The sequence below is a fragment of the Planomonospora corallina genome (assembly GCF_042650625.1).
GTDB classification, from domain to species: domain Bacteria; phylum Actinomycetota; class Actinomycetes; order Streptosporangiales; family Streptosporangiaceae; genus Planomonospora_B; species Planomonospora_B corallina.
In genome coordinates this window covers 14,425-71,364 of sequence record NZ_JBHSBM010000012.1, presented here as the reverse complement: position 1 = coordinate 71,364, position 56,940 = coordinate 14,425, and the positions used below count along the sequence as shown (strand labels likewise).

At 74.1% G+C, this 56,940-nt stretch carries 50 protein-coding genes (1 of these 50 only partly in view); 31 read left to right on the top strand and 19 right to left on the bottom strand.

Annotation, left to right across the window (positions count from 1 at the left end; genetic code table 11):
- Positions 1-1,458: the 3' portion of a S1C family serine protease gene (locus ACFOWE_RS08295; RefSeq protein ID WP_377286550.1), read on the top strand. Its footprint begins 123 nt before the window's first position; 1,458 of the gene's 1,581 nt are visible here — the last part of the coding sequence; the start codon falls outside the window, past its left edge; its stop codon occupies positions 1,456-1,458.
- Between the two features lie 204 nt (positions 1,459-1,662).
- Positions 1,663-2,034: a sec-independent translocase gene (locus tag ACFOWE_RS08290; protein ID WP_377286549.1), complete on the top strand. Its 372-nt coding sequence runs from the start codon at positions 1,663-1,665 to the stop codon at positions 2,032-2,034.
- Between the two features lie 103 nt (positions 2,035-2,137).
- On the opposite strand, the gene ACFOWE_RS08285 is transcribed toward ACFOWE_RS08290, so the two are convergent.
- Entirely contained in the window at positions 2,138-3,280 is a 1,143-nt protein-coding gene (locus ACFOWE_RS08285; RefSeq protein WP_377286548.1) for an Mrp/NBP35 family ATP-binding protein, read from the bottom strand.
- Between the two features lie 253 nt (positions 3,281-3,533).
- Between ACFOWE_RS08285 and ACFOWE_RS08280 the strand changes: the two genes are divergently transcribed.
- Complete coding sequence (locus tag ACFOWE_RS08280; protein WP_377286547.1) at positions 3,534-4,013, top strand: MarR family winged helix-turn-helix transcriptional regulator; 480 nt, start codon at positions 3,534-3,536, stop codon at positions 4,011-4,013.
- Between the two features lie 95 nt (positions 4,014-4,108).
- Here the strand turns inward: ACFOWE_RS08280 and ACFOWE_RS08275 are convergent, their stop codons facing one another.
- Both ACFOWE_RS08275 and ACFOWE_RS08270 read right to left on the bottom strand, forming a co-directional pair.
- Entirely contained in the window at positions 4,109-4,615 is a 507-nt protein-coding gene (locus ACFOWE_RS08275) for a DUF1003 domain-containing protein (protein WP_377286545.1), read from the bottom strand.
- A complete protein-coding gene (locus ACFOWE_RS08270) occupies positions 4,612-5,847 on the bottom strand; it encodes a magnesium transporter MgtE N-terminal domain-containing protein (RefSeq protein ID WP_377286543.1) in 1,236 nt (411 codons plus the stop codon). Before ACFOWE_RS08270 ends, ACFOWE_RS08275 begins: the two co-directional genes overlap by 4 nt.
- A gap of 130 nt (positions 5,848-5,977) precedes the next feature.
- Here ACFOWE_RS08270 and ACFOWE_RS08265 point away from each other — a divergent pair, with 130 nt between their 5' ends.
- Complete coding sequence (locus ACFOWE_RS08265; RefSeq protein ID WP_377286542.1) at positions 5,978-6,922, top strand: EamA family transporter; 945 nt, start codon at positions 5,978-5,980, stop codon at positions 6,920-6,922.
- Here the strand turns inward: ACFOWE_RS08265 and ACFOWE_RS08260 are convergent.
- Positions 6,897-7,262: a hypothetical protein gene (locus ACFOWE_RS08260; RefSeq protein WP_377286540.1), complete on the bottom strand. Its 366-nt coding sequence runs from the start codon at positions 7,260-7,262 to the stop codon at positions 6,897-6,899. The genes ACFOWE_RS08265 and ACFOWE_RS08260 overlap by 26 nt on opposite strands.
- A gap of 78 nt (positions 7,263-7,340) precedes the next feature.
- On the opposite strand from ACFOWE_RS08260, the gene ACFOWE_RS08255 reads away from it, so the two are divergent.
- Positions 7,341-8,282, top strand: coding sequence for an HpcH/HpaI aldolase/citrate lyase family protein (locus tag ACFOWE_RS08255; RefSeq protein ID WP_377286538.1), 942 nt, complete (start codon positions 7,341-7,343; stop codon positions 8,280-8,282).
- Between the two features lie 1,479 nt (positions 8,283-9,761).
- Positions 9,762-12,371: a hypothetical protein gene (locus ACFOWE_RS08250; protein WP_377286537.1), complete on the top strand. Its 2,610-nt coding sequence runs from the start codon at positions 9,762-9,764 to the stop codon at positions 12,369-12,371.
- Here ACFOWE_RS08250 and ACFOWE_RS08245 read toward each other — a convergent pair.
- A complete protein-coding gene (locus ACFOWE_RS08245; protein ID WP_377286536.1) occupies positions 12,334-12,738 on the bottom strand; it encodes an NUDIX domain-containing protein in 405 nt (134 codons plus the stop codon). The genes ACFOWE_RS08250 and ACFOWE_RS08245 overlap by 38 nt on opposite strands.
- Before the next feature lie 89 nt (positions 12,739-12,827).
- Between ACFOWE_RS08245 and ACFOWE_RS08240 the strand changes: the two genes are divergently transcribed.
- From ACFOWE_RS08240 to ACFOWE_RS08225, 4 genes are all read left to right on the top strand, one after another.
- Entirely contained in the window at positions 12,828-13,472 is a 645-nt protein-coding gene (locus ACFOWE_RS08240; protein ID WP_377286534.1) for a DUF6758 family protein, read from the top strand.
- Between the two features lie 224 nt (positions 13,473-13,696).
- Positions 13,697-14,311 (top strand): MarC family protein, encoded by a 615-nt coding sequence (locus tag ACFOWE_RS08235; RefSeq protein WP_377286533.1) that lies wholly within the window; start codon positions 13,697-13,699, stop codon positions 14,309-14,311.
- A 99-nt stretch (positions 14,312-14,410) separates the two neighbouring features.
- The gene (locus ACFOWE_RS08230; protein WP_377286531.1) at positions 14,411-15,124 is read left to right on the top strand and encodes an MBL fold metallo-hydrolase; all 714 of its coding nucleotides are present in this window, start codon (positions 14,411-14,413) and stop codon (positions 15,122-15,124) included.
- 8 nt (positions 15,125-15,132) lie between these two features.
- Positions 15,133-16,080 (top strand): RecB family exonuclease, encoded by a 948-nt coding sequence (locus ACFOWE_RS08225; protein ID WP_377286530.1) that lies wholly within the window; start codon positions 15,133-15,135, stop codon positions 16,078-16,080.
- Between the two features lie 78 nt (positions 16,081-16,158).
- Here the strand turns inward: ACFOWE_RS08225 and ACFOWE_RS08220 are convergent, their stop codons facing one another.
- The 3 genes from ACFOWE_RS08220 to ACFOWE_RS08210 form a co-directional block, all read right to left on the bottom strand.
- Positions 16,159-17,076, bottom strand: a complete 918-nt coding sequence (locus ACFOWE_RS08220) for an oxygenase MpaB family protein (protein WP_377286529.1) — start codon at positions 17,074-17,076, stop codon at positions 16,159-16,161.
- Positions 17,077-17,223: 147 nt separating this feature from the next.
- The gene (locus ACFOWE_RS08215; protein ID WP_377286527.1) at positions 17,224-18,096 is read right to left on the bottom strand and encodes an alpha/beta fold hydrolase; all 873 of its coding nucleotides are present in this window, start codon (positions 18,094-18,096) and stop codon (positions 17,224-17,226) included.
- 98 nt (positions 18,097-18,194) lie between these two features.
- Positions 18,195-20,081, bottom strand: a complete 1,887-nt coding sequence (locus ACFOWE_RS08210; RefSeq protein ID WP_377286526.1) for a DEAD/DEAH box helicase — start codon at positions 20,079-20,081, stop codon at positions 18,195-18,197.
- A 402-nt stretch (positions 20,082-20,483) separates the two neighbouring features.
- Here ACFOWE_RS08210 and ACFOWE_RS08205 point away from each other — a divergent pair, with 402 nt between their 5' ends.
- Positions 20,484-21,134, top strand: coding sequence for a ferritin-like fold-containing protein (locus tag ACFOWE_RS08205; RefSeq protein ID WP_377286524.1), 651 nt, complete (start codon positions 20,484-20,486; stop codon positions 21,132-21,134).
- Positions 21,135-21,215: 81 nt separating this feature from the next.
- Here ACFOWE_RS08205 and ACFOWE_RS08200 read toward each other — a convergent pair whose 3' ends face one another.
- From ACFOWE_RS08200 to ACFOWE_RS08190, 3 genes are all read right to left on the bottom strand, one after another.
- Positions 21,216-21,446 (bottom strand): DUF3107 domain-containing protein, encoded by a 231-nt coding sequence (locus ACFOWE_RS08200; RefSeq protein WP_377286522.1) that lies wholly within the window; start codon positions 21,444-21,446, stop codon positions 21,216-21,218.
- A gap of 185 nt (positions 21,447-21,631) precedes the next feature.
- On the bottom strand, positions 21,632-22,252 hold the full coding sequence (locus ACFOWE_RS08195; protein ID WP_377286521.1) for a TetR/AcrR family transcriptional regulator: 621 nt from the start codon (positions 22,250-22,252) through the stop codon (positions 21,632-21,634).
- 61 nt (positions 22,253-22,313) lie between these two features.
- The gene (locus ACFOWE_RS08190) at positions 22,314-22,547 is read right to left on the bottom strand and encodes a hypothetical protein (protein ID WP_377286520.1); all 234 of its coding nucleotides are present in this window, start codon (positions 22,545-22,547) and stop codon (positions 22,314-22,316) included.
- 213 nt (positions 22,548-22,760) lie between these two features.
- On the opposite strand from ACFOWE_RS08190, the gene ku reads away from it, so the two are divergent.
- Positions 22,761-23,591: a non-homologous end joining protein Ku gene (gene ku / locus ACFOWE_RS08185; RefSeq protein WP_377286518.1), complete on the top strand. Its 831-nt coding sequence runs from the start codon at positions 22,761-22,763 to the stop codon at positions 23,589-23,591.
- Positions 23,592-23,717: 126 nt separating this feature from the next.
- Here ku and ACFOWE_RS08180 read toward each other — a convergent pair whose 3' ends face one another.
- Positions 23,718-24,110: a hypothetical protein gene (locus ACFOWE_RS08180; RefSeq protein WP_377286517.1), complete on the bottom strand. Its 393-nt coding sequence runs from the start codon at positions 24,108-24,110 to the stop codon at positions 23,718-23,720.
- A 287-nt stretch (positions 24,111-24,397) separates the two neighbouring features.
- On the opposite strand from ACFOWE_RS08180, the gene ACFOWE_RS08175 reads away from it, so the two are divergent.
- The 11 genes from ACFOWE_RS08175 (at position 24,398) to ACFOWE_RS08125 (ending at position 42,131) form a co-directional block, all read left to right on the top strand.
- The gene (locus ACFOWE_RS08175; protein WP_377286516.1) at positions 24,398-25,321 is read left to right on the top strand and encodes an alpha/beta fold hydrolase; all 924 of its coding nucleotides are present in this window, start codon (positions 24,398-24,400) and stop codon (positions 25,319-25,321) included.
- A gap of 80 nt (positions 25,322-25,401) precedes the next feature.
- Positions 25,402-26,583: an adenylyltransferase/sulfurtransferase MoeZ gene (moeZ, locus tag ACFOWE_RS08170; protein WP_377286514.1), complete on the top strand. Its 1,182-nt coding sequence runs from the start codon at positions 25,402-25,404 to the stop codon at positions 26,581-26,583.
- A gap of 278 nt (positions 26,584-26,861) precedes the next feature.
- Entirely contained in the window at positions 26,862-27,593 is a 732-nt protein-coding gene (locus ACFOWE_RS08165; RefSeq protein ID WP_377286513.1) for a hypothetical protein, read from the top strand.
- A gap of 101 nt (positions 27,594-27,694) precedes the next feature.
- Positions 27,695-28,924 carry a S8 family serine peptidase gene (locus ACFOWE_RS08160; RefSeq protein WP_377286511.1) on the top strand — a complete coding sequence of 410 codons (1,230 nt, stop codon included), beginning with the start codon at positions 27,695-27,697 and terminating at the stop codon, positions 28,922-28,924.
- Positions 28,925-29,216: 292 nt separating this feature from the next.
- Positions 29,217-30,062 (top strand): hypothetical protein, encoded by an 846-nt coding sequence (locus ACFOWE_RS08155; RefSeq protein WP_377286510.1) that lies wholly within the window; start codon positions 29,217-29,219, stop codon positions 30,060-30,062.
- Complete coding sequence (locus ACFOWE_RS08150) at positions 30,056-31,255, top strand: S8 family serine peptidase (protein ID WP_377286509.1); 1,200 nt, start codon at positions 30,056-30,058, stop codon at positions 31,253-31,255. Before ACFOWE_RS08155 ends, ACFOWE_RS08150 begins: the two co-directional genes overlap by 7 nt.
- 155 nt (positions 31,256-31,410) lie before the next feature.
- Positions 31,411-31,779, top strand: coding sequence for a hypothetical protein (locus ACFOWE_RS08145; protein WP_377286508.1), 369 nt, complete (start codon positions 31,411-31,413; stop codon positions 31,777-31,779).
- On the top strand, positions 31,767-32,120 hold the full coding sequence (locus ACFOWE_RS08140; RefSeq protein WP_377286507.1) for an MGMT family protein: 354 nt from the start codon (positions 31,767-31,769) through the stop codon (positions 32,118-32,120). Before ACFOWE_RS08145 ends, ACFOWE_RS08140 begins: the two co-directional genes overlap by 13 nt.
- Before the next feature lie 90 nt (positions 32,121-32,210).
- Complete coding sequence (locus ACFOWE_RS08135) at positions 32,211-35,129, top strand: CDP-glycerol glycerophosphotransferase family protein (RefSeq protein ID WP_377286506.1); 2,919 nt, start codon at positions 32,211-32,213, stop codon at positions 35,127-35,129.
- A 163-nt stretch (positions 35,130-35,292) separates the two neighbouring features.
- On the top strand, positions 35,293-38,709 hold the full coding sequence (locus ACFOWE_RS08130; protein ID WP_377286504.1) for an ATP-dependent helicase: 3,417 nt from the start codon (positions 35,293-35,295) through the stop codon (positions 38,707-38,709).
- Complete coding sequence (locus ACFOWE_RS08125; RefSeq protein ID WP_377286503.1) at positions 38,703-42,131, top strand: ATP-dependent helicase; 3,429 nt, start codon at positions 38,703-38,705, stop codon at positions 42,129-42,131. The genes ACFOWE_RS08130 and ACFOWE_RS08125 overlap by 7 nt, the downstream gene beginning before the upstream one ends.
- A 24-nt stretch (positions 42,132-42,155) precedes the next feature.
- Here ACFOWE_RS08125 and ACFOWE_RS08120 read toward each other — a convergent pair whose 3' ends face one another.
- Genes ACFOWE_RS08120 through ACFOWE_RS08100 form a run of 5 tightly spaced genes read right to left on the bottom strand, consistent with a single transcriptional unit; the run spans position 42,156 to position 48,723 of the window.
- The gene (locus ACFOWE_RS08120; protein WP_377286502.1) at positions 42,156-42,800 is read right to left on the bottom strand and encodes a Uma2 family endonuclease; all 645 of its coding nucleotides are present in this window, start codon (positions 42,798-42,800) and stop codon (positions 42,156-42,158) included.
- Between the two features lie 28 nt (positions 42,801-42,828).
- Positions 42,829-44,082 carry an alanine racemase gene (locus ACFOWE_RS08115; RefSeq protein WP_377286501.1) on the bottom strand — a complete coding sequence of 418 codons (1,254 nt, stop codon included), beginning with the start codon at positions 44,080-44,082 and terminating at the stop codon, positions 42,829-42,831.
- Complete coding sequence (locus ACFOWE_RS08110) at positions 44,079-45,836, bottom strand: IucA/IucC family protein (protein WP_377286499.1); 1,758 nt, start codon at positions 45,834-45,836, stop codon at positions 44,079-44,081. Before ACFOWE_RS08110 ends, ACFOWE_RS08115 begins: the two co-directional genes overlap by 4 nt.
- Entirely contained in the window at positions 45,833-47,557 is a 1,725-nt protein-coding gene (locus tag ACFOWE_RS08105; RefSeq protein ID WP_377286498.1) for an IucA/IucC family protein, read from the bottom strand. The genes ACFOWE_RS08110 and ACFOWE_RS08105 overlap by 4 nt, the downstream gene beginning before the upstream one ends.
- Positions 47,554-48,723 (bottom strand): siderophore biosynthesis protein, encoded by a 1,170-nt coding sequence (locus ACFOWE_RS08100; RefSeq protein WP_377286497.1) that lies wholly within the window; start codon positions 48,721-48,723, stop codon positions 47,554-47,556. The genes ACFOWE_RS08105 and ACFOWE_RS08100 overlap by 4 nt, the downstream gene beginning before the upstream one ends.
- A gap of 298 nt (positions 48,724-49,021) precedes the next feature.
- Here ACFOWE_RS08100 and nudC point away from each other — a divergent pair, with 298 nt between their 5' ends.
- The 3 genes from nudC (at position 49,022) to ACFOWE_RS08085 (ending at position 51,123) form a co-directional block, all read left to right on the top strand.
- Entirely contained in the window at positions 49,022-49,999 is a 978-nt protein-coding gene (gene nudC, locus ACFOWE_RS08095; RefSeq protein WP_377286496.1) for an NAD(+) diphosphatase, read from the top strand.
- Between the two features lie 300 nt (positions 50,000-50,299).
- Entirely contained in the window at positions 50,300-50,608 is a 309-nt protein-coding gene (locus tag ACFOWE_RS08090; protein ID WP_377286495.1) for a hypothetical protein, read from the top strand.
- A gap of 191 nt (positions 50,609-50,799) precedes the next feature.
- Complete coding sequence (locus ACFOWE_RS08085; protein WP_377286494.1) at positions 50,800-51,123, top strand: hypothetical protein; 324 nt, start codon at positions 50,800-50,802, stop codon at positions 51,121-51,123.
- 80 nt (positions 51,124-51,203) lie between these two features.
- Here the strand turns inward: ACFOWE_RS08085 and ACFOWE_RS08080 are convergent, their stop codons facing one another.
- Positions 51,204-51,455 (bottom strand): mycoredoxin, encoded by a 252-nt coding sequence (locus ACFOWE_RS08080; protein ID WP_377286493.1) that lies wholly within the window; start codon positions 51,453-51,455, stop codon positions 51,204-51,206.
- A 74-nt stretch (positions 51,456-51,529) separates the two neighbouring features.
- Complete coding sequence (locus ACFOWE_RS08075; RefSeq protein ID WP_377286492.1) at positions 51,530-52,513, bottom strand: alpha/beta hydrolase; 984 nt, start codon at positions 52,511-52,513, stop codon at positions 51,530-51,532.
- A 200-nt stretch (positions 52,514-52,713) separates the two neighbouring features.
- Between ACFOWE_RS08075 and ACFOWE_RS08070 the strand changes: the two genes are divergently transcribed.
- From ACFOWE_RS08070 to ACFOWE_RS08050, 5 genes are all read left to right on the top strand, one after another.
- On the top strand, positions 52,714-54,792 hold the full coding sequence (locus ACFOWE_RS08070) for an ATP-dependent DNA helicase UvrD2 (protein ID WP_377286490.1): 2,079 nt from the start codon (positions 52,714-52,716) through the stop codon (positions 54,790-54,792).
- Positions 54,789-55,661 (top strand): acyl-CoA thioesterase, encoded by an 873-nt coding sequence (locus ACFOWE_RS08065; protein WP_377286489.1) that lies wholly within the window; start codon positions 54,789-54,791, stop codon positions 55,659-55,661. The genes ACFOWE_RS08070 and ACFOWE_RS08065 overlap by 4 nt, the downstream gene beginning before the upstream one ends.
- Before the next feature lie 108 nt (positions 55,662-55,769).
- Positions 55,770-56,147 carry a hypothetical protein gene (locus ACFOWE_RS08060; protein ID WP_377286488.1) on the top strand — a complete coding sequence of 126 codons (378 nt, stop codon included), beginning with the start codon at positions 55,770-55,772 and terminating at the stop codon, positions 56,145-56,147.
- A gap of 131 nt (positions 56,148-56,278) precedes the next feature.
- On the top strand, positions 56,279-56,548 hold the full coding sequence (locus ACFOWE_RS08055; protein ID WP_377286487.1) for a WhiB family transcriptional regulator: 270 nt from the start codon (positions 56,279-56,281) through the stop codon (positions 56,546-56,548).
- Positions 56,549-56,613: 65 nt separating this feature from the next.
- Positions 56,614-56,808: a hypothetical protein gene (locus tag ACFOWE_RS08050; RefSeq protein ID WP_377286486.1), complete on the top strand. Its 195-nt coding sequence runs from the start codon at positions 56,614-56,616 to the stop codon at positions 56,806-56,808.
- Positions 56,809-56,940: the final 132 nt, after the last annotated feature.

The following is a 56,940-nucleotide window of genomic DNA, read 5'->3' as shown; positions in this document are numbered from 1 at the left end:
GACGCCGCGGCACTCCGTGGGGAGCCGGGCCCGCAGGCCGGGCAGCCGAGCGGCGAGGGCTGGAGCCAGCTGGGGCGCCCGCCCGGCGACTGGAACCGGGAGCCGGACGCGCAGCGGTCCCCGGCCGGCTGGACCGACGCACCGGAGGAGAGCGGCTGGGGGGATCCCTCCGGCCGGCCGCGCCCGGACACGACGGCCGGGGCCGCGCCGTACGGGCAGCCCTACGGCGACACGGGGGCCTTCGCCGCCCCGCCGCCCCCGCCCCAGGCGGTGGGCATGGGCCCGGCCTGGGCCCCGCCGCCCCCCGGCGGCCCCCTGGGCGGCGCACCCGCGCCCGCCCGCAGGCGCCCCCTGGGCACCGGCGGGCTCGTCGCCCTCGCCGCGGTGATCGCACTGCTCGCCTCGGCTTTCGGCAGCGTCGGCACCTACCTGCTCACCCGGCCGGGCAGCTCGGGCGTGGACCCGTCGTACACCATCCCCGCGGCCCCCAGCGGCTCGACCTCCCGGGCGCCGGAGTCGGTCGCGGGCGTGGCGGCCAGGGTGCTGCCCAGCGTGGTCTCCCTCTCCGTGGAGGGCGACGGCGGCATGGGCACCGGCTCGGGCTTCCTGATCAGGGGCGGCTACGTGGTGACCAACAACCATGTGGTCGCCTCGGCCGCCAACGGCGGTCAGATCCAGGTCCAGTTCAACAACCGCAAGTCCACCGCGGCCCGGATCATCGGCCGCGACCCCGAGTCCGACCTGGCCGTGGTCAAGCCGGACGACACCTTCGGCATGCCGGAGATCACCCTCGGCAACTCCGACAACGTGGTGGTGGGCGACCCGGTCATCGCCATCGGCTCTCCCCTGGGCCTGACCGGCACGGTCACCACCGGGATCGTCAGCGCGCTCAACCGCCCGGTCCAGGCCGGTGAGAGCGCCTCCGACAGCACCTGGTTCAGCGCGGTCCAGACCGACGCCGCCATCAACCCCGGCAACTCCGGGGGGCCGCTGGTCAACGCCGGAGGCCAGGTCATCGGCGTCAACTCGGCGATCGCCACCCTCGGCAGCAGGCAGCAGGGCGGCAGCATCGGCCTCGGCTTCGCGATCCCGGTCAACCACGCCCGCCGGGTCGCCGAGGAGCTGATCACCACCGGCTCCGCCAGCAAGCTCCGCATCGGCGTGCTGATCGACCCGGCCTACCAGGGCAGCGGGGTGCGGATCGCGAGCGAGGCGCAGGGCGGCCAGCAGCCGGTGACGCCCGGCGGTCCCGCGGACGAGGCGGGTCTCAAGCCCGGCGACATCATCCTCGAGGTCAACGGCCTCATGCTGCAGGACGGCGACGAGCTGATCGCGCTGGTCCGGGGCAGGGCGCCCGGCGACCGGCTGGAGGTCAAGTACCAGCGGGGCGGCCAGGAGAAGACCACCACCGTGGTGGTCCAGGCGGACCGGGCCACGCCCAAGCCGACCTCATCCTGACCAGGGCCTCCGGGTCCGGGTCCTGACGACCCGCGCCTCCCTCCCGGCGCCGGCGGGAGCATGCTCACGGCGCCGGGCAGTAGTCTGGAAGCTCTCCGGGTTCCGTCCCGGGGAGCAGACGTCAAGGAGTGTCCGATGGACCTGTGCTCGAGCCGGGCGGCGTCCACCGGGCATGCTTCCGCACCGGGCCGCTAGGAGATCACCGTGTTCGGACTCGGGTGGTTTGAGGTCGCGGCGCTGGTGGTCATCGCCCTGCTCGTCTTCGGCCCGGAGAAGTTGCCCCAGGCCGCCGCCCAGGCGGGCAGGACCCTGCGCAACCTGCGGCGGATGGCCAACAACGCCAAGGAGGACCTGCGGACGGGGCTGGGGCCGGAGTTCGCCGACTTCGACCCGGCGGACCTGAACCCGAAGAACTTCGTCCGCAAGCACCTCACCGCCGACCTCGAGGAGGAGTGGGACGGCGCCAGGTCGGCCGCCGCGCTCGCCGCCGCGCCCGCCCCGTCGTCCTACGCCGCGGAGGCGGCCGACGAGCTCGGCTACGGCGAGATCCCGCCGTACGACCGGGAGGCCACCTGAGCCGGTCCCGCCTTTCCGGGACGCTCCTCTGGAGACGCGACAGGCGCCGCCTCTCGTGAAAGAGGCGGCGCCTGCGGCGTTGGGCCCGGTGGGGACGGACGGCTCAGCGGCCCCGGGTGGGGGAGATGCCGAGCTGGAGGCCCTTGAGGCTGGTGGGCTTCTTGCTCAGCCCGGAGGCGATGCGGATCAGCTCGGCCGCGGCCGGGGCGTCGGGGTCGGTGAGCACGAGCGGCTTGCCCTCGTCCCCGCCCTCGCGCAGCCGCATGTCGATCGGGACCTGCCCGAGCAGCGGCACCCGGGCGCCGAGCGTGCGGGTGAGCGCGTCGGCCACGGTCTGGCCGCCGCCCTCGCCGAAGACCGAGACGCGCTCGTCGCAGTGCGGGCAGGGCAGCCAGGACATGTTCTCGATGACGCCGGCGATCTGCTGGTGGGTCTGCGCGGCGATCGACCCGGCCCGCTCGGCCACCTCGGCGGCGGCCTGCTGCGGGGTGGTCACCACGAGGATCTCGGCGGAGGGCAGGCGCTGCGCCACCGAGATGGCGATGTCGCCGGTGCCCGGGGGCAGGTCCATCAGCAGGACGTCGAGGTCGCCCCAGTAGACGTCGGCGAGGAACTGGTGCAGCGCCCGGTCCAGCATCGGCCCGCGCCACACGACCGGGGTGTTGCCCTCCGGCTTGAACATGCCGACCGAGATGACCTTGATGTCATGCGCCACCGGCGGCATGATCATGTCCTCGACCTTGGTGGGCCGCTCGGAGACGCCGAGCATGCGGGGGACGCTGTGGCCGTAGATGTCGGCGTCGACCACGCCCACCTTGAGCCCGCTCGACGCCATGGCGGCGGCGAGGTTCACGGTGACGGAGGACTTGCCGACGCCGCCCTTGCCGGAGGCGACCGCGAAGACACGGGTGAGCGAGCCGGGCTTGGCGAAGGGGATCTCCTTCTCCGGCCCCCGGTCGCCGCGGAGCTTGGTCTGCAGCTCCTTGCGCTGGTCGGGGCTCATCACGTCCATCTCGACCTGGACGCCGGTGACCCCGTCGACGCGCGAGACGGCGGCGGTGACGTCGCGGGTGATGGTGTCCTTGAGAGGACAGCCGGCCACCGTGAGGAGAATGCCGACGCGAACCACCCCGTCGGGGGAGATTTCGACGTTCTTGACCATGCCGAGATCGGTGATCGGCCGGCGGATCTCAGGGTCGTTGACGGTCGCCAGCGCGGCCGTCACGAGTTCCGGGGTAGGTGCCATCGAAGTGTCGGCTAGCCGCCACCGTGAGGGCGACGGGGGATGCCGTCCCTCCTTGTCTGTGTGTCGTCCAGGCGTTCGCGGACGGGTTCATCGTATGAACCCAGGGGTGCAGCGAAGAATTCCGGGATCCGGGGATACCGGGAGCAGCTTTGACGTCTTGTTACCTACCGGTACGGAAGCTCCGTGGACGCCCGGCCGCGCGATCCGGACAATTCGCTATGTAGATGCGCGTACAACGTTCTAAGGTTACTCCGTGACGCTGACGGCAGGCGAGTCAAGGGATTTCATCGGCTCCGAGGAGCTGGAGGTCTGGCGCATGCTCCAGCGGGCCCAGGTGCGGATCACCCGGCTGCTGGAGACGGACCTGATCGTCGAGCACGACCTGGCGCTGCCCTCCTACGACGTGCTCGCGCGGCTGGCGGAGTCGCCGGGCCGGCGTCTGCGGATGAACGACCTGGCCGAGCGGGTGCTGCTCTCGCGCAGCGGCCTGACCCGGCTCATCGACCGGCTCCAGCGCGACGGCCTGGTCGAGCGCGAGGCCTGCGCCAGCGACGCGCGCGGCCTGTTCGCGGTCCTGACCGAGGCGGGCGCCCGGCGGCTGGCCGAGGCCACCCCCACCTATCTGCGCGGCATCCGCAGCCGGTTCCTGGACGTGCTCGACCCCGAGGAGCTGCGCCAGTGCGCGGCCATGCTGCACAAACTGTTCCCTCAGGAGGCGGAGGGACAGGGTTGAGAGGCGGGGGTCAGAGGCAGAGCTGAGAGGCGGGGCCGAGAGACCGGGTCGAGGGGGCCGGGCCGAGGCGCCGGCGGGCGCGGCCCGGGGCCGGGTCAGCGGCCTGTCCTCGGCCGGGCGGAGACCGGCTCGTGGGACTCGCGGGCCTCGCGGAACTCCTCGGCGAGATGCTGGAGCTCCGAGCGGATGTAGTCGCGCGTGGCCACCTCGCCGAGCGCGATGCGCAGGGCCGCGATCTCCCGGGTCAGATACTCGATGTCGGCCTGGTTGCGCTCGGCGGCCCTGCGGTCCTGCTCGCCCTGGACCCGGTCCCGGTCGTCCTGCCGGTTCTGCGCGAGCAGGATCAGCGGAGCGGCGTAGGACGCCTGGAGCGAGAGCATGAGCGTCAGGAAGATGAACGGGTAGGGATCGAACCGCCAGCCCTCCGGAGCGAAGATGTTCCACAGGATCCAGGCGGCGACGAACACCGTCATGTAGACGATGAAGCGCGCGGTGCCGAGGAAGCGGGCGATCCGCTCCGAGAGCCGCCCGAAGGCCTCGGGGTCGTAGTGCGGGCGCAGGCGCAGGCCCAGCTCCCTGGGCTGGTCGAGCCGTTCGGTCACGCGTTTCCTCCGCTGTCCTCGTCTTCCCGCCAGTCGCCGGGGAGCAGGTGGTCGAGCACGTCGTCGACGGTGACCGCGCCCACCAGCCGGCCCGCGTCGTCGACCACGGGCACCGCCACCAGGTCGTAGGTGGCCAGGTAGGAGGTCACCTGGTTCAGGGTGAAGTCGGGTCTGATCGGGTCGAGAGAGTCGTCCATGACGGTGCCGAGCAGGGTGGAGGGGGGTTCGCGCAGCAGCCGCTGGAAGTGGACCAGGCCGAGGAAGCGGCCGGTCGGCGTCTCGACGGGCGGCCGGGTCACGTAGACCTGCGTGGCCACGGCCGGGATGTGGTCGCGCTGGCGGATGTGGGCCAGCGCCTCGGCGACGGTGGCGGTCGGCGGGAGGATCACCGGCTCGGAGGTCATGATGCCGCCCGCGGTGTTCTCCGGATAGACCAGCAGCCGGCGGACCGGGTCGGCCTCCTCGGGCTCCATCAGCGCCATCAGCTTCTCGGCCTGCTCGGGGGGCAGGTCCTGGAGCAGGTCGGCCGCGTCGTCGGGGTTCATCTCCTCGAGCACGTCGGCGGCCCGTTCCGGGTCCAGGCGGCTCAGGATGCCGATCTGGTCGCGTTCGGGGAGCTCCTCCAGCACGTCGGCGAGCCGTACGTCGTCCAGGGCCGCGGCGACCTCGACGCGCCGCTTGTCGGACAGGGTGTGCAGGGCGCTGGCCAGGTCGGCCGCGCGCATGGTCTCGAAGGCGGCCAGCAGGCTCGCCGCACCCTGGTCCTTCTGCACCGCGCTGAAGCCCCGCACGTCATGCCAGTCCACGATCCGGCTCGCGCCCCGGCGCCGCAGGCCCAGGGTGGTGGCGGGCTTGGCCAGGGCGACCTTGGTGACCAGCCACTCGGAGGTGCGGGTCTTCTCCATGGCGAGGTCCAGCACCGTCATCCGCTCGCCGCCGACCTCGACGGTCAGGTCGAGCATCTCGCCGATGACCAGGGTCTCCGAGGCGCGCTGCTCGAACCTGCGCATGTTGAGCCGGCCGCTGAAGACCAGGGAGCCCGCCTCGATGTCGAGCACCCGGGTGATCGGCAGGAAGACCCGGCGGCGGGGCTGCACCTCCACCACGAGGCCGTGCACGTGAGGAGGGCGGGAGCCGGAGACCGTCACCACCACGTCCCTGACCCTGCCGATCTGGTCCCCGGCGGGGTCGAAGACGGGAGTGCCGGCGAGCCGGGCGATGAAGATCCTCACATTCGCAGCGTAGGCCGTATCCCGGGACAGAGGGCCGAGGCACGCTCACATGCCGGACATTCCTTGCTCTTGCGCTCCCGTTCGTGACAGCATCAAAACTTCAAAACGGTAGTTACATTGGTGGTGTGGCATGAGGCGTGCCGGTCTGCTGATCGCGTTCGCGTCGTCCTGGTGTTTCGCCTTCTCCGGCCCGATGGCCAAGTACCTCGCCGCCGGAGGGCTGACGCCGCTGGAGTCCGTGTGGGTCCGGATGGCCGGGGCGGGCCTGCTGCTCGTCGGCGTCCTCGCCGCGGTGCGCCCCCGGGCGCTGCGCATCCCGCGCTCGCGGCTGCTGTTCTTCGGCGCCTACGCGGTGGTCGCGGTCGCGGGGGTGCAGGCGCTCTACTTCGCGGCGATCACCCGGCTCCCGGTGGGCGTCACCCTGCTGATCGAGTTCACCGCGCCGGTGCTCGTCGTGCTCTGGGTGCGCTTCGTCCGCCGCCTCCGGCTGCCGCGCGAGGCGTTCGTCGGCGCCGTGGTCGCCGTGGCCGGGCTCGGCATCGTGGTGGAGGTCTGGTCGGGCCTGAGCCTCGACCCGGTCGGCCTGCTGCTCGCCTTCGGCGCGGCGGCCTGCTGCGCCGGATACTTCCTGCTCAGCGACGGCTTCGGCGACGACGTCGACCCGCTCGGCCTGATCGCCTGGGGCCTGCTCGGCGCGGCTGCGGTGCTGGTGCCGCTCTCCCGGCCGTGGGACATCCCCTGGGAGGCGTTCACCCGGACCGCGGCGCCCGAGGGCGCCCCCGTGCTGCCGGTGGCGGCGGCGGCTCTCTGGATGATCGTGGTCGCCACGGTCGCCGCCTACATCCTCGGCGTCACCGCGGTGCGCCGTCTGTCGGCCGCGGTCGGCTCCACGGTCGCCTCACTGGAGGTCATCGCCGGAGCGGTGATCGCCTGGATCCTGATCGGCGAGGCCCTGGGCGTCTTCCAGGTCGTCGGCGGCCTCATCGTCCTGGTGGGCGCCTACCTCGCGCAGCGGGCCACGGCCGCACTGCCGGCGCCCCCGGGCGGGCTCAGGGAGCAGGCCGTCGCGGTGTGAGCCGTACCACCTGGGACCCGGCGGCCCAGCGGGCCGTCAGGCCCGCGGCGTCGGCGGCGTTGAGCCGCTCCTTGGCGAGCGCCGCCACCGCCTCGGCCTCCCGCGCCTGGTCCACCACCTCGACGTCGGCCTCGAAGGAGACCAGGCGTCCGCCGTTGTCCTTGCTGCGCAGGGTCACCCCGACGCGGCCGGTGCCGGCCAGCCCGGGGAGATCCTGCTCGCCGCCGCCGGCGACCACGTAGATCGCGCCGCCGTGCCAGACGTGCCAGGCCAGCCGCGGCCGGTCCAGCTCCAGCCAGAGCACGCCCGACTTCTTCGCGCCCTCCTCGATCACGCTCATGAGGCAAATGTACGGCCCGCGCCGCCCGGAGACCCCGGCGCGTGCGGGCCCGCCCGGCCGCCCGCTACGGTGGGGGCCATGCGCTCCCGACGTTCGTGCCTCGCGGTCCCCGGAAGCAGCCCCCGGTTCCTGGAGAAGGCCCAGGGACTGCCCGCCGACGAGGTCTTCCTCGACCTGGAGGACTCCGTCGCGCCGCTGGCCAAGGAGGAGGCGCGCAAGAACGTCGTGGCCGCGCTGCGCGAGGGCGACTGGTCGGGCCGGACCCGGGTGGTCCGGGTCAACGACCTGTCCACGCGGTGGACCTACCGCGACGTCATCGAGGTCGTCGAGGGCGCCGGAGCCTTCCTCGACTGCCTGATGCTGCCCAAGGTCGAGGACGCCGGGCAGGTGGCCTGGCTGGACACCCTGCTGACCCAGATCGAGAAGACCTGCGGGCTCCCGGCCGGCCGGATCGGCATCGAGGCGCAGATCGAGAGCGCCCGGGGCCTGGTCAACGTCGACGCCATCGCCGCCGCCTCGCCCCGGCTGGAGACGCTGGTCTTCGGCCCCGCCGACTTCATGGCCTCGATCAACATGCGGACCCTGGTGGTCGGCGAGCAGCCTCCGGGCTACACCGAGGGCGACGCCTACCACTACATCCTGATGCGCATCCTGATGGCCGCCCGCGCGCACGACCTGCAGGCGATCGACGGTCCCTACCTGGCCATCAAGGACCTGGACGGCTACCGCCGGGTGGCCGCCCGCTCGGCCGCCCTCGGCTTCGACGGCAAGTGGGTGCTCCACCCGACCCAGATCGAGGCGGCCAACGAGGTCTTCTCGCCGTCCCAGGAGGACTACGACCGCGCCGAGCTCATCCTCGACGCGTACGAGTACTACACGACGGTCGAGAGGCGCGGCGCGGTCATGCTGGGCGACGAGATGATCGACGAGGCGTCCCGGAAGATGGCGCTGGTGGTGGCGGCCAAGGGCCGCGCGGCCGGGCTGTCCCGCACCTCCGCCTTCACCCCGCCCACCGCCTGACGCGGCCGGGCTGTCCGGCGCCTCCGCCTTCGCTCCGCCCACCTCCTGCGCGGCGGGCCCGTCCCGTGTCCGCGGCGGATCATTCACCTGCTTCCGCAGAGCACTTGAAATCGGATTTGACACTTATGTAAACGACAAATCCGGCGCCTGGCTGACAAATCTCGCTAGAGAGGTATCGCCAGATCGGCCCGGGCGTGTTGCTGTGGAGGGGTACGCGGCCGGCGGCCGCCCGGGGTGGTGGCGAGGTGATCGTTCCGACGGGGTTGGGTAAGAGTAGGGTCACGTGCGATCTGCCGTTTCCATACGGAATTGCGGTCAGTCGCTGGAGATGGATGGAACGGTCCGGAAACACGGGATCCGGATGCGTAGGCTCCCTGCGAGGAGGTGCTGAGCGTGGCCTCGGGCCCTGACGACCCGCGCTCGGAAGAACGGCCCGCGGACGGCGACGGCGTGCCCGGCGGCACGGCCCACGAGGAGGGAGCGCGGCCGTGGCCCCACCGGCCTCGGTCCCCGCACGACCCGCACGGGCCCCGGACCTCCAGAGGACCACGACAGCCGTCCCAGCGGTCCAGGCCTTCCCACGATCCCCTGTCTCCCCCGGAGATCCAGCATTTCCCGCCCGGCCCCTCGGATGACCGGCCCCGCGGACTGCCGCTCTCCTCCCCGTGGATGGCGCCGCCCTTCGCGGCCCCGCCTCCGGAGCCGGAGGGGGCCGGACCCGCTCCCGGCCGCGTCCCCTCTCCGGGACCCGGCCGCGTCTCCGCTCAGGGATCCGGCGGCGGACGCCGTCGCCCCTACGCCCAGCCCTACGCCGCCGCGTCCACTCCCGCCTCCGGCGGGGAACCCACGGACGTCTCCGGCGGGGCCTCCTCGGAGAGCGCTCCAGCCGGGGAGTCTTCCCCCGGCGCGCGACACGAGGACGACCGATCCCCGGGAGGGCTCCCTCCCTTCGGGGCCTCCCCGGCATCCCCGGTCTCCCCGGCGTCCCCGATCTCTCCGGCGTCTCCAGTTCCTCCGGCCTCCCCGGTTCCCACCGGGGTCTCCGGAGGGCCCCCCGCCCCGGAACCCTCCGCGTCGGAGCCTCGATCCGCCTCTGCCTCCGCCTCTGCCTCCGGCTCCGAGGCCGCGTCCGAGCCCGCGTCCGGGCAGGACCGGCCCCGGCGGAGGGCGGTGCGGCCGGACCTCCTGGTGGCGTCCGGGCCGCCCCGCCGGACTCCCGGGGCCGGGCCCGCGGATCAACTCGCGGATCCGCCGGGAGACGCGTCACGGGGAGGATCCCCCGGTGGACCGGCGGACAGGCCCGGACAGGCGGACGGGCCCGGGCCGGAGGGCGTGGGAAGAGCGGAACCCCCGGCGCCGGCCGTACCGGGGGACCCTGCGGCCGCGTCCGCTCCGCCGGAACCTCCGGGGGGGTCTGCGGCCGCGTCCGCTCCGCCGGAACCTCCGGCGGATCCGCTCGCCGTACCGGGACGGGACCCCGTGCGGGCGGACTCCGCGCGGCAGGAGCCGGTACGGCCGGATCCCGGCCGGCCGGACCCCGAGGAGTGGCACGGCGGCACCCGGCACACCGCCGACACCGCTGCCGACACCGCCGACGGCGCCGACGGCGCCGACGGCTTCGAGCCGGTGCGGCGGGTCGGGCGCCCGCCCGGAGGCAGGCCCGCCGGTCCGGACCTCCTGGTGGCCTCCGGCCCGCCCCGCGGGCACGGCGCGGGCGGAGGCCGGCACCGCCCCTCGGTCGCACCCTCGGCCGCGCGCCGCTCCAGCCCGCGACGGGGCGGGGGCGTCCGCGCCCTGGCGGTCCCGCTGGTCCTGGTCCTCGTCCTGGCCGCGGCCGTCGGCGGAGGTCTGGCGCTGTGGGGCTGGGTGAGCGACTCGTTCGCCACGGGGCTGCGCCTGGCCGGCGGCGAGTTCCAGTCGGGGGACGGGACCTTCGTCGCCCCGGTCGACGGCGGCGGCGACGGGTCCAGCCAGGTGCTCAACGCGGTCGCCGCGGCGGGCTCGACGGTGGTGGCGGTCGGCAGCGACACCACCAGGCCCGTACCCCGGCCGCTGTTCCTGGTCTCCCCGGACGGCGGCACGACCTGGAGACTGGGGAAGGTCACCGGCTTCACCGGCCAGGAGGGCGGCCCGACCACGGTCGGCCTGGTCGCCGTCGGCGGTGACCGGTGGCTGGCCGCGGGGAGCGAGCCGCCCGGCACCGCCGGCCGTACCGTGGGCCTGTGGACCAGTGTCGACGGCCATCGCTGGAGCGCGGTGGACGCCGGGGCGCTGACCGCGTTCGCGGACGGGGACAGGATCACGGACCTGGCCCGGACCGCCTCGGGCTTCGTCGCGGTCGGCAGCACCCTCCTCGGCGACGGCGCCCCGGGCGCCGCCGCCTGGGTCTCGCCCGACGGGCGGAGCTGGACGCGGGTGGAGACGGACGAGATCGGCGCCCCCGACCGGATCGGCGGGCTCAAGGCGGTCGCGGCCCGGGGCGACGCCGTGGTCGCGCTGGCCGACGCGGCCCGGGGCGGCTCCGGATCGGTCGTGCTGCGCTCCGGCGACGGCGGAAGGTCCTGGTCGGGGTCCGGGGTGGCGCTGGACGGCGTGGTCCCGCAGCCGGGCACGCTCGCCGCGGTGAAGAAGGGCTTCGTGCTCGTCCCGATCCGGCAGCGCGGCGCCGAGGGCGAGGTGGCCGTCCACTGCTCGGCGGACGGCGGCCGGTGGGAGCGCTGCGGCGCCATCACCGGGCTGGATCCGCAGGGCTCGGGCGTCAAACGCCTGACCGCGACCCCTGAGGGGGTGGCCGCGGTCACCGAGTCGGGACTGGAGCGCTACGCCGTGCACAGCAGCCCGGACGGCCGCGACTGGAAGCGGACCGCCGATCTCGGCCGGGTGCAGGGCTCGCTGCGGGCGCTCGCGCTCTCCGGCACGGGCACGCTCGTCGTCGGAGGCGACGAGCGGGCCGCAGAGGTGGACAACCGGCTCGTCCTCATCACGGCGGCCAGGGGGGCCGAGGCGAAGGCGGTCCCCCTGGCCGAGATCGAGGGCCTGGTCCGGGTGGCGCGCGAGACGGCCCGCCTGGCCGCGGGGGAGGGCGGTTTCGTCGCCGTCGGCGCGGTCAGGGGCGACGCCGGGATCTGGGTCAGCCCGGACGGAGAGGATTGGCGGGCGGGTGGCCCGGCACAGATCCTCGGAGGCGCGCACCGGCAGGTGCTCAGCGACGTGGCGCATGGCAGGCGGGGCTGGCTCGCGGTGGGCGGGACGATGAGCAGTCCCTCCTCGACCGAGCCGCTGCTGGTCACCTCCGCCGACGGCGGGGCCTGGCGGAGGGTCCCGGCGGAGGGGGCGCTGAAGCCCGCGGCCGGACGTGACTTCCTGGCCCCGCACGCGGTCGCGGCAGGACCGGCCGGCTACGTCCTGGCCGGTGAGGAGCGCGGCACCGCCGCCTCCGGCCCGGTGCTGTGGTTCTCCGCCGACCTGAGGCGCTACACCCGGGCGGAGAAACTGCCCGCGGGCGGCGCCGGAGTCCGCCTGCACGACGTCTCGCCCACCTCCTCGGGGTACATGGCGGTCGGCGGTTCCGGAACGGCCGGGCACGAGACCGGGGTGGTCTGGGTCTCGGCCGACGGAGTCACCTGGACCGCGCGCAAACCCCTGCTGCCCGAAGGGGCGACCTCGGCGGGCCTGCGGCACGTGGTCACGTACGGCGGGCAGGTCGTCGCGGTCGGCGTCGCGCGGACCCCGGAGGGCGGCCGGGCGTTCAGCGCGGTCTCCCGGGACAACGGGTCCACCTGGGAGACGACCTGGCTCCCCGCCGACCGGACGGCCGCCGTCCACGACCTGGCGGCGACGGCGGACGGAGTGGTGGCGGTGGGCCGGCAGGGTGAACCGGGCGAGGAGGACAGCGCCGTGTGGACCTCCGAGGACGGGCGCTCCTGGCAGCGGCACACGCCCGCCCAGGGGCGGCTGTCCGGTGACGGCGTCCAGTGGCTGGGCGCCGTCGCGGTCGCGGGCGACCAGGTGGTGGCCCTGGGCAGGTCCACCACCTACGACACCGACCACCTCACCCTGTGGCGCTCGACCCTGACGGCGGACCGATGACGCCCCAGCCGGTGAGCGCCTCCAGCAGGCCGGGGGTCAACGGCAGCCGCGGCAGCTCCCCGAGGGCGAACCAGCGGGCGTCGGCGGCGTCGTCGCCCGCGGCGAGCTCGCCACCGGTGACCTCGGCCAGATAGTCGCGGATCTCGTAGACGGCCCCGCCCGGGGCCGGGCGGTCCACCGTGCCGGCCAGGGGGCCGGCGGAGACCGTCAGTCCGGTCTCCTCCGCCACTTCGCGGACGACGGCCTCGGCGTCGGACTCGCCGGGCTCGACCCGTCCGCCCGGCAGCGACCACAGGCCCTCGCCGGGCGGACGGCCTCGGCGGACGAGGAGCAGCCTCCGGGAGCGGTCGAAGATGATCGCTCCCACACAATTTACGCGCACCTGAACAAGATTACGGCTGTATAACGGACTGGGGTCTTGACTGACCGGTCACCGGAAGAGCACCGTGGGTAGGCGTGAGAGCATCGCCCATCTGTCCACGCTGTTTCGGCCCGCTCCATCCGCCGAGTGTCTGGTCGAGCGCCTGGCGATGCGGTCTGCACGGCGACGTGCTGCCCCTGCAGCCGGCGCTGCACCCGTCGCAGGCGGCGGTGGAGGCCGTGACCCGGGACGCCCACGTCCCCGCCTGGACGCCGTGGCCGCTCCCGGCCGGCTGGCTGCTCACCGGGTTCGCCTCGGCGGGTGACGAGCGCAGCGGCGTCCGGGCCACCGTCGTCGCACTGTCCGGGCCCTCGGTGACGCAGGGGCCCGCGGACATGCTGATCATCGCGGAGGAGCCCGGAGTGGGGCTCGGCGCGGGCTTCGGCGGACTGCCGGGGCCGGACCCGGGTGAGGACTTCGGTGACGGCCCGCCGCACGCGAAGATCGACGTCAACGGCCACCCGGCCGCGCTCTGGTGCGTCGCGGGCGGAGCCCCGGACCGCGCGGTCTACGCCGGGGAGGCGATGGGCGACTGGCTGTGGACCATCGTCTGGCCCGCCGACGCCGGCTGCCTGGTCGCCCTCTTCGAGCTCTCCCTGCGCGACCTGCGCGACGACGGTCAGGTCTTCGACCTGCCCTTCGGCGCCTTCTCGCCGCGGCTGAGCGGCACGGGCACCTGACGCGGGGCCCCGGGGGTCCAGGGTCCGCGCCCGGCACGCGTCCGGCACGGTCGAGACGGCGCCGCCACCCCGGCGTCACCGAGCCTCCGGGACAGCACCAGGACGCCACCGGGGCGCCAGGACGCGCCGCAGGGGTGCCAGGACGCGCCGCCGGGGCGGCACCGCCGAGATGACGCCGAGACGGCCACCAGACGTCCCCCCTCCGCTCAGGCTCGAGGGGGCATGTGTTCGACATCCAGTTCTTCGTCGAGGCGCTGGTGACGATGTTCGTCATCATGGACCCGCCCGGCACCATTCCGCTCTTCCTCGCCTACACCAGCGGCCGCGGCGTCACCGAGCGCAGGCGGGTCGCCTGGCAGGCGCCCATCGTCGCGTTCTGCCTGATCGTCGTCTTCGCGGTCTTCGGACAGGCGATCCTCGGCTATCTGCACGTGGAGGTCCCGGCCATGCAGATCGCCGGAGGGCTGCTGCTCCTGCTGGTGGCCCTGCAGCTGCTCACCGGGGAGACCGAGCCGCCACCCGGCACGATGAAGTCCAACGTGAACGTGGCCCTCGTCCCGCTCGGTACGCCCCTGCTCGCCGGCCCCGGCGCGATCGTCGCGACCATCGTCTTCTCCCAGCAGGCGGTGGACAAGAGGGGCGGCATCCTGGCGCTGGCCCTGGCCATCGCGGCCGTGCACCTCCTGCTCTGGGTGTTCATGCGGTTCGCGGTGGCCATCGTCCGGGTCGTCAAGGAGAACGGCATCGAGCTCGTCAACCGCATCGCGGGCATGCTGCTCGCGGCGCTCGCCGTACAGCTCATCGTCACCGCCGTGCGCACGCTCGTGGCGGCGGGATAGCGGCGGGCGGCGGGACTGCGGCGGGCCGGGGCGACAGGCGCGGCACGGTGGCGCCGCGGATTCGGACGGGGCGGCGGGAGGGCAGTAAAGTTCGTAAGCGTGACAGCGCGTATCGAGCGAGTGGTGACCGAGGGCGTCGTCGACGTCGACGGCACCGAGCACAAGGTCGAGAACAACACCTGGATCGTGGGTGATGACGAGGAGGTCATCGTCATCGACGCCGCGCGTGACGCGGACAAGATCCTGGAGCAGGTCGGGGAGCGTGAGGTGCTCGCCGTCATCTGCACTCACGGCCTGCCCGACCACGTCGGCGCGGCCATCGAGGTGGCCTCCCGCGACGAGGCGGTGATCGCCATGCATCCCAAGGACAAGCCGCTGTGGCGCCGGACCTGGCCGGACACCTGGCCGGACATCGACCTGGAGGACGAGGGCGTGTTCGCGGTGGCCGACGTGGAGCTGGAGGTCGTGACGACCCCCGGCGTCACGCTGGGCGGCATCTCGCTCTACTGCGAGGCCCTGGACGCGGTCTTCACCGGCAAGACGCTCCTGGCCGACGGCCCGGGCAGGATCGGCGGTGAGTACCCCGCGCTGGCCGACCAGCTCGCCGCGATCGGCGGGCGGCTGTTCACGCTGAAGTCCGGCACCCGCGTGCTGCCCGCGCACGGCGAGGAGTCGAGCATCGGCGACCTGGAGCCGCAGTTCGACGCCTGGTTGTCCGGCTCGCTGACCCGGGGCGGCGGCGACGCGGAGGAGGGCCCGCTGGCCGACGGGACGCGCGCGGCCGGCATCCGGTTGAACGTCGACGGCGACTAGCCTCCCGCATGGACCAGCTCCCCCTGGAGGGCATGCCGCGGCGGCTGTACTCATGCACGCCGTCGCGGCTGAACGGCTGGCTGGACTGCCCGCGGCGCTACCGGTTCGCCTACCTCGACCGGCCGAAGCCGCAGCGGGGGCCGCGCTGGGCGCACACCAGCGTGGGGGTGAGCGTGCACAACGCCCTGGCCGCCTGGTGGCGGGAGCCGCGGGAGCGGCGGACCCCCCAGGCGGCGCAGTCCCTGCTGGCCAGGGGGTGGATCACCGACGGGTTCCGGGACGCCGAGCAGTCGGCCGCCTGGCTCGACCGGACGCGGGAGATGGTCGCCGGCTACGTCGCGACCCTCGACCCGGCGGACGAGCCCGTCGGAGTCGAACGGACCGTGGCCGCCCGGACCTCCGTCCTGGCGCTGTCCGGCCGGGTCGACCGGCTCGACCGGCGGGGCGGGGAACTGGTCGTGGTCGACTACAAGACCGGCCGCCGCCCGCCGGGCGAGGAGGACGCCCGCTCCTCGCTGGCGCTGGCCGTCTACGCCGTCGCCTCCTCCCGGACGATGCACCGCCCCTGCCACCGGGTCGAGCTCCACCACCTGCCGACCGGATCGGTCGTGGGCTGGGAGCACACCGACGAGTCCCTGGACCGGCACCTGCGCCGGGCGGAGGAGATCGGGACCGAGGCCGCGCGGGCCGACGAACGCTACGAGGAGTGGGCGCGGGCGGCCGGACGGGGCTCCGGGCCGAGGGAGCGGCGGGGCGGACAGAGCAGGCGAGGACACCCGGAGCACCGGGGGCAGGGCGTGGACGACACCCCGCCGCAGGTCCCTGAGGAGATCGACGCGATCTTCCCGCCGCGCACCGGCCCGCTCTGCTCGTGGTGCGATTTCCGCGGCCACTGCCCCGACGGCCAGGCGGCCGCCCCCGGCAAGCTCCCCTGGGAGGGCCTGGCCGACGCCTGAGAGCCCCTGGAGCGGCCGGAGCGAGGCGGAGGGCCGGAGAAGCATCCTCCGGAGGTGATCCGCCGCTGTCCGTGCAGGTCAGGCGGCCTGCGTGGCCCCGTCCGGCCAGCGGCGCGGGTCGGTCAGTCCCTTGAGCCCCTTGCTCAGGTCGTAGCCCGCCGAGGCCAGCCGGTCCCGGCAGGCGGTGAGCATCTCGCGGGTCTGCGGGGTGAAGACCCGGTCGTGGACGGGTTCGGGGATCGCGTTCGCGCTGAGCCGGAACGCCTTCAGCGCCGCGGTCACCGCGCCGGGCGGCACCTCGGGCAGCACGCCGTACATCTCCCTGGCCCACCCGGGCAGCGTGTAGTAGCAGAGCGCGCCGAACGGGAAGTAGGCGGGCTTGCCGGGGTTCAGCATGCGCAACTCGGCGGGGAGACGCGGCCAGAGCAGGAAGCGGACGGTCTCGGCGGCCTCGGGGGTGACCTTCAGCGCGGGCCGCACCCGGGCGAGGTAGTCCTCCATCTCCGCCAGCGAGCCGGGCACGTCCTCGGCGTGCAGGCCCACGTAGGTCGCGCTGCGGCGCTGTTCGGCGAGGTAGCGGTCGGCCTGGCGGCCGGTGAGCCCGAGACCCGCCCGCCGCGCCACCTCCAGATAGGACGAGACCTCGGCGCAGTGCACCCAGAGCAGCAGCTCCGGATCGTCCACCCGGTGGAGCCTGCCCGTCTCCGGGTCGTCGATGCGCAAGCTCCGGTGGATGGCCCGGACCCGGCGGCCGATCGCGTCGGCCTCCGCGGGACTGCCGAACGTGACCCGGCCCACGAAGTCGGCGGTACGGCGGAGCCGCCCGAACGGATCCTCCTGGAAGGTGGAGTTCTGCCGGACGCCGCGCATCGCGAGCGGGTGCAGTGCCTGGAGCATGAGGCCGCGGACTCCGCCGATCCACATGGAGCGGTCGATGTGCACGAGCCAGGTCGACGTGTGCGGGGGCTGGACGACGAGGTCTTCGATGCTCTGCATAGTAAGCAGATAATTACATGGCATTGGATGAGTCGTCCAACAGGGGTGCCCGGAACGGGAAAGGCCAGGTCACGAGGTGCGGGACGCCGGCGCGACGCCGAGGGAGCGGCCCTGCCGTGCGCCGGTCCCCGCTGGTCAGGGCACGGCTCAGCTGAGCAGCCGGGCCTCTGCGGTGTTCCAGAAGCGGGTGAGCGCGGCGGCCGTGGTCTCCGGTGCCTCCACGGCCGGGGAGTGGGCCGCCCCGGGCACGACCACGCACTCGGCGTCCAGCCGGTGGGCCATCTCGGACTGCATCGCCGGCGGCCAGCCGTCGTCGTGCTCGCCGTACAGGACCAGCAGGTCCACCCCGACCTGGGCGAGCTCGTCGCACCGGTCGGGGGCGGAGAGCACCTGGCGGGTCATGGTGTCCATGCCCACGGGCGAGTTGGAGAACAGCCGCTTGCGCAGGAACGAGACGATCTCGTCGGGCACCCCGGCGGCCAGCGCCTCCGGCTCCATCCGGTCGTGCCAGAGGTGCTGCATGCCGCGCTCGGGCAGCTCGGTGAGCATGCGGCGGCTGAAGCGCTCGCGCGGGCCCACGATCGCGGCCGGCCCCGAGCTCATCAGCGTGTAGGAGGCGAACTTGGTGCGGCCGTCGATGACCGCCTCCCGGGTGACCAGGCCGCCGAAGGAGTGGCCGACCAGGTGGACGGGCTCGCCGTCACCGACGCTCTGCGCCAGGACGTCGATGTCGTTGCCGAGCGCCGCGCAGGTGTAGGCGGCGGGATCGTCCGGGCCGTTCGTCTCGTACTGGCCGCGCATGTCGACCGCGACGACCCGGCGGCCGGCCTGGGCGAGCGTCTGGAGGACGGCGATGAAGTCCTCCTTGCTGCCCGTGAGGCCGGGGACCAGCAGGGCGGGCCAGCGCTCGGGAACGCCGCTGACGGGCAGCGCCTCCAGAGCGGCGAACGTGCCCACCGCCGTGTCCACCGAGACCGAGCGGACACCGGGAGGCAGGGTCAGAAAGCGCGGCGTACTCACGTGAGACCACGATACCTCTCCGGGCGGGATGGCTCGCCGCTTCCGGTGGGCGGCGGAGGGGGCGCGACGCCTGGGACGCTCCCCCTCCGCGTACCGGGTCAGTTGCCCCGGCGGGGCCTCTGCTGCCCTCTGGGAGCGGGGCGGCGGCGGTTCTGGACGCGCTCGGTGGCGGCCGACGGGGCGACCTCGTCGTCGTCCGTCGCCAGATCCGGCGACTGGAAGATCACCGTGAACGGGTTCGGCGGAATGATCTTCTCGGGCTGGGGGAGCGGTGCGGGGGCCGCGGGCTCGTCATCGTCGTCCCAGCGGGAGTCCTCGGTCTCCTCGCCCGCCGCGGACCGGCCGGAGCCGGTCTCCTGGTCGCGCCCGCTCCTGCGGGTACGGCCGCGCCGGGACGCGGGCCCGTCGTCGTGGGATGCCATATCTGCCTCCACCTCGGGGAGCTCGGCGACAGGGCTCCGGATCTCCTCGGCCTCGGCCGGCGCCGCGGTCTCCTCGACCGTCCGCGCGGCGCGCGCGCGCCGCCTGCGCGGCTCCTCGGCGGCGGGAGCCGCCGGGACCTCCGCGGCGATGCCGGGCAGCTCGGGGACCGCCACGACGGCGGTCTCCACGACGGCGGTCTCCGCGACCGGGGTCCTGGAGACCTCGACGGCCTCGGTGGCCTCGGTGGCGGGGACCGCGGCCACCGCCGTCTCCGCGGCGGCCTCCTCGCCGCGCCGGCCGCCGCGCGTGCGACGGCGCTCGCGCGTGCGGACGGGACGCTCGCGGCGCTCCTGCTGCTCCTCGTCACGGCCCCTGCGCCCGCCGCGGGAGCGGACGCGGCCGGTCTCGCCGAGGTCCTCGACCTCTTCGGCGGCCAGTCCCGCCCGGGAGCGGTTGGCGCGCGGCAGCACACCCTTGGTGCCCTCGGGGATGCCCAGGGCGCTGTAGATGTGCGGGGAGGTCGAGTAGGTCTCGACCGGCTCGGCGAAGTCGAGCGAGAGGGCGTTGTTGATGACCTTCCAGCGGGTGAGGTCCTCCCACTCCACGAAGGTCACCGCGACACCGGTACGGCCGGCCCGGCCTGTGCGGCCGATCCGGTGCACGTACGACTTCTCGTCCTGCGGGCAGTCGTAGTTGACGACGTGGGTCACGTCGTCGACGTCGATGCCGCGGGCCGCGACGTCGGTGGCGACCAGCACGTCGATCTTGCCGTTGCGGAAGGCCCGCAGGGCCTGCTCGCGCTGGCCCTGACCGAGGTCGCCGTGGACGGCCGCGGCGGCGAAGCCGCGCTCCTTGAGGTCCTCCACGACCCGGTCGCAGGCCCGCTTGGTCTCGCAGAAGACCATCGTGAGCCCGCGGCCCTCGCACTGCAGGAGGCGCCCCAGGATCTCGATCTTGTCCATCCGGTGCGTGCGCCAGACGAACTGCGTGGTCTGCGGGGTGGCCTCGGCCTCGGCGTCGTTGCTCTCGGCCCGCACGTGGGTGGGGCGGTTGAGGTAGCGCCGGGACAGGGCGACGATCTCGCCCGGCAGGGTGGCGGAGAACAGCATCGTCTGGCGCTCGGCCGGGACGAGCTTGATGATCCGCTCGATGTCGGGCAGGAAGCCCAGGTCGAGCATCCGGTCGGCCTCGTCCAGGACGAGCGAGCCGATCTGGGAGAGGTCCAGGTGCTTCTGCTTGACCAGGTCGAGCAGACGGCCGGGGGTGCCGACGATGACGTCGACGCCCTGCTGGAGGGCCTCGATCTGGGGCTCGTAGGCGCGCCCGCCGTACACGGTGAGGATGCGGGAGCCCAGCTTGCCGGAGGCCGTGACCAGGTCGTCGGTGACCTGGACGGCCAGCTCGCGGGTGGGCACGACGATCAGCCCGCGGGGCTTCTTGCGGTTCTTGCGGGGCTTGCCGACACGCTGGAGCATCGCCACGCCGAAGGCGTAGGTCTTGCCGGTGCCGGTGCGCGCCTGGCCGATGATGTCCTGGCCGGCGAGGGCCAGGGGTAGTGCCATCTCCTGGATAGGGAACGGCGTGGTGATGCCCTCGGTGGCGAGGGCATCGGCGATCTCCGGTGTGACTCCGAGGTCTCGGAACGTCGTCAGCTTGGCCTGCCTAAATCTCCGTTGAAGGCAGTCCTGCCGGGACCACGGGCCGAAAGTCTCCCCGTGCCGGGTCCTCGCGGAAGGGCCAGCCCTCTCATGTCATCAGCGACCGCTGCGGCGTCACGCCGACTTTCAGGGGGGCGTTCAGGATGGGCCTCCTGAATAACACAGTGCGGTCGCACTTTCACAGGCGAGTGTACCCGATACCACAACCGGGAACCGATTTCCTGGCATTCGGCGTGAATGACGGGACGGCTCCGTGTGCGGCGGCGCCGGTTCAGCGATCTCGCGAGGTGCTCGTAGGCTGCCGCCATGAGTGATTCCCGCCCCGGCGTCGCCGACCTGCTCGGCGTCCTCGCCTATGCCGAGCTGACCGCCTTCCTCCGCCTCGCCGAGGACGCCGCGCGCCACGCGCCGACGCTCACCGACCGGGCCGAGCTCGGCGACCTCGCCGCGGCCGAGTACGCGCACTTCCGCCTGCTCCGCGACCGGCTCGTGTCGGTCGGGGCGGACCCGGAGGAGGCGATGGCCCCGTTCGTCGAGGCGCTGGACGGCTGGCACGAGCTGACCGCGCCGAAGGACTGGATGGAGGCCCTGGTGAAGGCGTACGTCGGCACGGGGATCGCGCTCGACTTCTACCGGGAGGCGGCCTCCCGCGTGGACGAGGAGACGGGGGCGCTGGTCGAGGAGGTGCTCCAGGACGAGGAGCGCTGCCGGTTCGCGGCGGACCGGGTCGGCGCGGCGCTCGAGAAGGACCCGACCCTGAACGGGCGCCTGGCGCTGTGGTCCAGGCGGATGGTCGGTGAGGCGCTGAGCCAGGGCCGGCGGGTGGCCGAGGCCCGGCCGGAGCTGGCCGCCCTGCTGGTGAGCGGGGACGGGGAGGACGTCACCGGGATGTTCAGCCGGCTGAGCGAGGCGCACGGCAGGCGGATGGCGGCCCTGGGGCTGACGCCGGGACCGTGACGCCGGGACCGTGACGCCGGGACCGTGACGCCGGGACCGTGGCTCCGGGGCCGGCCCCGGAGCCACGGCCGGACGCCTGGTCTAGAGGGTGCCGCCGAAGCCGACGGGCCGGGCCTCCTCCTCGCCGATCTCGACGAAGCCGAGCGAGGCCATGGGCACCAGCACCCGGCGCCCCTTGACGTCGGTGATGGAGAAGACGCCCCGGTCGGCGACGAGGGCCTTGCCGAGCTCCTCCTCGACCTGCTCGGCGGAGAGGTCGGTCTCCACCACGAGCTCGCGGTGCACGGACCGCACGCCGATCTTGATTTCCATTGGGCTCCCTTTCGGTGAGGGCTCTTGTCCCATCGTTGCCCTCCCGGGAGCCCCGCGCCCCGGCTGATCGCGTCAAGCGAACACCACGGGGGATCCGCGCCGCGCCGGCGTCACGGTGAGCCCTCGGCGAGCCCCCGGTGAGCCCCCAGTGAGCCCTCAGCGAGTGTCCGCGGTGAGTGCGGAGGTCAGCTGGTGCGGGGGAAGCCGGAGATGCCGCGCCAGGCCAGGCGGGCCATGAGCTGGGTGGCGGCGTCCTTCGGGATGGAGCCCCCGCTGCTGAGCCAGTAGCGGGCGCTGACCTCGGCCATGCCGACCAGGCCGACGCCCAGCAGGTGCGCCTCGTCGCTGGGGCAGCCGGTGTCCTCCTGGATGACGTGGCTGATCATCTCGGCGCTCTCGCGGAGGTTGCGCTCGATGCGCTGGCGGACCGGGGCCACGTTGCGCAGGTCGGACTCGAAGACGAGGCGGAAGGCCTCGCCCTGCTCGGAGACGAACTCGAAGAAGGCGCCGATCGCGGCCTGGACGCGCTGCTTGTTGTCCGTGGTGGAGGCGAGCGCGTCCCGGCAGCGGGTGATCAGGTCGTCCACGTGCAGGTCGAGCAGTGCCAGGTAGAGCTCCTGCTTACCGGGGAAGTGCTGGTAGAGCACAGGCTTGCTGACCCCGGCCCGCTCGGCGATCTCGTCCATCGCGGCCGCGTGGTAGCCGTTCTCCACGAACACTTCCTGCGCCGCGCTGAGCAGCTGGCGGCGGCGGGCCATCCGGGGCAGCCGGGTGCCCCGGGGCTTGGCGTCCGGGGTAGTGGTCACGGCGGTCTCCTTGCGGGATGCTCCTGTTGTCTCCGGGTCATCCTACGCGTGAGTAACCAGGTCAGCGATAGTCGTCCTCGTCGAGCTCCACCTCGCGGCTCTGGTCCGCGGCGTCGGCGGGGTCCGCGTCGAAGGGGATCCGGTCGGGCCAGCCCCGCCCGCCGGGGCGCACCTCCTGGAGCTGCTCGGCGACGTCGGCCTCCGGGGTCTCGATGCCCGTCCCCGCGGGCGCCTCCTCGGACACGGTGTCGTCGATCTCCTCGAGGGCGGTCTCGTTCACGTCCATCTCCGACATCGGTCCGTCCTTCCGTCCTCCCGTGAACACTGGACGCCACCCAGCGTACGTCGCCGTCCCCGCCGTGCCAGGCAAGGTTGGGCATCGGATCCGTTGTGGCGGGTATGTGCCTCATTGGTAAGTGTTTCCACGCACTTGGCGATTTTTCCGAACGTGTGCGCGAAACTCGGGTGAAGGACTCCGGGAGGGTCGCTCCGAGACGAGGGGGACGGCATGCGAAGCATCTGGAACGGCGCGGTGTCGTTCGGGCTCGTCACGATCCCGATCAGGGTCTACACCGCGACGGAGCAGCGCGGCGTCGCCTTCAACCAGGTGCACCGGGAGGACGGCGGGCGGATCAGGTTCCGCCGCTTCTGCGAGGTCTGCGGCGAGGACGTGCCCTACGCCGAGGTGGCCAAGGGCTATCCGCTGCCGGCCGGGGAGACGGTGGTCCTCGATGACGACGACTTCGAGGACCTGCCGCTGGCGACCGCGCGCCGGATCGAGGTCCTCCGGTTCAGCCCGGCGGACCAGATCGACCCCATCCTGCTGGCCAAGTCCTACTACCTGGAGCCGGACCCGGCGGGGGTGCGGCCGTACGTGCTGCTGCGCGACGCGCTGGAGCGGTCGGGGCGGGTGGCGGTGGTGAAGGTGGCGCTCCGGCAGCGGGAGTCGCTGGCGGTGGTGCGCGTCAGGCAGGGGGTCCTCGTGCTGGAGACCCTGCTCTGGCCCGACGAGGTGCGCCCTGCGCCCTTCGCTTTCCTGGAGGAGGAGGTGGCGGTCCGTGAGCAGGAGGCGGGGATGGCCGACTCCCTCGTCGAGGCCATGAGCGGCGACTTCGACCCGGCCGCCTACCGCGACGCCTACCGGGAGGCGCTGCTGGAGGTCGTCGAGGCGAAGGTGGCGGGGCGGCAGGCGGTCCGGCCGCCGGCCCCGGTGGCGGAGGGCGGGCCGCCGCCGGACCTGATGGCCGTGCTGCGGGCCAGCGTGGACGCGGCCAAGCGCGACCGGGGGGAGCAGGACGCCTCCGGGGGCAGGCCCCGCAAGCCCCGCCGGTCCGCCTGACGGGAGGCGCCGGGCCGGTCCCGGGCGCCGGACGCGGCCGTGTGCCGTGGCGCCCGGGGCGGGCGTCACGGCACACGGGGCGTATCCGGGGGCCGGCCCTGGGGCGCGGCTCCCGTCGTCACCGGGTCACGAGCCGGAGGTCCCGGTGGTGGTGGCGGTGGCGGTCTCGTCGGTGCTGATGCGCGGGCCCTTCTTCAGCTGGCTCTTGTGCACGTGGCCCTCCTGGCCCGAGGCGCCGACGACCTTGCGCCAGTTCTCCCGGGAGCGCTTGCAGTTGCCGACGGTGGTCTGCCCGGCGAAGAGGACGTCGACGGTCTTGTGCCTCTTGTTCCAGGAGTACGGCGTCTTGCCCGGCTTCTTGCGAACCTTCGCGACACCGTTGGCCGGGACGTTGCGCACCATGTACATGCACCGGTCCTGGGCCTGGGCGGGCGTCGCGGTGACCGCGGTGAGGGCGACCATGCCGGCGCCGGTCATGACCGCCGCCGTGAGAGCACTGGCGATTCGCTTCGAGAACATTCGTCACTCCTTCTCTACCGATGTTGTGACTATCGCCTTGATGTCCGGATTCATGCGCCAAAAACGGTCACGAAGAGTAATGTACTGAATGCATATAGTTACCATAGTGCGCCTTTGGCTATTTTCCGACAAAACGGACATATTGCTTGGAGGGTGTGTCGAGGGCGCGGGTCACGCGGTGCACGGAAGGTGTACGGGGGACGCACGGGGGACGCACGGGGGACTGGTTTCCGAGGAGTGCGGCGATGGATATCGTCCCGGCAGGGAGCGAACCGCAGGAGGCAGACATGACAGACGGTCCCATCCCGTGCTGGCCCGGCAGGCTGGTCGATCTGGGGGAGCGCCGCGTCCACGTGCGCTCGACCCCGGCCGGTCCGGCCGAGACCGCCGTCTACGTGCACGGCCTGGCCGGGTCGGCGACCAACTGGACGGACCTGATGGGCGAGCTGGCCGACGTGGTGACCGGCCACGCGGTCGACCTGCCCGGCGCCGGGCACTCACCGGAGCCGGCCGACGGCGACTACTCCATCGCCGCCCACGCCCGGACCGTCGAGGAGTTCGTCGAGCGGACCGCCGACCGGCCCGTCCACCTGTTCGGCAACTCCCTGGGCGGCGCGGTCTCCGTACGGCTGGCCGCCACCCGCCCCGACCTGGTGCGCTCGCTCACCCTCATCTCCCCGGCGCTGCCCGACCTGACGCCCGGGTACGGCCCGGCCCGCGTCGCCCTGTCCACGGTGCCGGTGCTGGGCGAGTGGGCCTTCGACCGGCTCCGCCTGCTCCCGGCGGAGCGCCGGCTCAACGCCACGCTCGGCCTGTGCTACGCCGACCTCGGCCGGGTCCACCCGGAGCGGCTGCGCGAGGCGGCCGAGGAACTGCGCCGCCGTGACGCGCTGCCGTACGCGGGGGCGTCGGTGATCAACTCGGCGCGCGGCCTCGTCGCGGAGTACATCAGGGAGTACTTCCGGCGCGGCGCCGACAGCCTCTGGCGGCAGGCCGCCCTGGTGAAGGCGCCCACGCTGGTCATCCACGGCCGCCACGACCGGCTCGTCAACCCGCGGGCGGCCGCGCGGGCCGGCCGTACGTTCCCGGATGTGCGCCTGGTGCTGCTGCCCGACGCCGGGCACGTGGCGCAGATGGAGGTGCCGGAGAGAGTGGCACGTGAGGCACGCCGTCTGATATGTGAGACGGCGCCCGTCTCGATTGGGGAATGAGCGAAGGCCCCGGCTAGGTTGTGAGTGGTGCGCTAGCCGCTAGCCGCATTCGTCAAGACCCCTGAAACGGGAGTGGAACCGTGTCGTTGCCACCGCTGGTAGAGCCGGCAGCCGAGCTGACCGTCGAGGAGGTGCGCCGTTACTCGCGCCACCTCATCATCCCCGACGTGGGCATGGCCGGGCAGAAGCGCCTGAAGAACGCGAAGGTGCTCTGTGTGGGCGCCGGCGGACTGGGCTCGCCCGCCCTGCTGTACCTCGCGGCCGCGGGTGTGGGCACCTTGGGAGTCATCGACTTCGACGTCGTCGACGAGTCCAACCTGCAGCGCCAGGTCATCCACGGTCAGTCCGACATCGGCCGTCCCAAGGCCGAGAGCGCCGCGGCCTCCGTCAGGGAGATCAACCCCCTGATCGACGTGGTCGTCCACAACGAGGCGCTGACCACCGAGAACATCATGGAGATCTTCTCCGGCTACGACCTGATCGTCGACGGCACCGACAACTTCGCCACCCGCTACATGGTGAACGACGCGGCCGTCCTGCTCGGCAAGCCGTACGTCTGGGGCTCGATCTACCGTTTCGACGGCCAGGTGAGCGTGTTCTGGGCCGAGCACGGCCCCTGCTACCGCTGCCTGTACCCCGAGCCCCCGCCGCCCGGCATGGTGCCCTCCTGCGCCGAGGGCGGCGTGCTCGGCGTGCTGTGCGCCTCGATCGGCTCCATCCAGGTCAACGAGGCCATCAAGCTGCTCACCGGCATCGGCGAGCCGCTGGTCGGCCGTCTGATGATCTACGACGCCCTGGAGATGACCTACCGCTCGGTCAAGGTCCGCAAGGACCCCGAGTGCGTGCTCTGCGGCAAGAACCCGACGGTCACCAGCCTCCTGGAGGACTACGAGGCGTTCTGCGGCGCCGTCTCCGAGGAGGCGCAGGAGGCCGCGGCCGGCTCCACCATCACCGCGACCGAGCTCAAGGCCTGGCAGGACCGGGGCGAGAACATCTACGTGGTCGACGTCCGGGAGCCGAACGAGTACGAGATCGTCTCCATCCCGGGCGCCGTGCTCATCCCCAAGGGCGAGTTCCTCAACGGCTCCGCGCTGGAGAAGCTCCCGCAGGACAAGAAGATCGTGCTGCACTGCAAGTCCGGCGCCCGGTCCGCCGAGTGCCTGGCGATCGTCAAGAACGCAGGCTTCTCCGACGCCGTCCACGTCGGCGGCGGCGTGCTGAGCTGGATCAAGGCGGTCGACCCGAGCCTGCCGACCTACTAGTCCTACTAGGTCTACTAGGCCTATTAGGTCTACTAGGCCGTCCACCGGACCGCACCGCCGGGCCGGCGGACCCGTACGCCCCGCGGAGCCCCGGCTCCGCGGGGCGTCGCCGTTCCGCCGGGCCGTCCCATCGGGCCGTTCCGCCGGGCCGTCCCATCGGGCCGTTCCACCGGGCCGGCGGGCCGGGCCGTCCCGCGGGCCGGAGCGGAGGCCGGAACGGGACACGTTTGCGCCGAACCGGCGGAAGGCACCCGCTCCACCGCACTAAGGTCGGGGGCGTGAACGACGTGCCAGGTCGGCGGCGGGTGTGGCCTGCGCTGGTCGCGGCGTCCGCGCTCGCCCTCACCTGCGCGGCCGTGGCCGGCGTGGCCGCCAGCGCCGCGGGGGCCGAGCTCACCCGGGGCCCGGACGCGGCGGAACTGGAACGGGCGGCCGCCGAGGAGGTGGCCCGCCGCTGGCGGGCGTGGCCCACGGGGAGGATCTTCCCCGAGACGGTTCCCTACTCCGCCGAGCAGGGCGGGACGGAGCGGGCCCGCCGGGTGGGCATCTCGCCGGAGACCTCCTGCGACCGCGCCGTGGACGCCCGGCTGCGCGAGCCCCTGGCCCGCTCGGGCTGCCGGGGGATCCTGCGCGCCACCTATCTCGACGCGCTCCAGGGCGTCGTGCTCACCGTCGGCGTCGCGGCCTTCCCGGACCCGGCCTCCGCCGCCTCCGCCGAGACCGCGCTGCCCCGCGGCGGGCGCCCCTCCCCGGGGCTGAGGGCCCTGGCCTTCCCCGACACGGTCGCCGAGCGGTTCACGCCGGCCGTACGGCAGGCGAGCGTGGCGCGCGCGGGCGGGCCGTACCTGGTGATGGTCACCGCCGGGCGGGCGGACGGGCGGCCCGCGAAGAGCGCGGGGCAGCCGCGGCCGACCCTGTACGCCTTCACCGGCGACATCGCCGACCGGATACTGACGACCGTGTCGGCCCCCGCCCGGCCCGACTGCTCCATGCCGGAGTGGCGGTGCTGAGGCGGACCCGCGGCCCGGCCGGCGCACGGACCGGCGTACGGACCGGCGTACGGACAGAGGAGCGGACCGGCGTACGGACCGGGTGGCGGACCGGGTGGCGGGTGACCGCCGCCGGGACGCTGGCCGTGCTCGCCTGCGGGCTCGCGCCCGGAGCCCCGGCCCGCGCCGACGAGGTCCGCGACGGGCAGCGGGAGGTGCTGCGGACGCTGGGCCTGCCCGGCGCCTGGCGGATCTCCAAGGGGCAGGGCGTGACCGTCGCGGTGCTGGACTCCGGGGTGGACGCCGGCCATCGCGACCTGACGGGCTCGGTGACCGAAGGCAGGGACTTCACGGCGGGCGCCAACCCGCCGGGGGTGAGACCCCCGAAGCTGCACGGCACCTACATGGCCTCGCTCATCGCCGGGCACGGGCACGGGCCGGGCGGCGGCGACGGGGTGATCGGCGTCGCCCCCCGGGCGGAGGTGCTCTCGGTGCGGGTGATCCTGGAGGACGAGGAGCCGGGTTTCCGGGAGTTCAACTCCGCCGAGCGGTACGAGAACGTGGTGGCCAGGGGCATCCGGTACGCCGTGGACCACGGCGCCGACGTGATCAACATGTCGATCTCGAAGGAGCTGGCGACCGCCGAGGAGCGGGCGGCGATCCGCTACGCCGTCTCCCGGGGGGTGGTGCTCGTGGCGGCGGCCGGGAACGAGGGGGCGGACGGCGGCTCCGGCGGGCAGGCGCCCTACTCCTACCCGGCGGCGTTCCCGGGGGTGGTCTCGGTGGCGGCGACCGGGCCGGGCCTGCGCCGGGCCTCGTTCTCCAACGCCAACCCGTCGGTCCTGGTGGCCGCGCCCGGGGTGGACGTCCTCGGGGCGGGTCCCGGCGACGCGTACTGGGTCGGCCGCGGCACCTCCCAGGCGACCGCGCTGGTCTCCGGGGTGGCCGCCCTCATCAAGGCCGAGTATCCGGAGATGTCGCCCGCGCTGGTCGTGCAGGCGATCACCGCGGGCGCGACCCGGCGGCCCGCCGGCGGGTACGACACCGGGACGGGCTTCGGCGTGGTCAACGCCGCCCGGGCGCTCGCCGAGGCGGCCCGGATCTCCGGGCACACCCACACCGCCGCGGGACCCGCCGCCGCCGACCCCGCCCGCCCGCTGGGCGGGCCGGCCCCGCCGGTGCGGGTGGTCCGCCGGGACGGGCGCGCGGTCGCCGTCTACGCGGGCGTGGCCGGGACCGCCGGGCTCGGGGCGGTCGCCTCCCTCGTGCTGATCGCGGTCGTCGCCGGTCGGGGACGGGCGGACGACCGGCCGGGAGCCGCCCGCGCCCGGCAGCCCGTGCCCGCGCCCTGATCTCCGCCCGCCCGCGGGAGGGCGGGGGCCCGGTGGAGCCCCCGGAGCCTCCGGCGGCCGAAGGCCCGATCTCCCGGCCGCCGGAGGGCGGGAGACCGGCGGGCACCGGCCGTGACGGCGAAAACACGGTCCGCCGCTGGGGTGCTGGAAGAGGGCGACGTAGCATCGGAGTATGTCGCAGCCCGGGAGGTCCCAGGAGCCGGACCGGCATCTGGAAACCTCGCCGCCGCGTGCCCGGCGGGACCGGCCCCCGGCCGGCTCCGGGACGTGGCGTGCCGGAGCGGCGGGGGCCGTGCGGTCCCGGCGCGCGTCCGGCCGGCCGGACGCCGAGCGGCGCGCCAGGGTCCGCCCCTGGCCGAGGGCGTTCCGCGAGCGCGTGGCGCCCGGACCCGCAGAGGCGGAGATCCTGGAGCGCGGCGTCCGGTTCCGCGCCGTCCTGTCGCTGCTGCTGGGGATGGTCCTGGCGGTCTCCGCGCTCGGCGCGCTGGCCGGGCTGGTCGGGCTGCTCCGCGAGACCACGGCACGCCCGCTGACCGAGGCGGAGAAGACGCACTACGTCGAGGAGGACATCGCCCGGCGGTGGCACTCCTGGCCGGCGGCCCTGGTCTTCCCCCCGGAGCTGGAGTACGTCGGCCTCGGCCGGGCGCAGCTGTACGCGCGCAGGGTCGGCATCGCCCCCGAGACCACCTGCCGGTCGGGCACGGACGCGGCGGTCGGGGAGATCCTGGAGCGGCACGGGTGCCGCACGCTCCTGCGCGCCACCTACGTCGACCAGAGCTCCACGTTCGCGGTCACCGTGGGGATCGCCGTGATGGAGGACGCGGAGCGGCGGGCGGCGGCGACCGGCGAGCTGGCGAGCGACGACCGGGTGGGTGTGCGCCCGGTGGCGTTCCGGGGCACCGCCACCGAGCTGTTCGGCGCGGCCCAGCGCCAGCGCAACGCCTGGCTGGGGGTCGGGCCGTACGTCGTCTTCTCCGCCGCGGGCTACGCCGACGGGCGCACCCGCGACTCGGTCGCCCCGGAGGAGATCGTGCACAGCGAGCTGTGGCCGGCGGCCCAGGCGGTGGCCGGGCGCATCGCGCACGCCCTGGGCGCCGAGCCCGACGTGCCGCGCTGCACCGAGGGGAACGTGTGCTGAGGCGGCGGTGGCGGTCGGCGGTGAGCGCGCCGGTCGCGGGCCTGACGGCGCTCCTGGTCGCGTTCTGCGCGGTGCCCGCCGCGCCGGCCGGCGCCGCGGACGTCCGCGAGGACCAGCGCTGGGTCCTGGAGGCCCTCAACGCCGAGGAGGCGTGGAAGACCAGCAGGGGAGCGGGCGTCACGGTCGCCCTGGTGGACAGCGCCGTGGACGCCGAGGTCGCCGAGTTGCGGGGCAGGGTCACCGCCGGGCCGGTGCTGGGATCGGACACGTTCGCGCGGGCGGACTCGACCGGGCGGCGGCACGGCACGGCGATGGCCTCGCTCATCGCCGGGGCGGGCAAGGGCGGCGGCGGGCTGCTCGGCGTGGCGCCCGAGGCGCGGGTCCTCTCCCTCCCGATGGCGCTGGACGAGGACCTCCCGGTCACCGCGGGCGATGACCTGCGTACGGGGAGGGACAGCCCGCTGGCCCGGGCGATCCGCTACGCGGCCGACAACGGGGCCGACGTCGTCAGCATGTCGCTGGGGGCCTACGGCCCGCACCGGGCCGAGCGCGAGGCGGTCTCCTACGCGCTGAGCCGGGGGGTCGTGCTCGTCGCGGCGGCCGGCAACGACGGCGAGGGCGGGTACGCCGAGGAGAAGGACACCTCCTTCTGGAGCTTCCCGGCGGGATACTCCGGCGTGATCGGGGTCGGGGCGGTCGACCGGTCGGGCAGGCCCGCCCCGTTCAGCAGCGGCAACCTCTCGGTCATGGTGGCCGCGCCGGGCGTGGACGTGCCGGTGGTGCTCCCCGGCGGGGAGTACGAGTCGTCGCAGGGCACGAGCTCGGCCGCCGCGCTGGTGGCCGGGGTCGCGGCCCTGATCAAGGCGAGACATCCGGAGATGCCGCCGGACATGGTCGCCCGGGCCCTCACCTCGACGGCCGGTCCGGTCCCCGCCGGCTACGACGAGCACGTCGGGTTCGGCGTGGTGGACGCGGGCCGGGCGCTCGAGCGGGCCGGGGAGCTGATGGCCGCCGCGCGCCAGGTCACCGTGGCCGAGGACCACCGCTTCGGCGGGGGCGCGGCGGTGGGGGAGCCTCCCCGGCCGGGAGGCGACCCGCTCCGCCTCTGGCTGTACGGCGTGAGCCTGGCCTGCAGCGTGTTCGCCTTCACCGGGGCCGTCGTCGTGCTGAGCCGGCGGACCGCGTCGCGCTGAGGGCCGTCCCGGCCCCTTCCTGGCCCGTCCCGGCCCGTTCAGGACGCGTTTCGGACACCGTTAGGGCACCATTCGGGCACTGTTCGGCGGCGGCGGGCCCGGATGTCGGGCTTTCCGGGTCGGGACCCGGTGAAGGTTCGCTAGGGTCGCGCATCATGGGGTACGAGTTGCGGGTGGAGCGTCCGGCGCCTCTCACCTTCGCGGAGCTCGCGAACGTGCTGGGGCGGGCGGGGTTCGAGTTCCGCGGTTCGCAGGAGGCGGGCGAGGTCCTGGCGCGTCACGGTGACGGGGTCCATCCCGTCGCCGTCTGGGACGGCGCGCTGTCCGGCGCGCCCGGCTCCGACTGGCACGTGGCGCAGCTGGTGCGGGTCTCCTCGCTGCTCGGAGCGGACCTGGTGGGGGAGGACGGCGAGTCCTACACGCTCCGCGACGGGGTCGTCGAGCAGGTGAACGGCTCCGCCGCCTACGAGTTCGGCAAGATCGACGAGATCCTCGCGGCCGGGCCCGCCGTATGGAGCAGCTAGACGGCGCGGGCCGGGAGCGGCTGGACGGCGCGGGCCGTCCGTCCCCGTACGCCGAGCGGGTCCTCGACCTGGTCGAGGGCATCCCGCCGGGCAAGGTGATGTCCTACGGGGACGTCGCGGAGTACCTCGGCGAGGGCGGCCCGCGCCAGGTCGGCAGGGTGATGTCCGTCTGGGGCGGCGGCGTCCCCTGGTGGCGCGTCGTGCACGCCGACGGCACCCCGCCCCCGGGTCACGAGCAGCGGTGCCTGGAGGCCTGGCGCGAGGAGGGGACCCCGCTGCGGGGGGCGCGTGCGGACATGCGCCTGGCACGCTGGGACGGTTGCCAGGAAATTGACAGATAAGTCGGGAAAAGGACGGTAACTGCTCCCTTCCAGGGCCACTAACATGGCGAAGGACGGACAGCAGTCTGCCCGAAAGGCGGTGCCTCCCCCATGGCCACCGGCGCCTCACCCGCGCGAGCGACCGGCGACCTCGTCGCTGACCGTCTGCGAGTTGTCCAGGATCTCTGCGACCGGGGAGAGCCGCTCGACGCGATGATGAGCGCGGTGCTCGCGGAAGGCCTGACCCCGGCGCAGCGCCGGCGCTTCGACGCCGAGGTGCTGGCGGGACCGCTCGGCACCCGGCTCGACATCGCCGCCAAGCGCGGCGCGGCCCGCCGCCGCGAGTACGTCACCGCGGTCAAGCCCTATCTGGCCGGCGTGCACCCGCGCGTCAAGCTCGACCTGCCGGTCGCCCGGCGGCTCGCCTTCCACCTGATCGACCAGCGCTCCGTGGACGAGCTGGCCGAGGGCGACGCCCTGCAGAAGCTCGTCACGGCCGCCGCGGAGCCGTCCCGGCGCATCCGCAAGAAGATGCGCTGGTACGCCGACCTGCCGCTCCGCGACGAGCTGCCGGAGTCGCTGTACCGGCTGCGCGCCGCCGACCTCGTCCCGGTGACGCAGATCGAGGACGTCTCCTGGGCCGACGGGAAGCTACGGGTCAGCGGCCACGCCTACCTGGCGGGGCTCTCGGTGCGCAGCCGCCGGTTCAACCGCGCCACCGTCGTGCTGCGCGGCCCGCGCTGGCTGCCGCCGGTACGGCTGCGCACGCGCCGCACGCACCACCCGGAGGCCACGCACGGCGCCCGCGAGGCGGGCTGCAACTACGACTGGGCGGGCTTCACCGCCGAGCTGGACCCGCGGGCGCTGCGCTGGCGGGCCGCGCTGCGGGCCGTCGTCCGGGGCGGCAAGCGGCTGCTCCGCCGGCGGGCCACCGTACGCGACACGACCACCTGGCGCGCCGAGATCGTGATCTGGAGCCGCGGCGCCCGCGCGGTCGGCCTGCTCCGCGGCCCGGTCAGCGGCCGCACCGAGCGGCCCGCGGGCCGCGAGATCCGCCCCCGCTGGTGGGTCCGGCCGGTCTGGACCTCCGACCGCGCCTTCCAGGTGGTGCTGCAGCCCACCCGGGCCGAGCTGACCGGGGTACGGCTGGCCGGCGAGCGGCTGGAGCTGACGGTGTTCCTGCCGGACCGGCGGTTCACCCGGGGCCAGGCCCGGCTGGACGGGCACCGGGTGGCGGCCGACTTCACCCCGGTGGAGGGCGGCACCGAGGTCGTCGTGCCGCTGGCCGTGGAGTCGCTCCTGGCCGAGCGGGACGGCGGCAGGCTCTGGATCGAGCCCAAGGGCGACCCGGCGGCCCCGGTCATGATCGGGAGCGCGGCGGAGAGCCGCACCGTCATCGGCGAGCGGGAGATCACGGTCCTGGGCGACCGGCGCGACCGGGTGGTCGTCTCCGCGCACCGGATCCGCCCGATCGTCTCCTCGGCGGCCTGGGAGCCCGAGGGCGCGCTCGTCCTGGAGGGCTCCTACCCCGCCGCGGACGGCGGCCCGGAGACGGGCCCGGCCGAGCTGACGCTCCGCCACCGCACCGGCCTGCTGTACGCCGTCCCCCTGGATCGCGACGGCTCCCGCTTCCGGGCGCGCCTGACCCCGGCGGCGATGCCCCGCTTCGGGGAGGGCGTCCCGCTGGGCAGCGGAAACTGGAGCATCGCGGTCCGCGAGGCGTCCGGGGAGGTCGTCCCGGTCCGGATGGACCACGCGGCCCTGGCGGAGCTGGACGAGAGCCCGAAGACCTTCGCCGGGCGCGAGTACCGGCTGATCTCCACCCGGTTCGACGTGCCGGTGCTGGCCGTGGCCGAGAGCCGGCCCGACGACGAGAAGGGGCCGGGCGGGCTCCACCTGCTCCAGCGCTCCTTCTACCCGGCCCAGCGCACTCAGGAGCTGGCAGACGCGACCGTCTACGTCGCCTACGACGGGCGGCAGTACGAGGGCAACGTCCGCGCGGTCTACGAGGAACGGGTGCGGCGCGGCGACGACCGCGAGCACATCTGGGTGGTCAAGGACGGCGCGTTCACCCCGCCGGGGGCGCGGGAGCTCGGCTTCGGCTCGGAGATCGCGCCGACCGTGGTCCGCGCGGGCAGCCGGGAGCACTACGAGGTGCTGGCCCGCTCCCGCCACGTGGTGACCAACGGCTTCCTGCCGCCCTGGTTCCGGGCGCGCGAGGACCAGGTGGTCGTGCAGACCTGGCACGGCAGCCCGCTCAAGCGCCTGGGCAACGACCTGCCGCACATGTCCCGCGACCCGCGCCCGCCGGCCTGGCATCGCCAGGCGGTCGAGGTGCGCGGCTGGGACCTGCTGGTCTCGCAGAGCCCGTGGGCCACGCCGATCCTGCGCCGGGCCTTCGGCTACCAGGGTGAGGTGCTGGAGAGCGGCTTCCCGCGCAACGACGTGCTGTCCTCCCCCGACCGGCAGGAGTCGGCGGCGCGGGTGCGGGCCCGGCTCGGCGTCCCCGAGGACGTCAAGCTGGTGCTGTACGCGCCGACCTTCCGCGACTACGACCGCAAGAGCAACTCCATCCGGTTCGACCTGGAGAAGGCCCGGCAGGCGATGGGTCCGGGCCACCGCTTCCTGGTCAGGTTCCACTCGATGCAGGCGGCGCCCAACGTGCCGAGGGACCTGGCACTGGATGTCACCACATACCCTGATATGGCCGACCTGCTGCTGGTCGCCGACGTGTTGATCACGGACTACTCGTCCGTCATGTTCGACTTCGTCGCGACCGGCCGGCCGGTTCTCCTGTTCACCTACGACCTGCCGCGCTACTCGGCCAAGCGCGGCCTCTACCTCGACCTGGCGGCCGAGGCCCCCGGACCGCTGCTGTCCACCGGGGCCGAGGTGGTCGAGGCGCTCCGGGACATCGACGCGGTGGCGGCCGAGCACGCCGAGCGCTACGAGCGGTTCAAGCTCACCTACGCGCCGCGTGACGACGGCAAGGCCACCGCGAGGCTGGTCGACCACGTCTTCGTCTCCTGAGCGAGCCTTCCGCCGGGCCCGCGTCCCAGATCGTCTCTGGGGCGCGGGCCCGGCGGTTTCTTCGGCAACCCGGCGTGGATCCGCGGGGTCCGGCCTGGGGATCCCCCACAGGAGTGACGGACCCGGCACGATCACTGCCCGACATCTGGTGGAATGACGAGCTGTGAGTGGTCAGGGCTGGCGGCTGGTGCGCCGTGCGGGCGCGGGGGCGGCCGTTGCTCCCGTGCTGGACGAGCACCAGCGGGCGGTGGTGACCCACGAGAGCGGTCCGCTGCTCGTCCTGGCGGGTCCCGGCACCGGCAAGACCACCACGATCGTGGAGACGGTGGTGGACCGGGTCGAGCGCCGGGGCACCGACCCCGAGCGGGTGCTCGTCCTGACCTTCAGCCGCAAGGCGGCCGACGAGCTGCGCGAGCGCATCACCGCCCGGATGCGCCGCACCACCCGCACGCCGCTCGCGCTCACCTTCCACAGCTACGCCTACGCCCTGCTGCGCCGTGAGGCCGTCCTGGCAGGCCGTCCCGCGCCCCGGTTGCTGACCGGTCCCGAGCAGCTGCTGGAGATCCGCCGCATGCTCCACGGCGAGCTGGAGGAGGGCGCGCCGCAGTGGCCGCAGGACATGCGGGAGGCGCTGAAGACCCGCGGCTTCGCCTCCGAGCTGCGCGACTTCCTCGCCCGCGCCGCCGAGCGCGGCCTGGACGGGCCCGAGCTGGTGGAGCTGGGCCGCCGGCACGGCCGCCCCGACTGGGTCGCCGCCGGGCGCTTCGCCGACCGCTACCAGGCCCGCTTCGACCTGGACCCGGAGGAGGTGCTCGACTACCCCGAGGTGATCCGGGCGGCGGCCGCCCTGCTCGCCGACCCCGAGGTGCGGCTCCGCGAGCGCTCGGCCTACGACGTCGTCCTGGTGGACGAGTACCAGGACACCGACCCCGCCCAGGAGCTGTTGCTCCAGCGGCTCGCCGGGGAGGGGCGCGACCTCATCGCGGTCGGCGACCCCGACCAGTCGATCTACGCCTTCCGGGGCGCCGACGTGCACGCGATCATGGACTTCCCCGACCGGTTCCGCGCCGCGAGCGGGGAGAGGGCGCCGGTCGTCGCGCTGCGCGTCTGCCGCCGGAGCGGGCCCGCCCTGCTGACCGCCACCCGGCGGCTGACCACCCGGCTGCCCGCCGTGCCGGGACGGGCCGCCCACCGCGACCTCGTGCCGCTGCCGGACGCCGAGCAGGGGGACGTGCGGGTCGTGGTGGCCGAGAGCCCCACCCAGGAGGCGGCGGCCGTCGCCGACGCCCTGCGCCGGGCGCACCTGCTCGACGGGGTGCCCTGGGCGCGGATGGCCGTGCTGGTCCGGTCGGCGGCCCGGCAGGTCCCGCTGCTGCGCCGGGCGCTGGTCTCGGCCGGGGTGCCGGTCGTGGTGGGCGGGGGAGAGGTGCCGCTGATCCAGGAGCCGGGCGTGCGCCCGCTGGTCCGGCTGATCCAGGTGGCGCTCCACCCCGAGCGGCTCGACGAGGGCACGGCGGAGGAGCTGCTGACCGGCGCGCTCGGCGGCACCGACATGATCGGCGTGCGCCGTCTGCGCCGGGCGCTGCGCGTCGCCGAGCACGAGGCGCTGGCGTTCCCCGTGGAGTTCGCGGGCGAGGAGGGTGAGGCGGGCGGTGCAGGGCAGGCCCCCGGCACGGTGACGGACGGCGGGACGGACGGCGGGACGGGCACCGTACCGGACACGGAGAGGGACGGCGGGACGGGTGCCGTGGACGGTGGGACCGGCCTCGCCGGGGACGCCGGGGACGCCGGGGACGCCGGGGACGCTGGGGACACTGTGGACGCCGGGAGCGGCGTCGCGGTGGACGGCGGGGCCGCCCGGGAGAAGCCCCGCTCCTCCGGCGAGCTGCTCGTCGCCGCCCTGAAGGACGCGCGGGAGCTGACCCGGATCGAGCCGCACGTGGCGCTCCCCGCCGAGCGGGTGGCCCGGCTCATCGCCGCCGCCACCGAGGTCGTACGGCGCGGCGGCACCGCCGAGGAGGTGCTCTGGGCCGTCTGGCAGGCCACCGACCTGGCCGGGAAGTGGAGCGCGCAGAGCGCCGCGGGCGGGCACCGGGGCCGGCAGGCGGACCGCGACCTCGACGCCGTGGTGGCGCTGTTCGACCGGGCCGCCAGGTTCGCCGACCGGCTGCCCCACGCCGGCGTCGAGGTGTTCGTGGAGGACCTCGTCGCACAGGAGATCCCCGGTGACTCGCTGGCCGCGCGTGCCCCCGAGGGTGACGCGGTCCGCATCATGACCGCCCACCGCTCCAAGGGACTGGAGTGGGACGTGGTGGTCGTCGCGGGGGTGCAGGAGGGCGTCTGGCCCGACCTGAGGCTGCGCGGGACCGTCCTGAGCACCGACGACATGGTCGCCCGCGCGGGCGGGTCGGAGCACGAGAACCCCGCCGCGGTCGCCGCGGCGCTCGCCTCCCAGCTGCTGAACGAGGAGCGCCGCCTGTTCTACGTGGCGGCGACCCGGGCCCGGCGCAGGCTCGTCGTCACCGCCGTGGGCGGGGAGGACGTCGAGGAGCGGCCGTCGCGGTTCCTGTCCGAGCTGGTACCGGGGGCGGGCGAGGAGCCGACCGTCGACGAGCGGTCCCGCTGGCTGAGCATGCCCGCCCTGGTGGCGGACCTGCGCGCGGCGGTGTGCGACGCGAGCAGGCCCGAGCCGCTGCGCCGGATCGCCGCCGGGCACCTGGCCCGTCTGGCGGCGGCCGGCGTCTCCGGCGCCCACCCGGACGAGTGGTACGCCCTCACCCCGATCTCCGACGACCGCCCTCTCGGCTGGCCCGACGACACCGTGCGGATCTCACCCTCGGCCGTGGAGAGCTTCACCAAGTGCGGGCTGCGCTGGCTGCTGGAGACCTCGGTGGGCGCGGGCGGCACGGACGCGGCCCGGGGCCTGGGCACGGTCGTGCACGCGCTGGCCGTGCTCGCCGCCGACGGCCTGCCGACCGAGGAGACCCTCGCCAAGCGGCTGGACGAGGTCTGGAACGAACTGGACTTCGGCGGTGTCTGGTACAACCGCAAGCAGCGCGGGATCGCCGAGGAGATGATCGGCAGGTTCGTCCGCTGGCACCGGGACAACCCCCGGGACCTGGTCGCCACGGAGGAGTCCTTCGTCGCGACGGTCTCCGAGGGCGTCCAGATCAAGGGCCGGGTGGACCGGATCGAACGCGACGAGCAGGGCCGAGCGGTGATCATCGACATCAAGACCGGTGGCGCCAAGCCCTCCGAGGGTGACCTCGAGCGCCACCCGCAGCTCGGCGTCTACCAGCTGGCCGCGCTGCTGGGCGCCTTCCGGCGGCACGGCCTGACCGAGCCCGGCGGCGCCGCCCTGGTGCAGGTCGGCAAGGCGGCGAGCAAGCAGCAGGCGCGCGAGCAGCTCCAGCGCCCCCTGTCGGAGGACCCCGACCCCGGCTGGGCCCGCGACATGGTGGACACCGTCGCGCTGGGCATGTCCGGCCCCTTCTTCCAGGCCCGGGTGAACGACGGCTGCCGCACCTGCGCGGCCCGGGCGAGCTGCCCGGTCAACGAGAGCGGGGGACAGGTGTGCTGAGCGCGGTCAAACTCGCCGAGACGCTGGGCGTCCTGCCGCCCACGCCCGAGCAGGCCGCGGTGATCGAGGCCGGGCTGGAGCCGATGGTCGTGGTGGCCGGGGCCGGGTCCGGCAAGAGCGAGACCATGGCGGGGCGGGTCGTCTGGCTGGTCGCCAACGGCCTCGTCCGGCCCGAGCAGGTGCTGGGCCTGACCTTCACCCGCAAGGCCGCCGGCGAGCTGTCCCACCGCGTCCGGGAACGGCTGGCCGCGCTGGCCGGCACGGTCCCCGCCGACCTGCTGGCGGGCGAGCCGACCATCTCGACCTACCACGCCTACGCCGCCCGGCTGGTCACCGAGCACGCCCTGCGCGAGGCGCTGGAACCCACCATGCGCCTGATCACGCCCGCCGTCGCCTGGCAGCTGGCCGGGCAGGTGGTCAGCGCCTACGACGGGCCGATGGAGGGGATCGACTGGAGCCCGGCCACGGTCACCCGCGCGGTGCTGGAGCTGTCCGGAGAGCTGGCCGAGCACCTGCGCACCCCGCAGGACGTGCGGGAGGTCGGCGCCTGGATCGACGAGCGGTACGGCGAGCTGCCCGGCCGCACGGTCAAGATCCAGCGCGAGGTGCTGGCCGCCCAGCGGGTCAGGGAGCGGCTGCTCCCGCTGGTGGAGGCCTACACCCGGCTCAAGCGCGCCCGCGAGGTCGTCGACCACGGCGACCAGATGGCGCTGGCCGCGAAGATCGCCTCCGGGCACCCCGAGGTCGGCGGGCTCGAGCGGAGCCGGTTCGCCGTCGTCCTGCTGGACGAGTACCAGGACACCAGCCACGCCCAGCTCGTCCTGCTCCGCTCCCTGTTCGGCGGCGGCCACCCGGTGACCGCCGTCGGCGACCCCTGTCAGTCCATCTACGGCTGGCGCGGGGCCTCGGCGGGGAACCTCACCCGCTTCCCCCGCGACTTCCGGACCGTCTCCGGAGAACCCGCGCCCGTCCGGCAGCTCTCGGTCAGCTTCCGCAACGGGGACGCGGTGCTCGACGTCGCCGCCCGGATCCAGCTCCCGCTCCGGATCCAGGCCAGAGAGGTGCCGGTGCTCGTCCCCGGCGGGAACCGGGTCGACCGCGGCCGGGTGGTCTGCGCCTTCCACGAGACCGCCGAGGACGAGGCCGCCTGGATCGCCGGGCAGGTCCACGCCCTGCTGGGCACCGAGTCCGCGCCCGACGGCCTGCCGTGGGGGGAGGGGGAGCGGAAGAAGGCCAAGCAGAGCGCCTGGGGCGGCCCGCAGTGCCTGCAACCGCACGACGTGGCGATCCTCGCCCGCAAGCGCTCGCAGTTCACCGCGCTCCGCCGGGCCCTGGAGGAGCGCGGCATCCCGGTCGAGGTGGTCGGCCTGGGCGGCCTGCTGACCGTGCCCGAGGTCGCCGACATCGTGGCCACCCTGAGGGTGCTGTACGACCCGACGGCCGGGGACGCCCTGGTCCGGCTGCTGGCCGGCCCCCGCTGGCGGATCGGCCCGGCGGACCTGAAGGAGCTGGGCGAGCGGGCCCGGGATCTGAACAGGGAGGCCCGCGAGGGGGCGACCCCGGTGACCGACCCGCTGGAGCAGGTCGTCGCGGAGCTGGCCGAGGAGCGCGGCAGCCTGATCGACGCGCTGGACGAGTTGCCCGACCGCCCCGAGTGGCAGGACCTGTTCTCGCCGGTGGCGCGGGTCCGGCTGGTCGCCCTGGCCCAGGAACTGCGCTCGCTGCGCGCCCGGGCGGGCCAGCCGCTCCCCGACCTGATCATGGAGATCGAGCGCCGCCTCGGCCTCGACATCGAGGTGGCGGCCCGGCACGCGGGCGCGGGGACCTTCGCAGCCCGGGCCGACCTCGACGCCTTCCTCGACGCCGCCTCCCGCTTCGCGGGCGACTCCGAGGACCCGACGCTGGGCGCGTTCCTGGCGTTTCTCAAGGCGGCCGACGAGGAGGAGAACGGGCTGGACGCCGGGCGGGTCGGCGAGAGCAACAGCGTGAAGCTGATGACCGTGCACGCCTCCAAGGGGCTGGAGTGGCCCGTCGTCGTGGTGCCGGGCATGTCGCAGGCGCTGTCGAAGTCGGGCGCGCTGACCACCGGCACGGTCTTCCCGGCCAGGCCGACGGTCAACCCCCGGTGGACGGAGAACGCGCGCCGCCTGCCGTACCCGCTCCGCGGCGACGCCTCCGACCTGCCCCGGCTGACCGGGCTGACCAGGGAGGAGCTGGACGAGTTCGACGAGCGCTGCCGCGAGCGCGACCTGCTGGAGGAGCGGAGGCTCGCCTACGTCGCGGTGACCCGCGCCCACTACCTGCTGATCGCCTCGGGCTACCGGTGGGGCAGTGCGGCCAAGCCCCTGGCGCCGTCGGACTTCCTGGTGGAGATCAGCCAGACCTGCGGCCGGGTGGCCACCTGGGCGACGGAGGCCACCGGGAGCGCGACCAACCCCCTGCTGGCCGAGCCCGCGGAGGAGACCTGGCCCACCGTCGACGACGCCCGCTACGCGGCGGCGCTGGACGGCGCCTACCTGGTCGAGGAGGCCCTCGCCGGTCTCGCCGCCGCGGAGGCGACCGCGCCCGGGACTGCCGTGTCCGGGACTGCCGTGTCCGGGACTGCCGTGTCCGGGACTGTCGCGCCGGGCGGAGCGCGGGCCGGTGGGGCGGAGGAGAGCGGAACGGCCGGGGCCGGCGGGACGGAGGAGGAGCGGCAGGACCCCCTCCTCGCGGAGCTGCGCGGCTGGGACCGGGAGCGGGCCGGCGCCTGGGAGCGGGACACCGAGCTCCTCCTGCGCGAACGCGAGCTGAACCGGCGCCGCCGCGACCGCCTGGTCGAGCTGCCGGCGCACCTGACGGTCTCGTCCCTGGTCACCCTCGCCGCCGACCCCGCGGCCCTGGCCCGCGAGATCCGCCGCCCGCTGCCGAAGAAGCCCGCGCCGACGGCCCGGCGCGGCACCTCCTTCCACCAGTGGCTGGAGTCCCGCTGGGGGCAGCAGCGCCTGCTGGACGAGTTCGAGCTGCCCGGCGCGGGGGACGAGATCGAGGAGACCGAGGCCCGGCTGGCCGAGCTCCAGCGGAAGTTCGAGGAGAGCGAGTGGGCCGGCCGGGAGCCGGTCGAGGTCGAGGTGCCGTTCGAGACGGTGATCGGTGACCGGGTGGTCCGCGGCCGGATGGACGCCGTCTTCCGGACCGCCGACGGCCGCTACGAGATCGTCGACTGGAAGACCGGCCGCCGTCCCGGTGGCCGGGCCAGGTCCGCCGCCTCCGTCCAGCTCGCCGCCTACCGGCTGGCCTGGTCCCAGCTGGCCGGTGTGCCTCTCGAGGCGGTCGGCGCGGCCTTCCACTACGTCCGCGAGGGCGAGACGGTCCGCCCGGTGGACCTCCTCGACGAGCGCGGCCTGGTCGCGCTCATCGAGTCGGTCCCCGCCGCCGGCTGACGGCGGTCCGCCGGGCCCGGCCGCTCAGCCGAACAGCGCGGCGACGTCGATCGGGAGGCCGAACGGCTCCGGCAGCTCCAGCGTGCCGCCGCGGTGCACGGTGACCACCTTCAGGTACGGCTCCCGCTCGTCGAACCGGGTGAGGTCCTCGACCGGCTCGCTCATCAGAGTGACCTTCTCCGGCTCGGCCGTCGGATCGACGATCAGGTAGAGCGGCACCCCGGCCCTGGCGTAGTCGATCGGCTTCTCCTGGTAGTCGGTCATCGCGGTGCTGCCGGAGCAGACTTCCACCACAAGCAGGGTCGAGTGCCCGTAGATGTGCATCTCGTCATAGTCTTCCGCGTCAAGCGGGGCGACGATCAGATCGGGGAGCCGCATGTCCCGGAAGGGCGGGACGTGGATGCCGGAGCTCTGGTAGAGCCCCCATCCCCTCTCCCGCTTGAGCCGATACAGCAGATCGGTGAGCCGGTCGATGATCCTGTCGTTTCGCCGGGAGGTCCAAGGACTCACGATGACCTGCTCCCGGACGATCTCTGCGGAATAGCCTTTCTCGTTGACGTCCATGCAGAGCCGGAGAACCTGATCTCCGGATACGGGATACCGCGACCGGGGAGGCGCGTCCCCCTGGTCGCACGGCTGGCGGGTGGTCTGGGATCGAGGCAGGGACATGACCATTCCGGCATCCTCTCGGGACTCCTTACTCGGGCATCGTACGTTGACCCCCACACATCCCGTCGCCGACCGTATCAGTTTCATCCACACAGCGTGACTGATCGCCGCCGACCGGGCGCAGGTAGTGGAAGCCCGGTTTCGGGTGCATCAGGAAGTCGTGGTGGGAGATGTTCCAGGCGTAGGCCCCGGCCATCGCGAACTCCACCACGTCCCCCGGCTCCAGCCGGGCCGGCACGGCGCGGGCCAGCACGTCCTTCGGGGTGCAGAGCTGCCCGACGACCGTGACCGGCTCGCCGGGCTCACCGGGGCCGCCGCCCGAGGTCCAGGCGGCCAGCGGCTGGTCGTGGCCCTTGGTGGCCGGGGTCCGCAGGTGGTGGGTGCCCCCGGCGACCACCGCGAACAGCGTGCCGTGCACGCGCTTGACGTCGATCACCCGGGTGACGTAGCGCCCGCAGTAGACGGTCAGCGCCCGGCCCGGCTCGATCCGCAGCACCGGGCCCCCGGCGCGCTCCCCGCCGTCCCCGCTGTTCCCGCCATCCTCGGCGAACCGGGTCCCGGGGAGCGGGGCGTCCCCGGAGCCGCCGGGGTCCCCGAAGAGTTCACGGCGCAGCCCGGCCAGGCCCGCGCCGTACGCCTTCCAGTCGAAGCGCGCGTCCGGGTCGGCGTACGACACGCCCATGCCCCCGCCCAGGTTGACCTCGGCCGCGCCGAGTCCGCGCGCGTACTCCAGCACGGCCCGGGCCAGCTCCAGCAGGCGCGGCGCGTCCAGCCCGCTGGCCAGATGGGCGTGCACGCCCCGCCAGCGCACCCGGTCCTGGCCCGCGAGCAGGGCGAGGCACTCGGCGACCCCGCCGGGGTCCATGCCGAACGGGGTCGCCCCGCCCCCCATGGCGAGCGAGGCGCCCGCCACCGGCACGTCCAGGTTGACGCGGAGCAGGACGTCGGCCGCCCGGCCGGAGGCGAGCAGCCGGCGCAGCTCACCGGGGCTCTCCACGTGCAGGCGGTGGACGGGGGCGGTCAGCTCGGCGTCGGTCTTGCCCGGGCCGCCCAGCGCGACCGGCACGCCGGGGAGCAGCGCCCGCACGTGCTCCAGCTCCCCGCCGGAGGCGACCTCGAAGCCGTCCACGTACCGGGCGAGCACCCGCAGCAGCTCCGGGTCGGGGTTGGCCTTGACCGCGTAGTGCAGCTCGATCCCGTCCAGCGCCGCCCGCACCTGCGCCACGTGGGCGTCCAGCGCTCCCAGGTCGTAGACGTACGCCGGCAGGTCCGCGGGGATCACCGGGCACCCGCCGGGTGCATGCGCGCGGGGGTCTCCTGCACGGGCCCGGCCGCCGGGCCCACCGCCGGACCCACCGGCAGGATCGCCAGCGGGCTGGGCACCGGCACGTACCCGGCCGCCCGGTCCGCGGCCCGCGACCACCGGACCGCCAGGTTCGCCTTGGCCGGCAGCGCCGCGCCCGTCAGCAGGCCGGCGAGGAGCGGCGGCCACCCCCGGGAGGCCGCGTAGCGGGCCAGGACCTGCCCGGCGACCGCCCACAGCTCGTGCACCGGCCCGGTCCCGGCCAGTGTGGCGGCGATCTCCGCCAGGTGGTTGACGACCAGGCAGTAGACCACCCGGTTCCAGCCGGCGGCGGCGTCGTAGGTGAGCGCCTCGGCGACCCGGGCGGGCAGGGCCGACAGGTCGTGGCGGCCGGCGACGAGCTTGGTGCCCTCCAGATCGCGGAAGACGGCCCGCACCGGGGTGCCGGTCCCGTCCACGCCGACCAGGACGTTCTGCAGGTGCGGCTCCAGCACCACGCCGTGGGCCAGATAGGCCTCCAGCACCGGCGGCGCGACGCACTCCACGTAGGCCCGCCACCAGCGCACGGGGTCGGCCGTGGCGGCGGGGGGGAGCAGGGGGCCGGGGTGTGCGGGGCCGGGGCGCGCGGGGCCGGGGCGCGCGGGGCCGGACGGCGCGTCGGAGAGGGCGCCCCGCCCGATGCCGGACGGGGCGGCGAGGGCGCCGCTGAGCAGCGGGGTCACCCCGGGGCCGCAGACCCGCCGGGGGCTCTCCCGGACGATCACGCTCAGTCCCTCCAGGAGCCGGGTGCCCAGGCCGGCCGAGCGGTACCCGGGCTCGGGCAGCCAGCGGGTGCCGGGGAACTCCTCCGCCAGGCGCCGGAACACCGGAGCCAGGCGCGCCGTCAGCTCGACCGCCCCGGCCAGCTCGTACCAGGCGTTCTTCCGGACGCAGTTGGTGATCCGCACGTCCAGGCTGAACTTCAGGCACCGGTCGGTCACCGGCTCGTAGACCGTGCGGACCGACGAGGTGGGGACCGCCGGGCGGGGGCCGTACCCCAGGTCGACGAGCCTGCCGTCGGCGAGCGGCGCGGCCAGCTCGGCGGAGAGCAGGTCGAGCTGCCAGGGGTGCGCGGGCAGCAGCGCGTAGCCGGGCGGGGCCTCGCCCAGGGCGTCCAGCTCCGACGTCCGGCCGGCCTCGGCCAGCACGTCGCGCCGGACGCCGAGCAGCCGGAGCGGGAAGCCCGCGTGCGCCTCGGGCGCGTAGGCGAGCCAGTCGCCGAGGCCGCCCGCCGTACCGGTGCGGGCCTTCGGGCTGGGGTGGAACGGGTGCCCGAAGACCAGCGCCTGCTCGGAGGCGAGCCACGGGTCGTCCGGGGCGCCCGCCCGGCGGCGGGCGGCCAGCAGCGCCGCCATGGCCTGCCTGCTGGAGCGCACCTGGGCGGCGAACTCCTCGTTGCCGCCGCCCAGCTCCGCCTCCACCAGGCGGACGAGCCCGGCGGAGGAGAGCGGCCGCCAGGAGCCGTCCAGGCGCTGCTCCACGGGGCCGGCGAAGCGCAGCGCGAGCCCGCCGTACGCGCGGGTCCGCAGCAGGGTCCCGGCCAGGCGGAGCAGCACGTACGGCCCGTCGTGCCAGACCTGCCCGCGCGGCCCGGCCACCTCCCGGACGCAGCAGCGCAGCAGCGCGGCCAGGGTCGCCTCCTCGGCGGCCAGGACGGCGGAGGGAGCGGCGGAGTCGAGAGCGAGGCCGGTCATGAGATCCCCTGAGTGATCACGGGCCGGATGGCCGCGGGAGGGTGGCGGAGGTAGTTGGGGCCGCTGGCGCCGTAGAACTTGTTCACGTCACGCGCTCCGGTGCGCGCCTTGTCCACCAGCGTCCCGGCGGTGACCATCGACTTGCCGACGAGCCGGGCGGCGTCGAGGGTCCTGGCCCGCAGCAGCCGGGCCATCGGGTCCTCGCCGTACGGTTCCAGCGCCTCGGCGAGCGTCTCCTTCAGCAGCCGGGCGGCCCGTGCGGCCGGCAGCGCCCCGAAGGCCGGCGCGGCGGCGGCCAGGTGCAGCGTGATGGTCACGAACACGTCGGCGAGCGCGTGCGGGTCGTCGCTCAGCATGCGCTCGTCGGTGAAGTCCGGCACGGCGAGCCCCGCGGCGCGCAGCCGCCCCGGCGAGGCCAGCATCCCGTCGTTGTCCTTGACCAGCAGCTTCAGCGGCCCGTCGTCCAGGACGAGGGCGAGGTTCTGCTGGTGGGCCTCGAGCGCGACGCCGTACCGGACGAAGAGCCGCACGCCGGTGGCGAACAGCAGGCGCAGGTACTCGGTGAGCAGGGCCTCGACGGCCCCGCCGCTCCCGCCGGCCCCGCCGTGCCGCCGCCCGGCGAGCGACTCGACGACCGTGCCGCCGCCGGGCAGCGGCGCGAGCAGCGCGGCGACCGGGACGATCTCGCCCGGCGGCAGGCGGCGGGCGAGCCAGCCCAGGTACTCGTGCCCGGCGTGGGCGTGGGTCTGCTCGTCGGCCAGCAGGACGCCGGGCCCGGCGATCCCGCGCAGCAGCAGTTCGGCCCCGGCCCCGTCGGCCAGCGTGCCCGGCTTGATCGAGCGCCGGTTGCGCAGGCCCAGCGTGCTGGTGGGCAGCGGGAGCTTCAGGTGGGTGCGCGTGCCGGCCGCGACCGTGCGCATGGACAGCGTGGGCCGGACCGTCAGGTGCGGCTCGGGCGCGGGGACGGCCCACGGGACCTGCCGTACGGCGGGCAGGGTGAGCGGGTGCACGGGGAAGAGCACGTGCGTGTCCGCGAGGCCGCCGGCCAGCCCGACGCGGGGGAACTCCGGCGCGGCCGGGAGCGGAGCCCCGCTCACCCGCTCGCGGGGCACGGCCGCCCAGCGCAGCTCGAAGCTCGGCGCGAACTCCGGCGCGTACGCCAGCAGTTCGGCCTCCGTCAGCCCGGCCCGGGAGCGCGCCGTCGGGTACACCGGGTGGTCGGTGAACGCGGCCAGCACCTCGTAGCGCAGGGCCGTGCCGTCCGGCTCGTCCGGGCCGTCCGCGGGGCCGGAGGCGCGCTCCGGGCCGCCCGCGTGCCCGGGACCGGTCGCGCGGGCCGGACCGCCCGGGGCGCGCGGCAGGCGGGCCAGCACCTCCTCGCGGCGGGCGTCGTGCGCCTCGAGGGCGCGCAGCGCCTCGTGGCACTCCCGGGCGAACGCCTCCACCCCGGCGGCGTCGGCCGGGTGCGCGACCGCCCGCAGGGCGCCGAGCACCTCCGCCAGGCGCAGCGACTCGGTGGGGGCCACCGTGAAGTCCTGGAACGGCGAGCCCGCCACCAGACTGACGAGACGCCCGCCCGGGCCCGGCAGGCGGAGGGCGACGCCGTTCCGGCTCCGGGTCACCCGCCCGGCCAGGCCGCCGTAGTCCTCCCGCAGCAGCGCGTCCAGGACCCTGGCCGCGAGGTACGGCTCCCGCCCGCCGGCGGCCCGCTCGGCGATCATGCGACCACCCAGGGATCGGCGGTGGTGAAGGCGTCGACGGCCCGGTCCACGCTCGCCCGGTCGGGCCCGATGGCGCGGACGATGCCGAGGTAGTCGCGGTTGGTGTTGCTGTGCTCGACGCGGTCGCCCGGCGCGCGCAGCGGCCGGTGCCAGAGCCGCACCCGGTCGCCGGGGGACGGCTCGACCGCAGGCGGGGTCCGGGTCACGGTCCCCGAGCGCTCGGCCACCAGGCTCAGTGCGGTCCCGTGCCCGGCGGCCGGGCCGCCGGCGTCCGCCGGCAGGCCCAGCCCGAGGTGCACGGCGAGGATCTGCTCGAAGAGCGGGACGCCCAGCAGGTCCGCGAGGAGGAAGTCGCAGTGGTCGCCGATCACCCGGTAGTTGACCTCGATGATCCGGGGCCCGTCCGCCGTCATCACGTACTCGGTGTGGCATGCTCCGAACCCGGCGCCCAGGGCTTCCAGAGCCCGCAGCACGTGGTCCGCGGCGGGCGGCGGCGCCCAGTCCAGGCGCTCCTCGACGAAGTACGGCAGCGGCCCGAGCGTGGTCCGGAACCCGCCGAGCACCCGGACGGCCCGGCCGTCGCCCAGCGTCTCCAGCGTGTGCAGCGGGCCGTCGAGGTACTCCTCGGCGACCAGGGTCTCGCCCGGCCGCCGCGCCCGGATCGCCCGGACGGCCTCGGCCAGTTCGCGGGCGTCCCGGACCAGCACCACGTCCTCGCTGGCGACGCCCTGGCTCGGCTTGACCACCGCGGGCAGCGGCGCGTCGCCCGCGCCGGGCACGGCCTGCCCCGGCGCCAGCCGGAGCGAGCGGACGGTCTCGACCCCGGCCTCCGCCAGGCGCCTGCGGGTGAGCGCCTTGTTCTTGGCCGCCACGCACGCCCGCCAGTCCTTGCCGGGCAGGCCGAAGTAGGCGGCGGCCAGCGCGGTCTCGGCCTGGATGTGGTCGGAGTTGGAGAAGACCGCGGCGGGCGGGTGGTGGTGCGCGATGACGTCGATCACCGCCCGCGCGTCGCGTACGTCGCAGGCGATCGTCTCGGCCCCGGACGCCGCGTACTGCTCCGGGCGGTCGGTCAGGACGGTGACGTCGCAGCCCAGCGCGCGGGCGGCGGGCAGGAACCCGTCGGAGACGGAGTCGGTCGGTTTGAGCGCGGTGAGGTACAGCCGCAATGCGGACCCCCGATATCAGGTAAGGCTAACCTAACCAGCAGCATCCTAGCCTCATGGAGATCATCATGTGGCTGGAGTGGACAATCGTCGCCCATGTCCCCTTCGTTGGAAGATGAGAGCCTTCTCATCGTCGTCTCACCCTGCTCCCCGCGGACGGCGCCACGGTGGACATCATGAGCCGCGCTTCCCTCGCCGTCATCCTGGCCCGGGCGCTCGCCGCCGTGGCCGCGCGGGGTGGGGGGAAACGGCCTGCCCGCCCGTCGTTAGGATGTGTGCGGTTCGGGGAGGGCGGGACGGCGTGGACATCAGGACAGACGAAGGACTGCTGGGGCCGCTGCTGCTCGCGCGCGGCGCCATCGACCGGTCGGCCGCGCGCCGCGGCGACACCGAGTGGATCGAGGCCGCGTGGGCCGACCCCGCGACCAGGGCCCTGGTCGTCGACGCGGGGCAGACCCGGATCCGGCGGAGGGGCGAGGGGGCCGAGCTGGCCCTGATCTCCGCGCGGGAGGCGCCGGAGGGCGAGCGCTACCTGCTCGGCGTGGGCCCCGACGGCACCGCGTACTTCGCGGTGGCGGCCCCGCTGGCGGACGCCGCCCGCGACGATCCCTCACGTCGGCTCGTCGCCCCGCTCGACCCGGCCTCCTGGCCGGAGGGTGAGACCGTCACCGCCGGACTACGCCAGGCCGGCGCGCTCCTGGGGGACCTGGACGCCGGGCTGCTGGTCTACGCGGTCGCCCTGGACGCCTGGCACTCCACCCACGAGTTCTGCCCGCGCTGCGGGAGCCGTACGGAGGTGCGGACCGGCGGGCACGTGCGCCTCTGCCCGCAGGACGGCAGCCAGCACTTCCCCCGGGTGGACCCCGCGGTGATCATGCTGGTCCACGACGACGAGGGCCGGATCCTGCTGGCCAGAGGCCCGCAGTGGCCCGAGGGGCGCCTCTCGGTGCTCGCCGGGTTCGTGGAGCCCGGCGAGTCACTGGAGCACGCGGTGATCAGGGAGGTGGCCGAGGAGGTCGGCGTCCAGGTCATCGCCCCCCGCTACCTCGGCAGTCAGCCCTGGCCGTTCCCGCGGAGCCTGATGCTCGGCTTCTTCGCCCGGGCCGTCTCCACCGAGCTCGCCCCCGACCGCGAGGAGATCGCCGAGGCGCGCTGGTTCAGCCGTTCCGAGCTGCTGGCCGCGCTGGAGCGCGGCGAGGTGCGTCTGCCGCCGGCGGTGTCGATCGCGCGCCGGCTGATCGAGGCCTGGTACGGCGAGGAGCTCCACGGAGACTGGTGAGCCCGGAGCGGGAGGCTCCGCGGACCGGGCGGGAGACTCCGCGGGCGGACCGGTCGGCGTGGCGGCCCCTGAACCCCGCTGACCTGCACGCTCATGCTCCGCGACCGCGGAGCGTGACACCTGACTGCACGCCTCACTCATCGTTTACTTCTGGCGATCGAATCGTTACTCTACGTGTTTTGCCGGTGGCGTGCGGGTATTGAGTGCTTGCGTTCGGGCCCGTCCCGCCGACGGCGGCCGGTGCCTGATGCGCCCTTGTTCCCGGATCGAGGGATCGAGTCGAGGAAGGAGATGAGACTTATGAACAAGGCACTGTCCCGCACCGTCCTGTCGGGGATCACCGGCATCACGGTCGTGCTCTCGGCTCCGTTCGCGGCGATGGCCTGCGAGGAGCACAGCGGCGAGCACGGCGGTGGCCGGAGTGGCGACGCGCAGACCCGTAACGGTGACGCGCAGACCCGTAACGGCGATGCGCAGACCCGTAACGGTGACGCGCAGACCCGTAACGGCGATGCCGAGGAGGAACCGGACAGCTACGCCAACGGCGTCAGCCAGAGTGATTCGTCCCTGAAGGCCGGTCCGAAGGGCGCGTCCAATGGAGTCGACTGAGCCGTCGTGCCGCCGGCCGGAGCCTGACGGCTGAAGACCATCCGCCTGCGCGCCGGCGGGACCCCGTCCGCATCCCGGACGGATCTCCACCGTGACCGGTGGCGCGTGAGCGGAGACCGTGCCGTGCCCCCGCACCGGCGGGAGGAAACGGCCTCTCGTCATCCCTGCAAGCCCTCGTGAAGGGAAAACAAATGATCAACAAGACAGTGCGCCGCCTCATCGCCGTCGGGGCCGTGGCCCCGGCGATCGCCCTCGGCGCCGCCGGTGCCGCCGGGGCCACCGCGGTCCCGGCGGCACCACCGGTCCCTGCGGCTCCTGCGGCCTCCGCGGCGGACGGTGGGGACGGAGCGCTCTGGGAGCGGACCCAGGCACAGGCGAACGCCCTCGGCGCGACCCTGAAGGTCGTGCGGGCCTACACCGACGGTTCGGGCAAGGTCCTCTTCGAAGAGCTGATCTTCACGGCCGACCGCAACGGTGCCACGATCCACCGCACCACCAGCGGCGCGGGCCTGTAGCGGCCCGGCCCGGGGAACACCCGGAAGGTCACCGTGCTCCACGGGCGGGCCGGCGCGTCACGTGATCGGCGGGAAACGGCTCAGGCGGCGCTCTCGAGCAGCCGCTTCACCTCGGTGACCGGGGGGTTCGTCAGGGCCACCCGGCCGGCGGGGGACTCCACGACGACCGTGGGCACGGTCTGGTTGCCGTTGTTGACGCTCATGACGAACTCCGCGGCCGCGGGGTCCTGCTCGATGTCGATCTCCTGGTAGGCGATGCCCTCGCGGGTCAGCTGAGCCTTCAGCCGCTTGCAGGGACCGCACCAGCTGGTGGTGTAAACGGTGAGCGCCATGTCGTTGAAAATCCCCTCAGGTGATGTTCGCGCTCATTGGCAACACCGGCGGTGTCCGCAGTCTTCCCGGTGATCTAGAGGAGCCTGCCCGCGATCCACTCCTGGACCTTCTCCGCCACGCCGGGCATCCGGTAGAGCGGCGAGCTGTGGTTGACACCCGGCTCGGTCAGCACCGTCACCTTCACCCCGACCTGGCGGAGACGGTCCCGGAGCTGGACGCTGTGGCTCGGCGGCACGAACTCGTTCGCCGAGTGCACGCTCAGCACGGGCGCGTCGCCGCGGCTCGCGTGCTCCGGCACCTCCATGCTCTGCCAGATCCTGGCGCACCTGCCCGCGGGCTCGCAGCCGCCGGCGAGCCGGATGGCCGCCGCGCGGAGCTTGCGCTTGTTCGCGTCCAGGGTCTTGTCCCCGTCGATGTAGGCGGTGAGCGGGGAGACCACCGGCGAGATGCCGACGACGCCCTTCAGGCCGGGCAGGCCGTTCTTGTAGGTGCCGACCGCGGTGGCGAGGTGGCCGCCCGCGGAGAAGCCCACGACCACGTAGTTGTTCGGGTCGAAGGACCACAGGGCGGAGTGCCGCCGCGCGGTGGCGATGGCGTCTAGGACGTCGATGCGCTGGGCAGGCCAGGCCGCGTCACCCGAGAGCCGGTAGTTGATGTTGAAGACCGTGTATCCGAGCTCGGCGTAGCTCCGGCTCACCTCGGTCATGTACTTCTTGTCCCCGGACGACCACCAGCCGCCGTGGATCAGGAAGACCCCCGGTCGCCTCAGGTCGTCGGCCTGGTGCCAGACGTCCATGCGCTGACGGGAGTGCCTGCCGTACGCGACGGTGTCGACGATGGTGCCCATGACGAGGTCGTCGGGGCTCTCCGTCGGCGAGGGCGAGGGTGAGGGCGGCGGGGTGGAGGGCGTCGGGTCGGCCTTCGGGGTGGAGCCGCCGCCCGGAGAGGCGGGCAGGGCGGCTCTTGCGGCGCCGGCCGCCGAGGCGCCGGGCGCGTCGGGAGACGCGTGCGCAGCGGAGGGGGCGAGCACCAACGTCGCCAGGGCGAGTGCACTCACGGCTGCCGCAGATCGCACGGACCTCTTTCCTTTCCCCCGGGGTTTACTTGAGTATCCCATTGTGGCGGAAGAAGGTCCGTTTGCGCATCTCAGCTGGAGCACGGACCGGTCCGCGGCGTGGTGCCAGAATGGGCGGGGCCGGGTGCCGCCTGCGAGGACGGGACCGGCAGACCTGCCGACCGCCGTGTTAAGGAGTCCCCATGGAGCCCGCTGACGTGCTGGCGGGACTGGATCCCGAGCAGCGTGAGGTCGCCGAGGCCGTACGGGGCCCGGTCTGCGTCCTGGCCGGAGCGGGCACCGGCAAGACGAGGGCGATCACCCATCGCATCGCGTACGCCGTGCACAGCGGGGTGGTCGACGCCCGGGGCGTGCTGGCTGTGACGTTCACCACCCGGGCCGCCGGAGAGCTGCGGCAGCGGCTGCGCGCGCTCGGCGCGCCGGGGGTGCAGGCGCGGACCTTCCACGCCGCCGCGCTCCGCCAGCTGACCTACTTCTGGCCGCGGGTCATCGGCGGTGAGCCGCCCGCGGTGATCGAGTCGAAGGTGCCGCTGCTGCGCACCGTGTGCCGCTCCGTCGGGCGGGAGGCCGCGCAGGCGGAGCCGCGCGACCTCGCCTCCGAGATCGAGTGGGCCAAGGCGGGCCAGATCTACCCCGAGGAGTACGCCGAGACGGTGAAGAAGACCGGCCGCACGCCGCCGATCCCGGCCGAGGAGATGGCCCGCGTCTACGACGCCTACGAGGCCCTCCGCCGCGAGCGGCACGTGGTGGACTTCGAGACCATCCTGGAGCTGACCGCCGCGCTGATGGCCGAGCACGGCGAGGTGGCCGCGGAGATCCGCGGGCAGTACCGCTACTTCGTCGTCGACGAGTACCAGGACGTCAACCCGCTGCAGAAGCTGCTGCTCGACGCCTGGCTGGGCGAGCGCGACGACGTGTGCGTGGTCGGTGACCCCAACCAGACGATCTACTCCTTCACCGGCGCGACCTCCCGGTACCTGACCGGCTTCCCGGTCGAGCACCCCGGCGCCACCGTGATCAGGCTGGTCCGCGACTACCGCTCCACGCCCCAGGTCGTCTCCCTCGCCAACCGGGTCCTGGAGGTGGCGCGCGCCCCGCACCGGCTCTCCCTCGTCGCGCAGCGTCCCGACGGCCCCGAGCCCGCCTTCACCGAGTACGCCGACGAGCCCGCCGAGGCCGCGGGCATCGCCCGCGCGGTGCGCGCCCTCGCGGAGACGGGCGTCCCGCTCCGCGAGACGGCCGTGCTCTTCCGGATCAACGCCCAGTCGCAGGTCTACGAGCAGGCCCTCGCCGAGGCGGGGATCCCCTACCTGGTGCGCGGCGCCGACCGGTTCTTCGAACGCCCCGAGGTCCGCAAGGCGGTCGTGCTGCTGCGCGGCGCGGCCCGCTCCGCCGGAGCCGGCGACGACCTGGCCCCGGCCGTGCACCACATCCTGTCCGGGGTCGGCCTGACCCCGGAGCCCCCGGCCGGCGGCAGGGCCAGGGAGGAGTGGGAGTCCCTGAAGGCCCTGGCCGAGCTGGCGGAGGATCTGGCGGCCCAGGGCGCGGACCTGCCGGGCTTCGTCGCGGAGCTGGAGCGGCGGGCCGCCGAGCAGCACGCGCCGGAGGTCGAGGGTGTGACACTGGCCTCCCTGCACTCGGCCAAGGGCCTGGAGTGGGACGCGGTCTTCCTGGCCGGGCTCACCGACGGCACGCTGCCGATCGTCCACGCCAGGACGCCCGAGCAGGTCGAGGAGGAGCGGCGGCTGTTCTACGTCGGCATCACGCGGGCCCGGGTCCACCTGGGGCTCTCGTGGGCGCTGGCCCGCTCCCCGGGGGCCCGGTCCCGGCGGCCCTCCCGCTTCCTCGACGGCCTGACCGGCCGTGCGCCGGCGGCCCAGCGGAGCCGTACGGCGGGCACGGCGGGGGCCTCCCCGCGGCAGCGCACGGTGGCGGCCCCGGTGAGCTGCCGGGTCTGCGGCAAGACGCTGACCGCCGCCGCCGAGCAGAAGCTGGGCCGGTGCGCGGCCTGCCCCGTCGACTACGACACGGGCCTGCTGGAGAGCCTGCGGGCCTGGCGCACGGCCGCCGCCAAGGAGGCCAAGGTGCCTCCCTATGTGGTCTTCACCGACGTCACCCTGCAGGCCATCGCGGAGCGCACCCCCCTCTCCGAACAGGACCTGCTGGCGATAACAGGCATAGGACGCGTCAAACTGGAGCGATACGGCGAGGCGGTGCTCGCGCTCTGCCGTGCGGCCGCACAGAAGACGGAGGACGCGTGAACGAGGCGCTCAAGGAGCTGCTGGACCTGCTCGACCTGGAGCAGATCGAGCTGGACATCTACCGGGGACGCAGCCCGAAGGAGCGTATCCAGCGCGTCTTCGGCGGGCAGGTGGCCGCCCAGGCGCTGGTCGCGGCGGGCCGCACGGTGCCCGGGGACCGGAACGTCCACTCGCTGCACGCCTACTTCATCCGGCCGGGCGACCCGGCGATCCCGATCGTCTACAACGTCGAGCGGGTCCGCGACGGCCGGTCCTTCACCACGCGCCGGGTCGTGGCCGTCCAGCACGGCAAGGCCATTTTCACCATGTCCGCCTCCTTCCACATCGCGGAGAAGGGCGTCGAGCACCAGGCCGCGCTGATGCCGCGGACGCCGGCGCCGGAGGAGCTGCCCACCTTCCAGGAGCGGATGCGCGAGGTGCTGGGGGACGCCCCGGAGTGGAAGGAGTGGCTGAGCCGGCCGCGCCCGGTGGACGCCCGCTACGTGACCCCGCTCACCTGGGAGGCCCACCGCGACCCCGAGCTGCGCGGAGCGGAGACGAACGTGTGGTTCCGCTACGACGCGGACCTGCCCGACGACCCGCTGCTCCACGTGGTCCTGGCCGCCTACGCCTCCGACTTCACCCTCGTCGACACGGTGCTGCTGACCCACGGCCTGGCCTGGGGCGCCTCCAACGTCTCCGGCGCCTCACTGGACCACGCGATGTGGTTCCACCGGCCCTTCCGCGTCGACGACTGGATGCTGTACGCCCAGGAGTCGCCCTGGTCGGGGGCGGCGCGGGGACTGGCCCGGGGACAGATGTTCACCCACTCCGGCGAACTGGCGGTGTCCGTGGTGCAGGAGGCGATGATCCGCGTCCTGGAGCCGTAAAACTGCAGGTAGAAAATATGTTGCCCCCTCCCGGCCACCGGGTTTAGGGTCTTGGTCAAGCGAGTCGGACATTCTGTCCGGCGATCCACGAATGGAGGTGAGTCCGCTGTGAAGATCAACATGATGTCGGCCCAGACGAGGCTCACTTCCGCATGCACCGGCACCACCAGGTGCACCGGCGCTTCTGAGCGCACTGGCACCACCCTGCCCGCTTTCAGCGGTCAGGCCGTCGTCATGGGCGACCGTCCGGTCGTCCTCACGGGCGACACGGCTGCCCGTCCGCGTCAGGAGCGGCAGGAGAAGTCCGTCCTCTTCCAGGTCCAGGCCGGCCGTGAGGCCGCCCTGCTCGCCGTTCCGGCGGGGGCACCGGCCGCCCCGGTGGCGGAAGCCGACGACTACGCGCGCCAGACCGAGCAGACCAAGCACATCGGAAACGGTGGGCTGCGTGGTCCGCAACCCTGGAGGCACCACCCTCAGGTCACCTGACCTGATCGAGGGAGAGCCTTCAGGCCGCGGATCCGCAGACAGGATCCGCGGCCTTCTTGTTTGTCCGCCATCCTGACCCCCACCCCACGAGGTAAGCGCAGTTCAACACCACAAACAGAGAGGTGACACAGATGGGGGCCAAGACGATCATGGACCTGATCGACGAAGCCGAGATCCCCTGTCGTACCGACCCCGACCTCTGGTTCGCCGAGTCCCCGGAGGACGTGGAGTTCGCCAAGGCGCTCTGCGGGGGCTGCCCGATCCAGCAGGCCTGCCTGGCCCGCGCGCTCGAGCGCGAGGAGCCGTGGGGCGTCTGGGGCGGAGAGCTCATCATGCGGGGGACCGTCGTCCCGCGGAAGCGTCCGCGCGGCCGTCCCCGCAAGACCCCGGTCGCAGCCTGACCGGTCGCAGCCCAAAACGATGATCAACCGAACGTTCTGAGACTTCCCAGAGAGGACCACTTCCGATGACCTACTTCGCCAGCCGAGGCCTGGACGTGCCATCCCTGCATGAGGAACTGGTGCGGGACCGAATACGCGACCTCTACCGTGAGGCGGAGGAGCAGCGCCGCGCGGCCGGCGTCCAGCGTCTCCGGCGCGCCCGGCGCGACGCTGAACGTGCCTCCGCCCGCCTCCGCCGGGCGCTCCTGAGCCTGGTCTGATCCATCCCGGCCGATCGGTTTCCGGCCGGTCCGTCCTGGCTGATCCGCCCGTCCCTTCCGCTCTCTCCTCCCGGAGGCGGGCCACGTCCCCCGGCCCGGTGACCATGAGGGTCGCCGGGCCGGGGTCGACAG

Excerpts from the sequence above, each read along its gene's own strand:
- ACFOWE_RS08285 (WP_377286548.1), bottom strand. The coding sequence starts at position 3,280 with ATGGCACCTACCCCGGAACTCGTGACGGCCGCGCTGGCGACCGTCAAC.
- ACFOWE_RS08265 (WP_377286542.1), top strand. The coding sequence starts at position 5,978 with ATGAGGCGTGCCGGTCTGCTGATCGCGTTCGCGTCGTCCTGGTGTTTC.
- ACFOWE_RS08260 (WP_377286540.1), bottom strand. The coding sequence starts at position 7,262 with ATGAGCGTGATCGAGGAGGGCGCGAAGAAGTCGGGCGTGCTCTGGCTG.
- ACFOWE_RS08255 (WP_377286538.1), top strand. The coding sequence starts at position 7,341 with ATGCGCTCCCGACGTTCGTGCCTCGCGGTCCCCGGAAGCAGCCCCCGG.
- ACFOWE_RS08225 (WP_377286530.1), top strand. The coding sequence starts at position 15,133 with ATGGACCAGCTCCCCCTGGAGGGCATGCCGCGGCGGCTGTACTCATGC.
- ACFOWE_RS08220 (WP_377286529.1), bottom strand. The coding sequence starts at position 17,076 with ATGCAGAGCATCGAAGACCTCGTCGTCCAGCCCCCGCACACGTCGACC.
- ACFOWE_RS08210 (WP_377286526.1), bottom strand. The coding sequence starts at position 20,081 with ATGGCACTACCCCTGGCCCTCGCCGGCCAGGACATCATCGGCCAGGCG.
- ACFOWE_RS08205 (WP_377286524.1), top strand. The coding sequence starts at position 20,484 with ATGAGTGATTCCCGCCCCGGCGTCGCCGACCTGCTCGGCGTCCTCGCC.
- ACFOWE_RS08200 (WP_377286522.1), bottom strand. The coding sequence starts at position 21,446 with ATGGAAATCAAGATCGGCGTGCGGTCCGTGCACCGCGAGCTCGTGGTG.
- ACFOWE_RS08190 (WP_377286520.1), bottom strand. The coding sequence starts at position 22,547 with ATGTCGGAGATGGACGTGAACGAGACCGCCCTCGAGGAGATCGACGAC.
- ku (WP_377286518.1), top strand. The coding sequence starts at position 22,761 with ATGCGAAGCATCTGGAACGGCGCGGTGTCGTTCGGGCTCGTCACGATC.
- ACFOWE_RS08180 (WP_377286517.1), bottom strand. The coding sequence starts at position 24,110 with ATGTTCTCGAAGCGAATCGCCAGTGCTCTCACGGCGGCGGTCATGACC.
- ACFOWE_RS08175 (WP_377286516.1), top strand. The coding sequence starts at position 24,398 with ATGACAGACGGTCCCATCCCGTGCTGGCCCGGCAGGCTGGTCGATCTG.
- ACFOWE_RS08145 (WP_377286508.1), top strand. The coding sequence starts at position 31,411 with ATGGGGTACGAGTTGCGGGTGGAGCGTCCGGCGCCTCTCACCTTCGCG.
- ACFOWE_RS08140 (WP_377286507.1), top strand. The coding sequence starts at position 31,767 with ATGGAGCAGCTAGACGGCGCGGGCCGGGAGCGGCTGGACGGCGCGGGC.
- ACFOWE_RS08135 (WP_377286506.1), top strand. The coding sequence starts at position 32,211 with ATGGCCACCGGCGCCTCACCCGCGCGAGCGACCGGCGACCTCGTCGCT.
- ACFOWE_RS08120 (WP_377286502.1), bottom strand. The coding sequence starts at position 42,800 with ATGTCCCTGCCTCGATCCCAGACCACCCGCCAGCCGTGCGACCAGGGG.
- ACFOWE_RS08110 (WP_377286499.1), bottom strand. The coding sequence starts at position 45,836 with ATGACCGGCCTCGCTCTCGACTCCGCCGCTCCCTCCGCCGTCCTGGCC.
- ACFOWE_RS08105 (WP_377286498.1), bottom strand. The coding sequence starts at position 47,557 with ATGATCGCCGAGCGGGCCGCCGGCGGGCGGGAGCCGTACCTCGCGGCC.
- ACFOWE_RS08090 (WP_377286495.1), top strand. The coding sequence starts at position 50,300 with ATGAACAAGGCACTGTCCCGCACCGTCCTGTCGGGGATCACCGGCATC.
- ACFOWE_RS08085 (WP_377286494.1), top strand. The coding sequence starts at position 50,800 with ATGATCAACAAGACAGTGCGCCGCCTCATCGCCGTCGGGGCCGTGGCC.
- ACFOWE_RS08080 (WP_377286493.1), bottom strand. The coding sequence starts at position 51,455 with ATGGCGCTCACCGTTTACACCACCAGCTGGTGCGGTCCCTGCAAGCGG.
- ACFOWE_RS08070 (WP_377286490.1), top strand. The coding sequence starts at position 52,714 with ATGGAGCCCGCTGACGTGCTGGCGGGACTGGATCCCGAGCAGCGTGAG.
- ACFOWE_RS08055 (WP_377286487.1), top strand. The coding sequence starts at position 56,279 with ATGGGGGCCAAGACGATCATGGACCTGATCGACGAAGCCGAGATCCCC.
- ACFOWE_RS08050 (WP_377286486.1), top strand. The coding sequence starts at position 56,614 with ATGACCTACTTCGCCAGCCGAGGCCTGGACGTGCCATCCCTGCATGAG.